Source organism: Rhodococcus sp. 2H158 (assembly GCF_053764755.1).
Genome location: NZ_JBSNCE010000040.1, coordinates 1 through 48,058 on the forward strand (window position 1 = coordinate 1; position 48,058 = coordinate 48,058).

The 48,058-nt window shown below is 71.9% G+C and carries 34 protein-coding genes; 25 read left to right on the plus strand and 9 right to left on the minus strand.

Features of this window, described 5'->3' with window-relative positions:
• Nucleotides 1-43 precede the first annotated feature (43 nt).
• A complete protein-coding gene (gene nuoN / locus ACWPOB_RS26585) occupies nt 44-1,693 on the plus strand; it encodes an NADH-quinone oxidoreductase subunit NuoN (RefSeq protein WP_455402655.1) in 1,650 nt (549 codons plus the stop codon).
• Between the two features lie 26 nt (nt 1,694-1,719).
• Here nuoN and ACWPOB_RS26590 read toward each other — a convergent pair whose 3' ends face one another.
• Together ACWPOB_RS26590 and ACWPOB_RS26595 are read right to left on the minus strand one after the other, a co-directional pair.
• A complete protein-coding gene (locus ACWPOB_RS26590; protein ID WP_100057060.1) occupies nt 1,720-2,382 on the minus strand; it encodes an ATP-dependent Clp protease proteolytic subunit in 663 nt (220 codons plus the stop codon).
• Nucleotides 2,379-2,648, minus strand: a complete 270-nt coding sequence (locus tag ACWPOB_RS26595; protein WP_100057061.1) for a helix-turn-helix domain-containing protein — start codon at nt 2,646-2,648, stop codon at nt 2,379-2,381. The genes ACWPOB_RS26590 and ACWPOB_RS26595 overlap by 4 nt, the downstream gene beginning before the upstream one ends.
• 135 nt (nt 2,649-2,783) lie before the next feature.
• On the opposite strand from ACWPOB_RS26595, the gene ACWPOB_RS26600 reads away from it, so the two are divergent.
• Nucleotides 2,784-3,623, plus strand: coding sequence for an alpha/beta fold hydrolase (locus ACWPOB_RS26600; protein ID WP_455402656.1), 840 nt, complete (start codon nt 2,784-2,786; stop codon nt 3,621-3,623).
• An 83-nt stretch (nt 3,624-3,706) separates the two neighbouring features.
• Here the strand turns inward: ACWPOB_RS26600 and ACWPOB_RS26605 are convergent, their stop codons facing one another.
• The 4 genes from ACWPOB_RS26605 to ACWPOB_RS26620 all read right to left on the minus strand — a co-directional run bounded on the left by ACWPOB_RS26605 (nt 3,707) and on the right by ACWPOB_RS26620 (nt 7,472).
• Complete coding sequence (locus ACWPOB_RS26605; RefSeq protein ID WP_100057062.1) at nt 3,707-4,351, minus strand: chymotrypsin family serine protease; 645 nt, start codon at nt 4,349-4,351, stop codon at nt 3,707-3,709.
• Nucleotides 4,352-4,593: 242 nt separating this feature from the next.
• Complete coding sequence (locus tag ACWPOB_RS26610) at nt 4,594-5,049, minus strand: universal stress protein (protein ID WP_455402657.1); 456 nt, start codon at nt 5,047-5,049, stop codon at nt 4,594-4,596.
• 311 nt (nt 5,050-5,360) lie between these two features.
• Nucleotides 5,361-5,861 (minus strand): DUF427 domain-containing protein, encoded by a 501-nt coding sequence (locus ACWPOB_RS26615; protein ID WP_100057065.1) that lies wholly within the window; start codon nt 5,859-5,861, stop codon nt 5,361-5,363.
• Nucleotides 5,862-6,089: 228 nt separating this feature from the next.
• Nucleotides 6,090-7,472, minus strand: a complete 1,383-nt coding sequence (locus ACWPOB_RS26620) for an aldehyde dehydrogenase family protein (protein WP_455402658.1) — start codon at nt 7,470-7,472, stop codon at nt 6,090-6,092.
• Nucleotides 7,473-7,984: 512 nt separating this feature from the next.
• On the opposite strand from ACWPOB_RS26620, the gene ACWPOB_RS26625 reads away from it, so the two are divergent.
• A complete protein-coding gene (locus tag ACWPOB_RS26625) occupies nt 7,985-18,535 on the plus strand; it encodes an SDR family NAD(P)-dependent oxidoreductase (protein ID WP_455402659.1) in 10,551 nt (3,516 codons plus the stop codon).
• 146 nt (nt 18,536-18,681) lie between these two features.
• On the opposite strand, the gene ACWPOB_RS26630 is transcribed toward ACWPOB_RS26625, so the two are convergent.
• Nucleotides 18,682-19,371: an MBL fold metallo-hydrolase gene (locus ACWPOB_RS26630; RefSeq protein ID WP_100058500.1), complete on the minus strand. Its 690-nt coding sequence runs from the start codon at nt 19,369-19,371 to the stop codon at nt 18,682-18,684.
• Nucleotides 19,372-19,549: 178 nt separating this feature from the next.
• Between ACWPOB_RS26630 and uvrA the strand changes: the two genes are divergently transcribed.
• A complete protein-coding gene (gene uvrA, locus ACWPOB_RS26635) occupies nt 19,550-22,483 on the plus strand; it encodes an excinuclease ABC subunit UvrA (RefSeq protein ID WP_455402660.1) in 2,934 nt (977 codons plus the stop codon).
• 40 nt (nt 22,484-22,523) lie between these two features.
• Nucleotides 22,524-23,672, plus strand: coding sequence for a lipase family protein (locus tag ACWPOB_RS26640; RefSeq protein ID WP_455402661.1), 1,149 nt, complete (start codon nt 22,524-22,526; stop codon nt 23,670-23,672).
• Nucleotides 23,673-23,684: 12 nt separating this feature from the next.
• Here ACWPOB_RS26640 and ACWPOB_RS26645 read toward each other — a convergent pair whose 3' ends face one another.
• On the minus strand, nt 23,685-24,401 hold the full coding sequence (locus tag ACWPOB_RS26645; protein WP_455402662.1) for an alpha/beta fold hydrolase: 717 nt from the start codon (nt 24,399-24,401) through the stop codon (nt 23,685-23,687).
• Nucleotides 24,402-24,518: 117 nt separating this feature from the next.
• On the opposite strand from ACWPOB_RS26645, the gene ACWPOB_RS26650 reads away from it, so the two are divergent.
• The gene (locus ACWPOB_RS26650; RefSeq protein ID WP_455402663.1) at nt 24,519-26,330 is read left to right on the plus strand and encodes a pyruvate kinase; all 1,812 of its coding nucleotides are present in this window, start codon (nt 24,519-24,521) and stop codon (nt 26,328-26,330) included.
• Between the two features lie 22 nt (nt 26,331-26,352).
• On the opposite strand, the gene ACWPOB_RS26655 is transcribed toward ACWPOB_RS26650, so the two are convergent.
• Nucleotides 26,353-26,706 (minus strand): DUF1844 domain-containing protein, encoded by a 354-nt coding sequence (locus ACWPOB_RS26655; protein WP_006936509.1) that lies wholly within the window; start codon nt 26,704-26,706, stop codon nt 26,353-26,355.
• A 357-nt stretch (nt 26,707-27,063) separates the two neighbouring features.
• On the opposite strand from ACWPOB_RS26655, the gene infC reads away from it, so the two are divergent.
• The 19 genes from infC (at nt 27,064) to tyrS (ending at nt 47,581) form a co-directional block, all read left to right on the plus strand.
• The gene (infC, locus tag ACWPOB_RS26660; protein WP_029543898.1) at nt 27,064-27,723 is read left to right on the plus strand and encodes a translation initiation factor IF-3; all 660 of its coding nucleotides are present in this window, start codon (nt 27,064-27,066) and stop codon (nt 27,721-27,723) included.
• An 89-nt stretch (nt 27,724-27,812) separates the two neighbouring features.
• Nucleotides 27,813-28,007, plus strand: coding sequence for a 50S ribosomal protein L35 (gene rpmI / locus ACWPOB_RS26665; RefSeq protein ID WP_006936506.1), 195 nt, complete (start codon nt 27,813-27,815; stop codon nt 28,005-28,007).
• A gap of 63 nt (nt 28,008-28,070) precedes the next feature.
• A complete protein-coding gene (gene rplT, locus ACWPOB_RS26670) occupies nt 28,071-28,457 on the plus strand; it encodes a 50S ribosomal protein L20 (protein WP_003937964.1) in 387 nt (128 codons plus the stop codon).
• Nucleotides 28,458-28,513: 56 nt separating this feature from the next.
• The gene (locus tag ACWPOB_RS26675) at nt 28,514-29,326 is read left to right on the plus strand and encodes a TrmH family RNA methyltransferase (RefSeq protein ID WP_455402664.1); all 813 of its coding nucleotides are present in this window, start codon (nt 28,514-28,516) and stop codon (nt 29,324-29,326) included.
• Nucleotides 29,327-29,434: 108 nt separating this feature from the next.
• Nucleotides 29,435-30,505, plus strand: coding sequence for a phenylalanine--tRNA ligase subunit alpha (gene pheS, locus ACWPOB_RS26680; RefSeq protein WP_455402665.1), 1,071 nt, complete (start codon nt 29,435-29,437; stop codon nt 30,503-30,505).
• A 53-nt stretch (nt 30,506-30,558) separates the two neighbouring features.
• Nucleotides 30,559-33,048, plus strand: coding sequence for a phenylalanine--tRNA ligase subunit beta (pheT, locus tag ACWPOB_RS26685; protein WP_455402666.1), 2,490 nt, complete (start codon nt 30,559-30,561; stop codon nt 33,046-33,048).
• A 28-nt stretch (nt 33,049-33,076) separates the two neighbouring features.
• Nucleotides 33,077-33,508: a PspA/IM30 family protein gene (locus ACWPOB_RS26690; protein WP_455402667.1), complete on the plus strand. Its 432-nt coding sequence runs from the start codon at nt 33,077-33,079 to the stop codon at nt 33,506-33,508.
• 60 nt (nt 33,509-33,568) lie between these two features.
• Nucleotides 33,569-34,642: an N-acetyl-gamma-glutamyl-phosphate reductase gene (gene argC / locus ACWPOB_RS26695; RefSeq protein WP_100057882.1), complete on the plus strand. Its 1,074-nt coding sequence runs from the start codon at nt 33,569-33,571 to the stop codon at nt 34,640-34,642.
• Nucleotides 34,639-35,895: a bifunctional glutamate N-acetyltransferase/amino-acid acetyltransferase ArgJ gene (gene argJ, locus ACWPOB_RS26700; RefSeq protein ID WP_100057881.1), complete on the plus strand. Its 1,257-nt coding sequence runs from the start codon at nt 34,639-34,641 to the stop codon at nt 35,893-35,895. Before argC ends, argJ begins: the two co-directional genes overlap by 4 nt.
• Nucleotides 35,892-36,836: an acetylglutamate kinase gene (argB, locus tag ACWPOB_RS26705; RefSeq protein WP_455402668.1), complete on the plus strand. Its 945-nt coding sequence runs from the start codon at nt 35,892-35,894 to the stop codon at nt 36,834-36,836. The genes argJ and argB overlap by 4 nt, the downstream gene beginning before the upstream one ends.
• Nucleotides 36,833-38,020, plus strand: a complete 1,188-nt coding sequence (locus tag ACWPOB_RS26710) for an acetylornithine transaminase (RefSeq protein ID WP_455402669.1) — start codon at nt 36,833-36,835, stop codon at nt 38,018-38,020. Before argB ends, ACWPOB_RS26710 begins: the two co-directional genes overlap by 4 nt.
• A 4-nt stretch (nt 38,021-38,024) precedes the next feature.
• Complete coding sequence (gene argF, locus ACWPOB_RS26715) at nt 38,025-38,954, plus strand: ornithine carbamoyltransferase (RefSeq protein WP_006936487.1); 930 nt, start codon at nt 38,025-38,027, stop codon at nt 38,952-38,954.
• Between the two features lie 11 nt (nt 38,955-38,965).
• On the plus strand, nt 38,966-39,481 hold the full coding sequence (locus tag ACWPOB_RS26720) for an arginine repressor (protein ID WP_455402670.1): 516 nt from the start codon (nt 38,966-38,968) through the stop codon (nt 39,479-39,481).
• Nucleotides 39,482-39,540: 59 nt separating this feature from the next.
• On the plus strand, nt 39,541-40,740 hold the full coding sequence (locus ACWPOB_RS26725) for an argininosuccinate synthase (protein ID WP_100059037.1): 1,200 nt from the start codon (nt 39,541-39,543) through the stop codon (nt 40,738-40,740).
• Between the two features lie 146 nt (nt 40,741-40,886).
• Nucleotides 40,887-42,308 carry an argininosuccinate lyase gene (gene argH / locus ACWPOB_RS26730; protein ID WP_100057746.1) on the plus strand — a complete coding sequence of 474 codons (1,422 nt, stop codon included), beginning with the start codon at nt 40,887-40,889 and terminating at the stop codon, nt 42,306-42,308.
• Nucleotides 42,309-42,435: 127 nt separating this feature from the next.
• Nucleotides 42,436-45,399 (plus strand): AMP-binding protein, encoded by a 2,964-nt coding sequence (locus ACWPOB_RS26735; RefSeq protein ID WP_455402673.1) that lies wholly within the window; start codon nt 42,436-42,438, stop codon nt 45,397-45,399.
• 43 nt (nt 45,400-45,442) lie between these two features.
• Entirely contained in the window at nt 45,443-45,676 is a 234-nt protein-coding gene (locus tag ACWPOB_RS26740; RefSeq protein WP_100057745.1) for a Trm112 family protein, read from the plus strand.
• A 2-nt stretch (nt 45,677-45,678) separates the two neighbouring features.
• Nucleotides 45,679-46,296 carry a DNA-3-methyladenine glycosylase gene (locus ACWPOB_RS26745; RefSeq protein WP_455402671.1) on the plus strand — a complete coding sequence of 206 codons (618 nt, stop codon included), beginning with the start codon at nt 45,679-45,681 and terminating at the stop codon, nt 46,294-46,296.
• A 7-nt stretch (nt 46,297-46,303) separates the two neighbouring features.
• Nucleotides 46,304-47,581: a tyrosine--tRNA ligase gene (tyrS, locus tag ACWPOB_RS26750; RefSeq protein ID WP_455402672.1), complete on the plus strand. Its 1,278-nt coding sequence runs from the start codon at nt 46,304-46,306 to the stop codon at nt 47,579-47,581.
• Nucleotides 47,582-48,058 lie beyond the last annotated feature (477 nt).

Consider the following 48,058-nt stretch of genomic DNA (forward strand, 5'->3'; position numbering starts at 1 on the left):
TGTGCGGCGGGACCGGGCCCGACACTCACGGAGGGACGCACAGGTGACTCTCTCGGACGGCACCACCGTTCTCGCTCAGGCGATTCCGGCCCCCGACCTCGAATACGGCCCGCTCTCTCCCATGCTGATCGTGTTCGGGGTGGCCGTCGCCGCAGTGCTCGTCGAGGCGTTCGTTCCCCGCCGCGGCCGGTACGCGAGCCAGCTGCTGCTCGCGCTCGGCGGTCTCGTGGCCGCGTTCGTGGCCGTCGTCGTACTCGCCGCGGGGCTGGACTTCTCCGCCGAGGCCGCGCCCGGGTACACCGCCGCGGTGGACGCGGTGGCGGTCGACGGGCCGACCCTGTTCCTGCAGGGCACCATCCTGCTCGTCTCGATCCTCGCGGTGCTGCTCGTCGCCGAACGCGGAATCGAGCCGGGCGCCCGGGGCGCCACTCCGGGGGGACCGGGCGCGGCGGTGGCGACGGGCGCCGGCGGTGCCGACGCGTTCGCCCCGCAGGCGTCCGCGGTGCCGGGCAGCGTCGCCGAGCGCGAGGCCGCCGCGGTGGGGATGTCGCAGACCGAGGTTTTCCCGTTGGTGCTGTTCGCGGTCGGGGGGATGCTGCTGTTCCCGGCCTCGAACGACCTGCTCACGATGTTCATCGCGCTCGAGGTTCTGTCGCTGCCCCTGTACCTGCTGTGCGGCCTGGCCCGGCGGCAGCGCCTGCTCTCGCAGGAATCGGCACTGAAGTACTTCCTGCTCGGCGCGTTCTCCTCGGCCTTCTTCCTCTTCGGCGTGGCGCTGCTGTACGGCTACGCGGGCACGGTCCGGTTGGCGGGCATCGCGGACGCCGTCGCCGGCCGCGCGGACGGGGACACGCTGGCATTGATCGGCGCGGCGATGCTCGCGGTGGGCCTGCTGTTCAAGATCGGGGCGGTGCCGTTCCACTCCTGGATCCCCGACGTCTATCAGGGGGCGCCCACACCGATCACCGCCTTCATGGCGGCGGCCACCAAGGTCGCGGCGTTCGGCGCGATGCTGCGGGTGTTCTACGTGGCGCTGCCCGGTCTGCGTGACGACTGGCGTCCCCTGCTGTGGGGCGTCGCGATCCTGACGATGGTGGCGGGATCGGTGCTGGCCGTGACGCAGAACGACGTGAAGCGGATGCTGGCCTACTCGTCGGTCGCCCACGCCGGCTTCATCCTCACCGGCCTGATCGCCGCCGACCGGGCGGGGCTGGCGTCGACGATGTTCTACCTGTTCGCCTACGGCTTCAGCACCCTCGGCGCGTTCGCCGTCGTGACCCTGGTCCGCGACGACCTCGGGGAGGCGACCCACATGTCCCGCTGGGCGGGGCTCGGCCGGCGCTCACCCCTCGTCGGCGCGGTGTTCGCCCTGTTCCTCCTCGCGTTCGCCGGCATCCCGCTCACGAGCGGGTTCGTCAGCAAGTTCGCCGTGTTCGGGGCGGCGGCGGGCGCCGGAGCCGTTCCGCTCGTGATCGTCGGCGTGGTCAGCAGCGCGATCGCGGCGTACTTCTACGTGCGCGTCATCGTGCTGATGTTTTTCGACGAGCCGGACCGCGACGCCCCGACGGTCGTGGTGCCCAGTGTGCTGACAACCGTCGCGGTCGCCGCCGGGGCGGTGGTGACGGTGGCGCTCGGCGTCTTCCCGCAGCCGCTGCTCGATCTGGCGGATCGGGTCGCGGTGTTCCTCGGCTGACCGCCGCGTCACCCGGTGCTCGGCGGTCACGGTGAGTGGGGCGCCCGGTCCCCGCCGATCGCGTCGATCAGGCCGTAGTCACGTGCCTGCTCGGCGGTCAGGATCCGGTGTGCGCGCATGTCCTCCGCGATCTCCTCCACGGGGCGACGGCAGGCGTCCGCGAGGCGTTGCTGCAGCGCCCGCAACTGCTGCCGGTATCGGTCGACCTGCGCGTCGACGGTTGCCGCGGGGCCGTCGCACGTGGTGCGCGGTTCACGCAGATGGAAGGTGGCGTGCGGCGCGGCGGTGCGCCGATCGGCGGCCGCCAGGAGGGCAAGGGCCGCCCCGGTGAGGGTGCCGAGGCAACTCACCCGGGTCGGCACACCCATCAGGTCGAGAGTGTCGAGGAGGGTCGTCGCGGTGTCGAGGTCGGCCTCGACGTCGTGCAGCCACACCTGCACCGGGTCGTCGCCGGAGGCGTCGAGCAGCGCGAGCGTGGCGGCGGCGCGGTTGGCGGCCTCGCGGTCGAGACGTCCTGTCAGCCGGACGATCCGTCGGTCGAACAGTCGCTCGGCGAGCCAATCGGGGCCGGGGGCGACGAGCGACGTGTACTGCGCCGGTGCGGGAGCAGACGGGCGAGGTTCGGGCTGCCAGGGCGGCACCGGCGGCGGGGGCGGGGGCGGGGGAGGGACGGGCGGCCAGATATTCATGTCGTCTCCGGAGGCGTGCGGATCTGCCAGTCGACCGTCTGCCCCACCGCCTGCGCATACCGTTCGAGGGTGGACAGGCGCGGATCGAGATCGCCTCGCTCGAAGCGGGCCACGGCCGACTGGGAGGTGCCCATCCGGGCCGCGATCTCGGTCTGGCTCAGCCCCTGTCGTCGCCGGGCTGCCACCAGCTCGTCCACCAGCGCTCGGCGCCGGTCGGAGAGCAGCTCCAGGCCCGGGAACAACGTTCGGCGAGGCGACGTCGACATATCAGCAATGATATCTCGGCAATGCGATACCGGACAGGGCCGCTGCTGCGGCCCCTTGACACCGGCGGTGCTCGGAACCGATCCTCGACCTCATTCCGAGACGGTCCCGCGTCACGGCTCGAAACGGAGCATGCCATGACAACGCCCCGAGTTCCGGACATGCGACGGTCGTACCTGCGGGTGCGGGACGTCGACCTGTACTGCGAGGACACCGGAGGCGAGGGCGAGCCGATCCTGTTCCTGCACGGGTTCTTCTTCGACGGGAGAATGTACGAGGCGCAGATCGCGGCGCTGCGGGATCGATACCGTTGCCTCACCCTCGACTTCCGCGGGCAGGGCCGGTCCGGGCATGCCCGGACGGGATACCAGCTCGAGCAGCTCACCGCCGACGTGCTCACCGTGATCCGGCGCCTCGACCTCGCCCCGGCACATCTGGTCGGTCTGTCCATGGGCGGTTTCGTCGGCATGCGCATCGGCGCGCGGGAACCGGACCTGTTGCGCTCGCTGACCCTGCTCAACACCGGCGCAACCCCGCATCCGCCCGTCAAGTACCCGCTGCACCTGGCCCTCACGGCCGTGGCCCGGCTCCTCGGGCCGTCACCTGCCCTCGTGCTGCGCGGCATCGAGAAGGAACTCTACGGCGAACCGTTCCGCAGCGAACCCGGCCGGGAGGCCGAGCGTGAGGTGTGGCGCAGGCGATGGGCGACGGCCGATCGGTCGTCCCTGGCGCACACGATGCTCGGCATGATGGTCCGGCCCGACATCCGGGACGAGCTTCCCGGCGTGAGCGTGCCGACGCTGATCGTCGCGGGGCAACTGGACGTCGAGATGCCACCGCGCCTCGCCCGCGAGATGCACGCCCTGATCCCGGACTCACAACTGGTCGAACTCGACGGCGTCGGTCACAGTGCGACGCTGGAAGACCCGGCCCGGGTCACCGGGATCCTGGAGCGCTTCCTCGCCGAGATCGGCTGACCGAGGGAGTACCCCCTCGGATGCGGTCGTGGCTGCCGGTCCGTCCCTCACCCGGGCAACGACATCGTCACGACCTGCGCCCCTTAGATCGGACGGAACCCCGCCCCGGCCCCGCCCCGCGCATCGGCGTCACCGACGACGGCCGTCATGCTCGTGCCGACCTCCGGACCGAGGCAGGCAACGGTGAGATAGCCGTTCACCATGCCGACGAGCGTGGTTCCGACCACCACCGGACCTCCCGAGTCGCCGAGGTCGACGCACGTCTGCGTCCAGGTCTGCCCCGAACCGAACACATCGCCGTAGGCCACCCCGCAGGTATGCCCCGTGGTGCGGCCCTGCTTGCAGACGATGTCCGGGAACTGCGCCGGACCCCCGATCCCCGTGATCGTCGTGTTTCCCACCCGATTCACGGGCACCACCTTCGCCGGGTCGAACACGATCACCGCGTAGTCCAAGTCCGCATCGGTGTAGGCGATCGTGCCGACCACACCGGCGCCCGGATCCGCCTCCGAGGCGACCGTGGAGCCGGCGTTTCCGCAGTGCCCCGCGGTGAATCCGACCAGCCGGCCCCCGGAGTCGGGACCGATCGTGGTGAGGGTGCAGTAGTTCCGGTCGTCCATGACGATGCCGGAGCCGCCGCCGAGGACGGCCGGATCGGCGGCCGCTGCGACACCGGTGCCGGCGAGCAGCGACGCGCCGACGGCGAGAACGAGGATGCCGAGTCTCATGGCGGGTGTCTCCCGAAGGTCGAGCGAACAAGCCGGACACGCGCAGGAACGGGAGGGTCGCGCGTACGATCCACCGCCCTCGGGCGCTGTTTCTCGATCATCCGCCGCACCGGGTGCTGTTCGCAGCATTTTCCGGGACGGGAGAGCGCGGCGGGAGTCGATCCGGGAAGGGGAACGACCGGTCCGGGAGATCGGGGGCGGCCCCGGTGCGACGGGGGATCGGGATCGTCGCCGAGATCGCCTCAGGGCGAGACGGGCGGGGGCGGGGTGTCACCGTGGATGACCAGCACCGGGCAGTGTGCGTGCTCGGCGCATGCGGCGCTGACCGAGCCGAGCAGCAGGCCGCTGAAGCCGCCGTGCCCCCGGCTACCCACCACCAGGAACTGCGCGTCACGGCTCTCGTCGAGCAGGACGCGCGCGGCTCCGCCGCGGCGAACCAGTTCCTGCATGGACACCCCGGGCTCGCGCCCGAGGACGCCGGTGACCGTCTCGTGCAGCATCCCGGACGTTTCCTGCTCCGGATCCCAGTCGGACGGCCAGCCTTCCGCGGCGGCCCAGGGAATCTCCCACGCCGCCACGGCGTCGACCTCGAACCCTGCCGACCGGGCGACGAATCGTGCCCAGCGCAGTGCCCCCTTCGACGGCTCCGAACCGTCCACTCCGACCACGACACGGCCGGTCACTCCGTCGTCGGTCACGACGACTCCTCTCCTGCCCGACACGGTCGGGAACGATCGGAACGGTCTGCGCCGGGATCCTCGACGCAGCCGGCACCACGCGACGGTCGCTCACCGCATCCGGGCGGTACGGCTTCGTGCGGGCCGGCGCGTGATCGCCCGGGAAAACCCTGCCCGTACGCGCCCCAGGGAAGACGGGACTCGACCACCGTGCAGCGGGAGAGCCCTGCACCCGCGCGGTGCGTATCGACATCGGAAGCGATGCCCATCGGCCCAGTCTAGTGCTCTCGCTTGCTCGCAGGCGCGCCTCGGCTCGACGTACTTCGGAGCGGTTACCAGCCCGCCGAGCCGGGGATTCCTTTGAACGGGCCGACGACCGAGCTGGTGATCCAGCCGCCGTAGAACCCGCCCGGTTGCGGGACGACCTCCTCGCCGTCGACGGTGCACCGGTCGACCTGGGCGGCCATCACCGCGACCGCCCCGGCGATCGCCCGGAAGGCGGGGGAGGGATCGCGGTAGGTCCACGCCGCTTTCGGCGCGACCCGCGAATCGGTCACCAGGTCGTAGTAGCTCGCCCTGCCCTTCCACTCGCACCACGACGAGCCCGCCGTCTCCCGCAGCACCCCGTCGGCGAAGGCTTCGGCGGGAAGGTAGTAGGTCGGCGGATGGCTGGTCTCCAGTACCCGCCAGGCGCGCGTGGTCGACGCGATGGTCCGGCCGCCCCATTCCACGGTGATCGAGCCGGCGAAGGTCTCGAGACGGGGCGGGCGGGGGTAGTCCCAGACCGATTCCTGTCCCACAGCGGGTTCGACGGGTTCCGGGCGCCTTGTCACGACGACCTCCTCGTGGTCACCTTCCCAGGGTACGAGGACGACCGAGGCGCCGGGGCTGCCGGGCGGGTGCCGGGCAACCGAGTTGCCACCCCTGCGTCCGTGGGCGACGAGCCAGGACCGCAGCAATACGCGGCTCGCAGGTTCCGAGCCGTCGAGGCCGACCACGACCGGTCGATTCCTCCTCGGCCGTGTCGGTGTCCTCCGCTCCGGAGGGTGTCGGTGGACCGCTCAGAACAGTCGCCGCATGATCTTCAGCGCAGCCTGGGTGTAGGGCGGGTAGTTCATCGCCGGATCCGGACGGAACGGCTTGGCGAGTACCGCCTTGCGGTGACTGAGCGCCTCGAAACCGTAGCGTCCGTGGTATGCCCCCATCCCGCTGGCACCCACGCCCCCGAACGGCAGTTGTGGCGCGAGGACGTGCATGCCGACATGATTGATCACCACGCCACCCGCGCTGATTCGCTGCGTGATCTTCCTCTGGGTGCTCAGCGACTTGGAGAACACGTACGCTGCAAGGGGTTTGGGTCGGGCACCGACGAAGTCGAGGGCTGCGTCGACCGAGTCGACGGTGAGGATCGGCAGGATGGGCCCGAAGATCTCGTCCGTCATGACCGCGTCGTCGGGTGCCGGATCGACGATCACGGTCGGTTCGACGGTGAGAGTGTCACGATCGCACCTGCCGCCGGTGACGATGCGCCCGGTCGTGGACTCCAGATACGCCTCGAGCCGATCGAAGTGACGCTGGTTGACCACCCGCATCCCCGGCTGCGGTTCCTCGCTGCGGAACAGGGCGATCGTGTCGACGATCTTGTCGACGAGCGCGTCGCGGACGGACCGCTCGACCAGTACGTAGTCGGGTGCGATGCAGCTCTGTCCCGAATTCAGGAGTTTGACCCAGGCGATACGCCGCGCGGTGACCTCGAGATCGGCGTCCTCGGCGACGACGACGGGAGACTTGCCACCGAGCTCGAGGATCACCGGCGTGAGCTGCGGGGCGGCGGCGGCCATGATCTTGCGGCCCACCTCGGTGCCGCCGGTGTACAGGGCGAGATCGAAACCCTGCGCGAGCAGACTCTGGGTGAGCTCGGCATCGCCTTCGGCGACCACGACGGCCTCCGGGTCGAGGTATTGCGGAATCAGCCGGGCGAGCAGCGCGGACGTGGCGGGGGCCAGTTCCGACGGTTTGATCACGGCACAGTTCCCGGCGGCCACTGCCGCTACGAGCGGACCGAGCGTCAGATACACCGGGTAGTTCCACGGTGCGATGATCAGGACCACTCCCATCGGCTCGTACTGCACCCAGCCGAGCGCGGGAAACTGGTTGATCGACAAGGGCTTCGGTCGAGGAAGCAGCCAGCGTCGGACCCGCTTGCGGGCGTAGGCGGCTTCGGCCCGGGTGGAAGCGAGGTCGCCGAGCCAGGCTTCGACCGCGTTTCGGCCCAGGTCCTCCTGCAGTGCGGCCGCAATCTCGGCTTCGCGCTCGTCGGCGAGCTTCTCGATGCCGCGGAGCTGGCGGATGCGCCATTCGGCATCGCGCGTGCGTCCGGTCGCGTAGGCATTCCGCAGTCGGGCCAGCAGTTCTGTCGATGTGTCGGTGGAAGTGACGGTCACGTGATCCTCCAGGCGAAAGTCGAGGGTTGATGTGCGGTGCGCTTGTCGCGGCGGAACGGCGAGTGGGCGGACGGCGACACGTGCGGCCGGGGCGAGGTCGTCGACGACAGAACCTCGGGCGCGGGTCGTCGCGATGCGCCGGCGCAAGCGGCACCTGGACGACGGCCCGAGCCCGCGGCGGGTGGCACCGAATCGGGCGGTGCCGCGCCGGCGCTCGGTGCCCTGACATCCGGAGCGATGCCCATCGCCACAGTCTAGGACCCGCTGGTGCCCTGCGGATACGTGTCGGTCGGCCCACGTCAGTGCGCGGCAAGAGCCCGACGAGCAACTCGATCAGAAGGCCGCGGAGGTCGCCGAGCGCTCCGGACGGTATTCGTCCGAGGCGCGCCACAGTCATCTCGCACGCCGCACCGGTCACACTCGCACGAGCAGATCGCTGTGTCCGGGTGGGGGCGGCGGATACCATCGAGTTCTCGGCGCCGGCACGACGGCTCTCGGATTGGAGCTCGATTATGGCCGATGATGCGAAGCTCCTCGACTATCTGAAACGGGTGACCGCAGAGCTCTATCAGGCCCGGGAGAAGCTTCGCGAGGTCGAGGGGGTGAGCCGCGAACCGATCGCCGTCGTCGGGATGGGGTGCCGGTTCCCCGGCGGGGTCCGCTCCCCACAGGATCTGTGGCACCTGGTGGAATCCGGTGCGGAGACCGTCGCCGCATTCCCCGCGGACCGGGGTTGGGAAGCGGCGGACCTCTACGATCCGACGGGCCGGCAGGCCGGCAGGTCGTACACGGTGCAAGGCAGCTTTCTCGACGATGCGGCGGGTTTCGACCCGGAGGTCTTCGGCATCTCGCCTCGCGAAGCACTGGCGATGGACCCGCAGCAGCGACTCCTGCTCGAGACGAGCTGGGAGACCTTCGAGCACGCCGGCATCGATCCGCGGTCCGTGCACGGCAGGCAGATCGGCGTCTTCACCGGTCTGTCCGGGATCGACTACTCGGCACGGGCGGGCGGCGCCCCGCCCGAGGAACTCGCGGGCTACTTCATCACCGGCACCGCGATGAGCGTCGCCTCCGGCCGTGTCGCCTACAGCTTCGGACTGCACGGACCCGCGATCACCGTCGACACGGCGTGTTCGTCGTCCCTGGTGTCCGTCCACCTCGCCATGCAGGCGCTGCGCCACGGCGAGTGCGAACTCGCCCTCGCCGGCGGGGCGACCGTCATGTCGACGCCCGCGGTGTTCGTCGAGTTCAGCCGGCAGCGTGGACTGGCCCGAGACGGGCGCTGCAAGGCGTTCGCCGCCGCGGCCGACGGCACGGCGTGGGGCGAAGGCGCCGCGATCCTCGCGCTGGAACGCCTGTCCGACGCCCAGCGCAACGACCGCCGGATCCTCGCCGTCGTCCGCGGCAGCGCGGTGAACCAGGACGGCGCCAGCAACGGCCTGACCGCCCCGAACAAAAAGGCCCAGGAACGGGTGATCCGGCAGGCCCTGACCGACGCCGGACTCGGCCCAGCCGACGTCGACGCGGTCGAAGCCCACGGCACCGGCACCACGCTGGGCGATCCCATCGAGGCGTCCGCCCTGCTGGCCGGCTACGGCCGCGATCGGCCCCCCGACCGGCCGTTGTGGCTCGGTTCGGTGAAGTCGAACCTCGGGCACACCCAGGCCGCCGCCGGAGTGGCCGGCGTGATCAAGATGATCATGGCGATGCGTCACGGTGTGCTGCCGAAGACGCTGCACGTCGACCGTCCCACCCCCCACGTCGACTGGACCGCCGGATCGGTGTCCCTGCTCACCGAGAACCGGGAATGGCCGGCGACCGGCCGGCCCCGCCGCGCGGCGGTCTCCTCGTTCGGCATCAGCGGCACGAACGCCCACGTCGTGCTGGAACAACCGGTCCCACCGCCGGACGCTGCGCCCCCCGAGGGGACCGACGGCTCGGACGACGTCGTGGCCTGGTTCGTGTCGGGCCACACCGAACCGGCGCTGCGCGCGCAGGCGCACCGGCTGCGGGACTACGTCGCCGGCCACCCCGAGCTGACCCCCGCACAGGTGGCCGGCCCGCTGCTGACCTCCCGCGCGACCTTCCACCACCGCGCCGCCGTGCTCGGCGCCGACCCGCGCGCCCTGCTGTCCGGTCTCGACGCGCTCGGCCGAGGCGCCCCCGACCCCGGTGTGATCACCGGCGTCGCGGTCGAGGCGGGCGACCGGCCGGTGTTCGTCTTTCCCGGGCAGGGCGCGCAGTGGGTCGGCATGGCCACCGCACTGCTGGAGTCCTCCCCGGTGTTCGCCGACAGCCTGCGCGAGTGCGCCGACGCCCTGGCCCCGCACACCGACTTCGCGCTGCTCGACGTGCTCCGCGACCGCGATCCGTCCGCCCTGGACCGGGCCGACGTCGTGCAACCGGCGCTGTTCGCGGTGATGGTCGGGCTTGCGCGGCTGTGGCAGGCACACGGCGTCGAACCAGCGGCCGTGGTCGGACACTCGCAGGGCGAGATCGCCGCCGCCCACGTCGCCGGCGCGCTGACCCTGCCCGACGCGGCGCTCGTCGTCGCGGCCCGCAGCCGCGTGATCACGGAATCGGCCCGGCGCGGCGGTGGCATGGCGTCGGTGGGTCTGCCGGCGGACGCCGTGCGGCAGCAGATCGAACCCTGGACCGGGACCGTCGAGGTGGCGGCGATCAACGGTCCGGCCGCGACGGTCGTGTCCGGCCCCGGCGACGCCCTCGAGGTGCTGGTCGCGCGGTGGCAGGCCGACGGTGTCCAGGCCCGGCGCATCACAGTGGACTACGCCTCCCACTGCGCGGACGTCTCGGTGCTGCGCAAGCCTATTCTCGACGCTCTCGCCCCGATCACCCCGCAGCGTTCGCGGATCCCGTTCTACTCGACGGTGAGCGGGGACGTGATGGACGGCACCGCACTCGACGCCGACTACTGGTACCGGAACCTGCGCCGACCGGTGCGCTTCGAAGACGCGACGAGGTCCCTGGCCCGCGACGGGTATCGGCTGTTCGTCGAGTCGGGCAGCCATCCGGTCCTGACCGTGCCGCTGCAGGAGACCCTGGACGCGGCCGGCGTCGCGGGGCGCGCCCTCGGCACCCTCCGCCGCGACCGGGCGGGCCTGCGCCAGTTCACCACCGCCCTCGCCGAGGCACACGTGTCCGGGGCGCACATCGAGTGGGGCCGGGTCGGGTGGGCTCGCCGCGCCGGTCACCGGCAATGGGTGGACCTGCCCACATATGCCTTCCAGCATCGCCGCTACTGGCTGGACGGGCGCGCGCCGCACCGTGATGCCGCCGCAGCCGGCATGGACGCCGGGGACCACCCGATGCTCGCCGCCTCCGTGGAACTCGGCGACGGTCGCGGCGCGGTGTTCACGGGCGTGCTCTCGCCGCACCGGCTGCCGTGGCTGAACGAACACGCCGTGGACGGCACCGTCGTGCTGCCCGGCACGGCGTTCGTCGAACTCGCCCTGCACGCCGGGCACCGCGCCGGCTGCAGCCGCCTCGCGGAACTCACCCTCGAGACACCCGCGACGATTCCCACCGGTGGGGAGCTCGCGGTGCAGGTCGCCGTCCTTACCGCCGACGACGCCGGGCACCGCACGGTGTCGGTGCACTCCCGCCCGGCGGACGCCCCGGCGCAGACCCCGTGGACCCGGCACGCCGTCGGCACCCTCACGGGCGCGGTGCACACCGCGCCCGTTCCGATCCGGCCGTGGCCACCGGCCGAGGCGACGCCGATCGACGTGAGCGGCCTGTACGACGCGCTCGACGAGACCGGATACGGGTACGGGCCGGTCTTCCGGGGCCTGCGCGCGGCGTGGCGCCGCGGTGACGACCTGTACGGGGAGGTGCGCCTGGGGGGAGAGGACCCCGCCGCGACGGTCGCCGGGTACGGGATCCATCCGGCGGTGTTCGACGCGGCGCTGCACCTGATCGCGTTCGCCGCCGCGGTCGGCGCCCGCGACCTGCGGCTGCCGTTCGCCTGGGACGACGTGCAGCTGCACGCCGTCGGTGCCACCGCTCTGCGTGTGCACATCGCCCCGGCCGGACCCGAACGGTACCGGGTGGCCGCGTACGACACCGCCGGCAATCGCGTGCTGACCGCGCAGTCGCTGGCGCTGCGGCCGTTCGCCGGTCCGCGCACGCCGGCCGCCGCGACCGGCACCGGCCTCTACCGCGTGGAGTGGATCCCGGTCGCGGCCGGCGCCGCGCCGACGGCGGATCTCGCCCCGCTCGGGGAGGCGCTCACCGGCGGCGATCCCGCCGGCCGCACCCTGCTGCTGGCCGGGGCACCGGGCGACGAACCCGACGTGCCGACGCGCGCGCACGCCGCCGCGGAGGCGGCGTTGCGGGCGGTACAGGCCTGGCTCGCCGACGACCGCCTCGCCGAGACCCGACTGCTGGTGACGACGCGCCGCGCCGTGACGGTCGCCGACGACGAACCGATCGACGTCTGCGCCGCGCCCGTGTGGGGGCTGATCGGTGCGGTGCAGAACGAACACCCGGACCGGATCACCCTGGTGGACCTGGACCGGCTGCCCGGTGACCTTCCCGATCCCGGCGTGCTGTCCGCGGCCCTGGCCTGCACCGAACCACAACTGGCGGTCCGCGCCGGGACACTCCTCGCGCCCATGCTCGCGCCGGCGGCGCCCACCACCGACGCGCCGCACGCGGATCCGGTGCCGTTCGGCCCCGACGGCACCGTCGTCGTCACCGGCGGCACCGGCACCATCGGCCGGCTCGTCGCCCGTCACCTCGTGCGGCGGTACGGGGTGCGCCGGCTCGTGCTGACCGGCCGACACACGGTCCGCGCCGAGCGGGCGGCGGAACTACGCGCCGAGTTCGCCGACGCGGGCGCCGAGATCCGCGCCGTGGCCTGCGACGTGGCCGATCGAGCCGCGGTGGCGGCCCTGCTCGACGCCGTCCCCGACCTGTCGGGTGTCGTCCACGCCGCCGGGGTGCTCGACGACGCCACCGCCGCCACCTTGACTCCGGACCAGCTGCACGCCGTCCTGCGCCCCAAGGTGGACGGTGCCTGGCATCTGCACGAGCTCACGCGCGATCGCGGTCTCGCGGCGTTCGTGCTGTTCTCCTCCGCGGCGGGTGTGCTCGGCGGCGTCGGCCAGGCGAACTACGCGGCGGCCAACGTCTTCCTCGACGCGCTCGCGCAGCACCGCCGCGCCGAGGGACTGCCGGGACTGTCCCTGGCCTGGGGACTGTGGGACCGACCCAGCGCGATGACCGCCCATCTGAATGCGGCCGATCTGGATCGGTTGCAGCGCACCGGCATAGACACCCTCACCCCGGAAGCGGGGCTGGCCCTGTTCGATGCGGCACTCGCCGCGAACCGTGCGTTGACGGTGCCGATACGGCTCTCGGCGCCCTCCCGCCGGTCCGACGGCGAGGCCCTTCCCCCGATCCTGCGCCGAGTGCTCGGCCCGTCCCGTCGGCGCGCCGCGGCCGTCCCGTCGGCCCCCGGCGTCGCCGACGAGCTGCGCGCGCTCGACCCCGCCGGGCGGCACGCCCGGGTCCTCGAGATCGTCACCACGCACGTCGCGGCGGTGCTCGGCCACGACGGGAAGGAGGCCATCGATCCGGAGCGTGCCTTCAAGCAACTCGGCTTCGACTCGCTCACCGCGGTGCAGCTACGCAACCAGCTGACGACGGCCACCGGGGTGCGGCTGGCCGCGACGGTGGTGTTCGACCACCCCACCGCGGACGCGCTCGCCCGCGAGATCGCGGCCCGGCTGCTCGGCCCCGAGGACGACCCGCACCCGGCCCCCACGGCGCGCCGGCACCGCGACGACGACCCGATCGCGATCGTGGGAATGGCCTGCCGATACCCCGGTCGGGTCTCCTGCCCGGACGAGCTGTGGCGCCTCGTCCGCGACGGCCGCGACGCGGTGGGCGCGTACCCCGACAACCGCGGCTGGAACCTCGACGAGGTGTACGACCCGGATCCCGAGCGCAGCGGCACGACCTACATGCGGGCCGGCGGCTTCCTCCACGACGCCGACCGGTTCGACGCCGCGTTCTTCGGGATCAGCCCCCGCGAGGCCGTCGCGATGGACCCGCAACACCGACTGCTGCTCGAAAGCGCCTGGGAAGCACTGGAACACGCGGGAATCCCGCCGAACTCACCCGGCCTCACCGACACCGGCGTGTACGTCGGAATGATGGGCGGCGACTACGGATTCCACCTCATGACCCGGCGACACACCGACGCCGAGGGCTACCTCATGACGGGCACCAGCAACAGCGTCGCTTCCGGCCGGATCGCCTACTCGCTCGGCTTCACCGGTCCCGCGGTCACCGTCGACACCGCGTGTTCGTCGTCGTTGGTGGCGCTGCACCTCGCGGCACGGGCACTGCGCGACGGCGAATGCACCCTCGCGCTGGCCGGCGGGGCGACGGTGATGGCGACCCCCGGCGTGCTGATCGAGTTCAGCCGCCAACGCGGACTCGCCCCGGACGGGCGGTGCAAACCGTTCTCCGATCGAGCGGACGGCACCGGGCTCAGCGAGGGCGCGGGCATGGTCGTGCTCGAGCGGCTGAGCGACGCCCAGCGCCACGGCCACCGGGTGCTGGCACTGATCCGCGGCTCCGCGGTCAACCAGGACGGCGCCTCCAACGGCCTGACCGCCCCGAACGGCCCGTCGCAGGAACGGGTGATCCGGCAGGCGCTGGCCGACGCCGCCCTCGACCCCGCCGACATCGACGCGGTGGAGGCCCACGGCACCGGCACGACACTCGGCGACCCGATCGAGGCCCAGGCGTTGCTCGCCACCTACGGGCAGCAACGCGACGGCCGGCCGCTGTGGCTGGGGTCGGTCAAGTCGAACATCGGCCACTCCCAGGCGGCGGCCGGGGTGGCCGGCGTGATCAAGATGGTGATGGCGATGCGGCACGGCGTGCTGCCGCCGAGCCTGCACAGCGACGCCCCGACCCGGCACGTCGACTGGACCGCCGGCGAGGTCGCCCTGCTCGCCGACCCGGTGGCGTGGCCGCAGACCGGACGACCCCGCCGCGCCGGCGTCTCCTCGTTCGGCATCAGCGGCACCAACGCCCACCTGATCCTCGAGCAGCCCCCCGACGTCGCCGCCCCACCGGCCCCGCCACGGCCGGCGTCGCCCCTGGTGTGGGTGCTCTCCGCCAAGACCGACGAGGCGCTGCGCGCGCAGGCCGCCCGGCTGACCGACATCCTCGACACGCAGTCCCCGCCGGATCCCGCCGACCTCGCCTACTCGCTGGCCACCACCCGGTCCGGCTTCACGCACCGCGCCGCCGTCACCGGCGAGACGCTCGCCGACCTGCGCGACGGCCTGACCCGCCTCGTCGAGGGACGCGCAGGCGGCAACGCCGTCACCGGGACGAGCACCCGCGGGCGGACGGCGTTCATGTTCACCGGCCAGGGCGCGCAGCGGATCGGAATGGGCCGCGGCCTCTACGACACCTACCCGGTGTTCGCCCGCGCCCTGGACGAGACCTGCGCCGCGCTCGACGAACACGTCGACACCCCCGTACGGCAGGTGCTCTGGGGCGACGCGGACGACGCCGCCGCGAAACTCGACCGCACCGAGTACACCCAGCCGGCCCTGTTCGCCGTCGAGGTCGCCCTCTACCGACTACTGCGGGACTGGGGCCTCACACCCGACTACCTGATCGGGCATTCGATCGGAGAACTCGCCGCGGCCCACGTCGCGGGCGTGTTCAGCCTGCCCGACGCCGCCGCCCTGGTGGCCGCGCGCGGACGACTGATGCAGGCCACCGCCCCCGGGGCGATGATCGCCGTCCGGGCACGCCCGGAGGACATCCGGTCGCGGATCGACGGCCGAGTCGACCTCGCCGCGGTCAACGGCGCCGAATCCGTGGTGCTCGCGGGGGCCGCAACCGACGTGCACACCGTCGCCGCCGAACTGTCCACCGCAGGGATCCCGGTCACCCCGCTGCACGTCGAACGCGCATTCCACTCGGCGCTGATGGACCCCGTCCTCGACGAGTTCACCACCGTCGTGTCGCGGCCGGCGGCGCAGCCGCCGACGATCCCCGTCGTCTCCACCCTCACCGGGCGCGTCGCCACGGCCGAGGAACTGACGTCACCGCAGTACTGGCGCCGGCACCTCCGCCGCGCCGTGTGCTTCCACGACGGCATGCGCACCCTCGTCGAACTCGGCGTCACCCGCTGCGTCGAGATCGGACCCGGCGCGGCCCTGGCCGCCCACGCCGCCGAGGTCGTCCCGCACCCGATCGCCGCGCTGCCCGGGCGTGGGGACGACGCCCGGGGGTTCGTCGAGGCGGTCGCCGCCGCGTCCGTGCAGGGCCTGACGATCGACTGGGATCGGGTGCTGCCCGGCCGCCGCCCGGTGGACCTGCCCACGTACGCCTTCCGGCGCCGCTCCTTCTGGCCGTCGGCGCCCGCACGCGCCAGCGGTGATCCGACGGAGTTGGGGTTGAGCCCGGCGGAGCATCCGCTGCTCGGCGCGGCCGTGACCCTCGACGACGACACCACCGTGTTCACCGGCGCGCTGTCCCGGCACCGGGATTCGTCGCTCACGGCGCCGCAGCCCGACGACGGCGCTCCACCGACCGACGCCCCGCAGACGCTGGTACCGGCCGTCCTGGTCGAGCTGACCCTGCACGCCGCCCACCACGTCGGGTGCGACCGCATCGCCGCTCTCACGCTGCACCACCCCCTGCTCCTGCCGGCCGCGGGGCTGCTGCCGATCCGGGTGCTGGTGTCGCCGGCCGGCGACGACGGCGCGCGCACCGTCACCGTCTCGTCGAACATCGGACCGGCCGACGGCCCCTGGGTGCGGAACGCGTCGGCGACCGTCGACGACGTGCGCGCCGGACAACCGGGTCGACTCCCGGACGACACCGCGACCGAGGTGCGCCTCGACGACGACCTCGACCCGAGCGGCTTCGGCATCCATCCGCAACTGCTGCAGGCGGCGCTCGACCCCGTCCTCGGCCCGGACGACTGGCCGCTGACCTGGTCGGGAACCCGGCTGCACCGCACCGGTGCGCGGGCGGTGTCGGTGCGGTTCGGGACGGGCGAGGACGGGCCGCATCGCGTCGTCGCCGCCGATGCCGACGGCGCGCCGGTGCTGACCGTCGAGGCGCTGCACGTGGTGCCCCGGGCGGACGACGGGCACGGCGCGGGCCCGTCCGGCGCGCGGCGGCTGCACCGGCTGGCCTGGACCCGAATCGACGACGTCCCGTCCGCGCCGCCGCCCGGGCCGCTGGTCGTGCTCGGCGACGCGGATCTGGGCTCGAGCTTCCCGCGGTGTCCCGACGCGGCGGCGCTGCGCACCGCGAGGGCAGCCACGCCCGACGACGGGCGGCCCTGGACGGTGCTGGTGGGATGCGGCACCGACGGCGACCCGGGGCCGGAGGCGACCCACCGCCTGTGCGCCCGGACGCTGCGACTGCTGCAGGACTGGCTCGACGACGCCGAGTTCGCCGACAGCGTGCTGGTGGTCGTCACCCGCAACGCGGCGGCCACCGGCGAGGCGGCCGACGGGCACGACGTCGACCTCGCGGCTGCGGCCGTGTGGGGTCTGGTGGGCTCCGCGCAGAACGAGAACCCGGGCCGGTTCGTGCTGCTCGACCTCGACCGGGAGACGGACGTCGACGCGGCGGTCACGTCGGCCGTGGCCAGCGGGGAACCGCAGGTCGCGATCCGGGACCGGGCGGTGCTCGTGCCCCGACTGCGGCGCATGCCGGCCGTCGAGCGGTCCGGACCGCTGTTCGATCCCCGCGGCACCGTGCTCGTCACCGGCGGCACCGGCACGCTGGGAACGTCGGTGGCGCGCCACCTCGTCGGCGCACACGGGGCGCGGCACCTGGTGCTGACGAGCCGGCGCGGACCCGACGCCGAGGGAAGTGACCGGCTGTGCCGCGAACTACGCGGTGCGGGCGCCGAGGTGACCGTCGTCGCCTGCGACACCGCCGACGAGGCGGCACTGGCGGGGCTGTTGGCCCGGATCCCCGCCGAGCACCCCCTGACCGCGGTGATCCACGCGGCCGGTGTCCTCGACGACGCCACTCTCACCTCGCTCACTCCCGACCGGCTCGACGCGGTGCTGCGGCCGAAAGTGGACGCGGCCTGGCACCTGCACCGCCTGACCGCCCGGGTCCACGCCTTCGTGCTGTTCTCGTCGCTCTCCGGGGTCCTCGGCGCGCCCGGGCAGGCGAACTACGCGGCGGCGAACCGGTTCCTCGACGCCCTCGCCCAGCACCGGCGAGCCCAGGGCCTGCCCGCGGTGTCGATCGCGTGGGGAATGTGGGCACCGCCGAGCGCCATGACCGGCAGGCTCGGCGCGCGGGATCGCGCGCGGGCTCGCCGCAGCGGGCTGGTTCCGATGAGTGAGGCCGACGCCCTGGACCTGTTCGACAGTGCCGCGGCCGGCGACGTCCCCGCGGTGGTGGGAGCCCGGCTCGAGCACCCCGATCCGGCCGGGCCGTCCGTTCCCGCCCCGCTGCGCGGACTCGTGCGGCAGTCGCGGCCCCGCGCGGCGGGATCGGGGTCGGCCGTGTCCGGACCGAACGGCTCAGGGCCGTCCGAGTGGGCGCAGCGGCTCACCGAGCGGTCGGTGCCGGAACAGCGGCACCTCGTGCTGGAGCTGGTGCGAGCCGGCGCTGCCGCAGTCCTGGGCCACGATGCGTCGGACTCGGTCGATCCCGACCAGGCGTTCAAGGAACTCGGCTTCGACTCGCTCGCCGCGGTCGCCCTGCGCAACCATCTCGGTGCCGAGACCGGTCTGCGGTTGCCGCCGACGGTGGTGTTCGATCACCCCAGTCCCCGGGCCATCGCCGAGTTCCTGCGCGCCGAGCTGGTCCCGGATCCGGTGTCGGTGGCCGTCGCCGGGATCGACCGCCTGCGGGCGGCCGTCGCCGAACTCGGCGCCGACGACGAGGCACGCGCGGCGGTCGCGCGGCGGCTCGAAGCCCTGCTGGCCGACCTCGAGGGAGCCGAGCGCGGCCGCGCCGACACGGTCGGCAGGATTCACGCCGCGACCGATGACGAGATCCTCGACATCATCGACCGGGGTCTGTGAGCCGGCGAGCGGTCTCCGAGTGACCGCCGAGGAAGTGGTCTGCGCAACAAGCACCGGCCCTTCCGGCCCTCCGGTCACGGAGCCGCCACCGTCGCGGCTGCGCGAATGCGCTGCCGCAGAACGCAGACCTCCCGCAGCCCACCCGGTCACCAACCCCGTTCGCGCCACTCCCCGAGATGGGGACGTTCCGCGCCGAGCGTGGTGTCCTTGCCGTGGCCGGGGTAGATCACCGTGTCGTCGCCGAAGCGGCCGAACAGCTTGGTGTCGACGTCGTCGTACAGCGAGGTGAACTTCTCGGCGTCCGCGGTCTTGCCCAGGCCCCCGGGGAAGAGGGAGTCGCCGGTGAAGATGTGGCGCCGGCCGGTGCCGGCCTCGGTGAGGACCAGGGCGATCGACCCCGGCGTGTGCCCGGACAGGTGGATCACCTCGAGGCTGAGCTCGCCGACGTGCACGGTGTCGCCCTCCATGAGCAGCCGATCGGGCCTCACCGGGAGCGGTTCGGCGTCGAGCGGATGCGCGGCAGTGGGGACGCCGGTCGAGGCGGCGACCGCTTCGAGGCCCTGCCAGTGATCCCAGTGCTGGTGCGTCGTGACGATCAGCTCGAGTTTCGGGGCGTGCTCGGCGAGGAACCGGGTGAGCAACGCCGGTTCGTTCGCGGCGTCGAGGAACACCGACTTGCCGGTTGCGGAATCCGTGACCAGGTACGTGTTGTTGTCCATCTGTCCGACGGACAACTTGACGATGGTCGCGCCGGGCACGGTGCGGCGCTGCGCGGGACCGCCGGGGGTGACCTCACCGGTGTAGTCGTCGTCGATGACCAAGGGCTGCTGCGACATGTGAGGCACGTTACCGCCGTGGCGGGGCGCCCGCGTACGCGACCGTCGGGAACCGGAACGTGTCGGTGGGCGCGCCTACCATGGTCCAGGGCCGAGTTGCGCGACGTGACGTCGGTGAATCGAGATGCGACCGGATCCGACCGCCCACCGGCGGGGATCCGACGAGGAGGGACGTGGCGTGGCGGATCGCCTGATCGTGCGTGGCGCGCGGGAGCACAATCTGCGGGGGATCGACCTGGACCTGCCGCGTGACAGCCTGATCGTCTTCACCGGCCTGTCCGGGTCGGGCAAGTCGAGCCTGGCGTTCGACACGATCTTCGCCGAGGGACAGCGCCGCTACGTCGAGTCGCTGTCCGCCTACGCGCGCCAGTTCCTCGGCCAGATGGACAAACCCGACGTCGACTTCATCGAGGGCCTGTCGCCGGCGGTGTCCATCGACCAGAAGTCCACCAACCGGAACCCGCGCTCGACGGTGGGCACCATCACCGAGGTCTACGACTACCTGCGCCTGCTCTACGCTCGCGCAGGCACGGCGCACTGCCCGCAATGCGGGGAGCGGATCGCCCGGCAGACGCCGCAGCAGATCGTCGACCAGGTCCTCGACATGGAGCAGGGCACCCGGTTCCAGGTGCTCGCCCCGGTCGTGCGCACCCGCAAGGGTGAATTCGTCGACCTGTTCGAGCAGCTGACCGTGCAGGGATACGCCCGCGTGCGGGTCGACGGAGTGGTCCATCCCCTCACCGATCCGCCGAAGCTGAAGAAGCAGGAGAAACACGACATCGAGGTGGTCGTCGACCGCCTCGCGGTCAAGGCCGGTGCCAAGCAGCGGCTCACCGATTCGATCGAGACCGCGCTGCGCCTGGCGGAAGGCATCGTCGTCCTCGACTTCGTCGACCGGGACGAGAACGCCGCCGACCGCGAGCGCCGCTTCTCCGAGAAACTCGCCTGCCCGAACGGGCACCCGCTGTCCATCGACGAACTCGAACCCCGGTCCTTCTCGTTCAACTCCCCGTACGGCGCCTGCCCCGAATGCACCGGCCTCGGCATCCGCAAGGAGGTCGACCCGGAGCTCGTCGTGCCGGACCCGGACCTCAGCCTCGAGGACGGTGCGATCGCGCCCTGGTCGATGGGGCAGACCTCCGAGTACTTCACCCGGCTGCTGTCCGGGCTCGCCGACATCATGGGCTTCGAGATGTCCACCCCGTGGAACAAGCTGCCGGCCAAGGCCCGCAAGGCCATCCTCGAGGGCAGCCCGGAACAGGTCCACGTCCGCTACAAGAACCGGTACGGCCGGACACGGTCGTACTACGCCGAGTTCGAGGGCGTGATGCCGTTCCTGCACCGCCGGCTCGAACAGACCGAGTCCGAGCAGATGAAGGAACGCTACGACGGGTACATGCGGGAGATCCCGTGCCCCACCTGCGAGGGTGCGCGGCTGCGTCCGGAGATCCTGGCGGTGACGATCGCCGCGGGCGAGCACGGGCACAAGTCCATCGCCGAGGTCTCCGACCTGTCCATCGCCGAGTGCGCCGAGTTCCTGAACGCCCTGACCCTCGGGGCGCGGGAAGAGGCCATCGCCGGGCAGGTGCTCAAGGAGATCCAGGCACGTCTCGGGTTCCTGCTCGACGTGGGGCTCGAATACCTCACCCTGTCCCGCGCGGCCGGCACCCTGTCCGGCGGGGAGGCACAGCGCATCCGCCTCGCCACCCAGATCGGCTCGGGCCTGGTCGGTGTCCTGTACGTCCTGGACGAGCCGTCCATCGGCCTGCACCAGCGCGACAACCGCCGGCTCATCGAAACCCTCACGCGGCTGCGTGATCTCGGCAACACGCTGATCGTCGTCGAGCACGACGAGGACACCATCCGCGCGTCGGACTGGGTCGTCGACATCGGGCCGTACGCCGGCGAGCACGGCGGTCGCGTCGTGCACACCGGCCCCTACAAGGAACTGCTCGAGTGCACCGAGTCGCTCACCGGCGCGTACCTGTCCGGACGTCAGCGGATCGAGGTGCCGGAGCAGCGCCGGCCGGTGGACCGCAAGCGTCAGGTCACCGTCGTCGGCGCCCGCGAGAACAACCTGCGCGGCATCGACGTGGCCTTCCCGCTCGGCGTGCTCACCTCCATCACCGGCGTCTCCGGATCCGGCAAGTCGACCCTGGTCAACGACATTCTCGCGACGGTCATGGCCAACAAGCTCAACGGCGCGCGGCAGGTGCCCGGCCGGCACACGCGCGTCAACGGGCTCGACCAGCTCGACAAGCTCGTGCAGGTGGACCAGTCGCCGATCGGCCGTACCCCGCGGTCGAATCCGGCCACCTACACGGGCGTGTTCGACAAGATCCGCACCCTGTTCGCCGCGACCACCGAGGCGAAGGTGCGCGGCTACCAGCCGGGCCGGTTCTCGTTCAACGTCAAGGGCGGCCGATGCGAGGCCTGCTCGGGTGACGGCACGCTCAAGATCGAGATGAACTTCCTGCCCGACGTGTACGTGCCGTGCGAGGTGTGCCACGGGGCCCGCTACAACCGCGAGACCCTCGAGGTGCACTACAAGGGCAAGACCATCGCCGAGGTGCTGGACATGCCCATCGAGGAGGCCGCCGAGTTCTTCGAGCCGGTCACCTCGATCCACCGCTACCTGCGCACCCTCGTCGACGTCGGCCTCGGATACGTGCGCCTGGGCCAGCCGGCCCCGACCCTCTCGGGTGGCGAGGCGCAGCGCGTCAAGCTCGCCGCGGAGCTGCAGAAGCGGTCGACGGGCCGCACCGTGTACGTGCTGGACGAGCCGACCACCGGTCTGCACTTCGAGGACATCCGCAAGCTGCTCGGTGTGATCAACGGGCTCGTCGACAAGGGCAACACGGTGATCGTGATCGAGCACAACCTCGACGTGATCAAGACGGCGGACTGGATCATCGACATGGGCCCCGAAGGGGGCTCCGGCGGCGGCACCGTCGTCGCGCAGGGCACGCCCGAGGACGTCGCGGCGGTCGAGGGCAGCTACACCGGCACGTTCCTGCGCGAGGCGCTCGCCGAGTCCGTCGCTCAGGAGCCCGCGCCCGCCCGCAGGCCGGCGCGCAAGCGCGCGCCGCGGAAGGTGGCGGCCGCGAGCTGACCTCGGCGCCGACGCGCCGCGAACCGCGAAGGGGGATCGGGTGGCACGGACGTTCTCCGGTGGTCGTGTCCGCGGGATCGTCGCCGCGCTCCTGACGGCGATGCTGCTCACGGCCGGGGTCGCGGCGGCCCGGCCCGCAGGCAGCGAGACGGACCCGCCGGGCACCGTCGTCCGGGTCGATCCGTTGCCGCGGCAGTGGTGGCTGCCGGGCGCGTCCGCCGCGTCGGTGGTCACCTACCGCACCACCGGACCGCGCGGGGTGCCGGCCCTGAGCACCGGCGCAGTCTTCGTGCCGTCGGGCGCCGCGCCCGCCGGCGGCTGGCCGGTGGTGTCGTGGGGACACGGCGCGGTCGGGATCGCGGACCGGTGCGCCCCCACCGTCGACGGCCGCATCGACAACGGATACCTGGCGCACTGGCTCGCCCAGGGATACGCGGTCGTCGCCACCGACTACCCCGGCCTCGGCACCCCCGGCCTCCACGCCTACCTCGACGGGCCGTCGGAGGCCCACGCCCTGATCGACATGGTGCGCGCCGCGCGGGCGGTGGAACCGTCCCTCGGGTCGCGCTGGGTCGCACTCGGCCAGTCGCAGGGCGGTCAGGCCGCGATGGTCGCGGCCTCCCTCGCGACCCGGTACGCACCCGAGCTCGACTACCATGGCGCCGTCGCGCTCGGCGTGCCGTCGAACATCGAGCATCTCGTGCCGTTCGGTGACCCGCGCTTTCCGCCGCTGCCGCTGACCGGCACCACCGTGTTCATCGCCTACCTGCTGGCCGGGATGCGCGCGACCCGCCCCGACGTCGACGTCGACCGCTTTCTCAGCCCGCGGGGCCGCGAGGTCCTCGCCCGGCTGGAGGACCTGTGCTACCAGGAGGCGGCGGCCGAGTTCGGGGATCTGTCGATCGGGGACCTGCTGGCGCGACGCACCGACGATCCGGCCCTGGCACGGGCCGCCCGCGACATGCTCGAGATCCCCACCCGCGGCTACGACCGTCCACTGTTCCTCGGTCAGGGCCTGACGGACACCGTCACCCCGGCGCCGTTCACGTTCAAGCTCGTCGCCGACCTGACCGCGGCCGGTGAGCGGTTCGTGTTCCGGTCGTATCCCGTCGGCCACCTGGAGACGATGCGGGCGTCCCTGTCCGACGTCACAGCGTTCGTCCAGGACCTGTTCGCCGCGGGCCGGTAGCGAGCGACCGCGTCAGCGGCGCCCCGCCGTATCGATCGCCGCCGCGTCGATCGCCACCGCGAGATCGGCGGGACGGGACCACATCGGCCAGTGACCGGTCGGCAGGTCGACGTACTCCACGTCGGTCAACCGGCCGAGCTCGGACGCCACCGGATGCCCCGACTGCGCCATCCGCGGGATCGCCCCGGACGGGAAGCTGCTGCACACGACGGTGGTCGGCACCCTCAGGCGGGCGTCGTCGTGCAGGGCGAGCGGAGTCCGCGCCGGACCGGCCGGATGTGGCACCGCCCGATCCCGGAACCGGTGCAGCGCAGCGTCGTCGAGCCCTTGCAGGCTGTTGCCGTCGGCTTCGAGCTCCGCCCACGGCGGCAGCGGGATCTCCGCCACGGCGGCATCGAGATCCGGTCGCAGTGCAGCGGCATCCGGCAGCGGACCGGTGTCGACGTACACCAGGTGGGCCACGTCCGTCGGGACCCGGTCCGACGCCGCGTACGCGACCGGGCCGGCGCCGCTGTGCGCGACGACGATCGCACCGCCCGCCACCGCATCCACGACGGCACCGACGTGGTCGTCGAGGGTGATGCCCGAGCGGTCGGTCCGGACGGACCCGAGCCCGGGCAGAGTCAGGGCGTCGACCCTATGCCCCCGCGCCCGCAGGTCCTCGGCGACGGCCTCCCATGCCCATGCGCCGAGCCAGAATCCGGGAACGAGGATCACGTGTGCGCCCACGACACCCATCCTCGGGGATGCAGGCGACGGTGCGGGTCACCGACACGGTCGTTGCCGGAACGACATTGTTCAACCGCGCGCAAACCCCGCGAAACTCCGCGCCCCTACGGTGGGCGCATGACCGGTGCGCACGGCGACCTCGCGGCCCTCGCCGCCGCGCTCGACGAGCTGCGGGACGGCCTCGTCGCCGCCGCGGACGCCGACGAGCGCTGGGCGCAGGCCCACCCCGCTCACCGGGCCGGCGCGGAGAACCTGGCGCACTACGTCGCCCTGCGGCGCCGGGACATCCGCGACCTGCAGTCCGACCTCGCCGCGTGGGGGCTCTCGTCCCTGGGACGTGCCGAGGCCCACGTGCTGGCCTCCGTCGACGCGGTGCGCCGGGCCGTGGGCAGCCTCGCCGACCTGCCCGAGATCGATGCCCGACCCTGTCCGGTCGATTTCGTCACCGGCGAGCGCCTGCTCGAACGCAACGCCACCGCACTGCTCGGTCCCGTCCACGGCGGCCGCCGGACCCGCATCATGGTGACGCTGCCGAGCGAGGCGGCCACCGACGCCGAACTCGTCGACCGGATCGTCGGCGCCGGCGCCGAACTCGTCCGGATCAACTGCGCGCACGACGGCCCGGACGCGTGGGCCGCCATGATCGACCACGTGCGCCGCGCCGAACGGGCCCACGGCCGGCACGTCACCGTCACCATGGACCTCGCCGGCCCGAAGCTGCGCACGGGCCCCGTCGCGCCCGGTCCCGCGGTCGTGCACGCCAAACCCGAACGGGACGCGCTCGGCCGCACCGTCGCACCCGTCCAGGTGCGGCTCACCCGCCCGGGCTCCGCGGCCGCCGCGGGCGAGGTCGTCGTCCCCGTCACCGACGAGTTGTGGCTGGCCCGGCGCCGACCCGGCGACCGCATCGCCTTCCGCGACACCCGCGGCTCCAAACGCATGCTGGTCGTCACCGGCACCGCCGCCGGCGACGTGCGCACCGAGCTGACCGACACCGCCTACCTCGTGCCCGGCACCCGGCTGACCGCGCGCGGCGACGCCACCGCCGTCGCGGCCCTCCCACCGCGCGAACGCCGGCTCACCCTGCACGTCGGCGACGAGCTGATCCTGGATCCGGACCTCACGCCCGCCGACCCCGATGCCTACCCGCCCCGCATCGGCTGCACCCTGCCCCGGGTGTTCGAGGACACCCGGATCGGGCACCGGATCTTCTTCGACGACGGCCGGATCGGGGGGATCGTCGAGGAGGCCGCTCCGGAGCGGCTGCGGATCCGCATCACCGACGCGGACCTGCGCGGCTCCCGGCTGGGGACGGCCAAGGGCATCAACCTGCCCGACACCGAGCTGCGGCTGCCGGCGCTCACCGACGAGGACCTGGACCGGTTGCCGTTCGTGGTCGCGCACGCGGACGCGGTCAGCCTGTCCTTCGTACGCAGCGCCGCCGACGTCGCGCACCTGCAGGACCGGCTCGCCGAACTCGGCGGCGCGCGGCTCGGGGTAATCCTCAAGGTGGAGACGGTGGCGGGGTTCGAGAGCCTGCCGTCCATCCTGTTCGCGGCCCTGCACTCGCCGCGGGTCGGCGTGATGATCGCGCGCGGCGACCTCGCCGTCGAGGCCGGTTACGGCCGGCTGGCCGAGGTGCAGGAGGAGATCCTGTGGGTGTGCGAGGCGGCGCACGTCCCGGTGATCTGGGCGACGCAGGTCCTCGACACCCTTGCCCGGACCGGCCGGCCGTCGCGCGCGGAGATCACCGACGCCGCGGCGTCGGGCCGGGCCGAGTGCGTGATGCTCAACAAGGGCCCGTACGTCGACCACGCGGTGCGCTTCCTCGACGACGTGCTGTGCCGGATGGCCGACCATCAGCGCAAGAAGGACTCGCTGCTGCGGCGCCTGCGGGCCTGGGAGGAGCCGGGCGTGCCGCTGCGTTGAGACCGGGTCGGCCGAGGCCGGGTCAGAAGACCGGGCCGGTGTACTTCTCGCCCGGGCCCTTGCCCGGCTCGTCCGGGTAGGCCGACGCCTCCCGGAAGGCCCGCTGCAGCGCCTGCAGCCCCTCGCGCAGCGGCCCGGCGTGCGGGCCGAGGTACTCCACGGACGCGGTGACCAGCCCGGCGAGGGCGGTGATCACCCGGCGCGCCTCGTCCAGGTCGCGGTGGGTGCCGGCCTCGGGATCCTCGTCGGCCAGGCCGAGCTTCTCGGCGGCGGAACTCATGAGCATCACGGCGGCGCGGCTGATCACCTCGACGGCCGGGATCTCGCCCAGGTGCCGGACGTCACCGGCCACGGTCGGATCGGGGGTGTCGGTCATGGGTCCACGATCCCACCCGCGCCTCGCCGCCGCTGGGGCGGGTCGGGCCGCGGCCGGCGATTCGATCGACGGCCCGAAGTTTGCTAGGCTGTGAGTCACGACCGTCCGCGTGCTCTGCGCGTGGGCAGCAAAGTGGAGTCCGACTCCCACCTCTGCGCGACACATGACCTGGTCATGACCTTCGCTCAGTGGTCCGGTCCGCCGCCCACCGGGGTATCCGGGGAGCGTGCGCCCCGAGTGATCGGGGGACGAGAGCGCACGACCTTCGCGTCGTGGGGTCCGTCGGGCCGGTCGGTATTCGGACCCCGCCCGGTGCGCACGCACCGTCGGCGGGGTTTTTCGTCGGAAGTCGGCCCCATGTGCTGCGGCGCGGTCACCCGGACCGCACCGCTCTACCTAGGAGGCCCCATCAGCGCTGAGACCCGCATCAACGAACGCATCCGAGTTCCCGAGGTCCGACTCGTCGGACCGGGTGGGGAACAGGTCGGAATCGTGCGTGTTGAAGATGCACTCCGCCTGGCATTCGAAGCCGATCTCGATCTGGTCGAGGTGGCCCCTGACGCCCGTCCGCCGGTCTGCAAGATCATGGACTACGGCAAGTTCAAGTACGAGGCTGCCCAGAAGGCGCGCGAGTCGCGCAAGAACCAGCAGCTGACCGTGATCAAGGAGCAGAAGCTCCGGCCGAAGATCGACGACCACGACTACGAGACCAAGAAGCGCAACGTGGTGCGCTTCCTCGAGGCGGGGTCGAAGGTCAAGGTGACGATCATGTTCCGCGGCCGCGAGCAGTCCCGCCCCGAGCTCGGGTTCCGGCTGCTGCAGCGCCTCGGCGCCGACGTCGCCGATCTCGGCTTCATCGAGACCGCCCCCAAGCAGGACGGTCGGAACATGACCATGGTCCTGGCCCCGCACAAGGGCGCCAAGACCCGCGCCAAGGCGCAGGAGACCGCCCAGGCCTCCGTCGCCAGGCCGGCTCCTGCCGCGGACAAGCCCGCGGCAGGCGACGGCACCGCGTAGCTCCGCCGGTCGACCGGGCTCACCGCCCGGCCGGCCGCTGCGCGCAAGCCGGACGAACACGAGTAAATCCCCGACGAACTGAGGACTCCATGCCCAAGTCGAAGACCCACAGCGGCACCGCGAAGCGATTCAAGGTGTCCGGCAGCGGAAAGATCCTGCGCCAGAAGGCCGGCCGCCGCCACCTGCTCGAGCACAAGTCCTCCCGGGTGACGCGTCGCCTCGACGGCAAGGCCGCCGTCTCCGACGTCGACGCCCCGCGCGTCAAGCGCATGCTCGGCATCTGAGCTTCTTTCCCCGACCGACCCCGGGGGCGATCGACTGCCCCCCGAGATTGACAGGACATATCAGTGGCACGCGTGAAGAGGGCCGTCAACGCCCAGAAGAAGCGCCGTTCGATCCTCGAGGCTTCCAAGGGCTACCGCGGGCAGCGCTCGCGTCTGTACCGCAAGGCCAAGGAACAGCAGCTCCACTCGCTGACCTACGCCTACCGCGACCGTCGCGCGCGCAAGGGTGACTTCCGCAAGCTGTGGATCAGCCGCATCAACGCCGCTGCCCGCGCCAACGACATCACCTACAACCGCTTCATCCAGGGCCTGAAGGCTGCGGGTGTCGAGGTGGACCGCAAGATCCTCGCCGAGCTCGCCGTCTCCGACGCCGAGGCGTTCGCCGGCCTGGTCGCCGTGGCCAAGGCCGCGCTGCCCGCCGACGTCAACGCGCCGGCCGACGCCGCCTGAGCGCAGCGCCGAACGCCGAGACGACGCTGAACGACCGACCAGCACAGGAACGACCCGTGGACCCGCTCACCGAGCGCACCCCACGGGTCGTTTCTGCTGTCAAACTCCTGCGCACCTCCGACCGCCGCAAGGCCGGCCGTTTCCTCGCCGAGGGCGAGAACTCCGTCGGCGAGGCCCTCGCGACCGCCGTCGTGCACGAGGTGTTCGTCACCGAGGCCGCCGCCGCCCGCTACCACGATCTGCTCGACGCCGCCCGGCGCCGACACGTGCGGGTCTCCACCGTCACCGAGCGCGCGGCCGCCCGGCTGTCGGACACCGTCACCCCGCCGGGCATCGTCGCCGTGTGCGATCTGCTCGACGTGCCGCTCGCCCGGGCCCTGACCCCGCCGCCGCGGCTGCTCGCCGTGCCCGTCGAGATCGCCGAGCCCGGCAACGCCGGCACCGTCATCCGCGTGGCCGACGCGGTCGGCGCCGACGCGGTGGTCCTCGCCGGCGACAGCGTCGACCCGCACAACGGCAAGTGCGTCCGCGCCTCCGCGGGCAGCGTGTTCCACCTCCCGGTCGCCCGGGAACGCGACACCGGCACCGTCCTCGACGCGCTCGCCGCCGCCGGACTCCAGGTGCTCGCCACCGCCGCCGACGGCGAGGTCGACCTCGACGAGGCCGACGAGCTGCTCGCCGCCCCCACGGCGTGGCTGTTCGGCAACGAGGCACACGGCCTCGACCCGGCGGTCGCGGCGCGGGCCGACCACCGGGTGCGCATCCCCATCCGCGGCCGCGCCGAATCGTTGAACCTTGCCACCGCCGCGTCGATCTGCCTGTACGCAAGCGCCCGCGTGCAGCATCGCGCCGACAGGGCCGTGCCCTAGCGCGGCCCGGCCATCGCCTAGGATTTGGGTGCTGCGCTGGCGCGATCCGTTCGACGCCGAACGTGGCACCACACCCACCGTTCGCCCGAAGAAGGAGTTGCACCGGTCGTGGCCAAGAATGAGGGCGGCACCCCGCCGGCAGTCGATCCGAGCGCCCTGAGCGAGGAGTCGCTCGCCGCGTCCACGCAGGCCGCGCTGGCCGCGTTCGCCGCCGCCCCCGACCTCGACGCGCTCGCGCAGGCCAAGATCGACCACCTCGGCGACAAGGCCCCCGTCTCCCTCGCCAAGCGCGCCCTGGGCGGCCTGCCCGGCAACCAGCGCGCCGACGCCGGCAAGCGGGTCAACGCCGCCCGCGGCGCGGTCACCGCGGCCTTCGACGAACGCCGCACCGAGCTCCTCGCCGAGCGCGACGCCGCGGTCCTCGTCGCCGAGGCCATCGACGTCACCCTGCCCGCCAACCGCCGGCCCGCCGGCGCGCGGCACCCGATCACGATCATCTCCGACCAGATCGCCGACGTGTTCGTCGGCATGGGCTGGGAGGTGGCCGAGGGCCCCGAGGTCGAAACCGAGCACTTCAACTTCGACGCGCTGAACTTCCTGCCGGACCACCCCGCCCGCACGATGCAGGACACCTTCCACATCGCGCCGGAGGGCTCACGGCAGGTGCTGCGTACCCACACCTCGCCGGTGCAGGTACGCACCATGCTGCACCGCGACATCCCGATCTACGTGGTGTGCCCCGGCCGCACCTTCCGCACCGACGAGCTCGACGCCACCCACACCCCGGTGTTCTCGCAGATCGAGGGCCTGGCCGTGGACAAGGGTCTGACCATGGCCCACCTGCGCGGCACCCTGGACGCGTTCGCCCGTGCCCTGTTCGGACCCGAGACCCGAACCCGGATGCGCCCGAACTACTTCCCGTTCACCGAGCCGTCCGCCGAGGTGGACGTGTGGTTCCCGAACAAGAAGGGCGGTGCCGGCTGGGTCGAATGGGGCGGCTGCGGCATGGTCAACCCCAACGTGCTGCGCGCGAGCGGCATCGACCCCGACGAGTACACCGGCTTCGCGTTCGGGATGGGCCTCGAGCGCACCCTGCAGTTCCGCAACGGCATCTCCGACATGCGCGACATCGTCGAGGGCGACGTCCGATTCACCCTGCCCTTCGGCGTGCAGGGCTGACGCCGCCCGACCCGAGACCCGACCACCGAACCGACCGAAAGAGCTGAGCACAAGTGCGAGTAGCGCAGTCCTGGCTGACCGAGATCCTGCAGCGGGCCACCCCCGAGTGGAACGTCACCGCCGAGGAACTCGATGCGGGATTCGTCCGGGTCGGACTCGAGGTGGAGGAGGTCGACACCCTCGCGCGCCTCGACGGCCCCCTCGTCGTCGGCCGCGTCCTCGAGATCACCGAGCTCACCGAGTTCAAGAAGCCCATCCGCTTCTGCCAGGTCGAGGTGGGCGAGGACGCCCCGCGCGGCATCGTGTGCGGCGCCCGCAACTTCACCGAGGGCGACCTCGTGGTCGTCGCGCTGCCCGGCGCGGTGCTGCCCGGCGGCTTCGCCATCGCCTCCCGCAAGACCTACGGCAGGGTCTCCGACGGGATGATCTGCTCCGTCGCCGAGCTCGGCATCGGCAAGGACCACTCCGGCATCCTCGTCCTCGAGGAGGGCACCGCCGAACCGGGTACCGACGCCAACGACCTGCTCGGCCTCGGCGACACCGTCATCGAGCTGAACATCACCCCCGACCGCGGCTACTGCTTCTCGCTGCGGGGCCTGACCCGCGAGCTCGCGTGCGGCTTCGACCTCGAGTTCGCCGACCCCGCGCACGTCGTGCCCAATCCGGCCGACGGCGGCCAGGCCTACCCGATCCGGCTCGAGCCGGAGGCCGACGCCACCCGCTTCGCCGCCCGCAAGGTCACCGGCATCGACCCCAAGGCCGTGTCCCCGTGGTGGCTGCAGCGGCGGCTGCTGCTGTCCGGCATCCGCCCGATCTCCCCGGCCGTCGACGTGACCAACTACGTGCTGCTCGAACTCGGCCAGCCGCTGCACGCCTTCGACGCCGCCACCCTCCAGGGTGAGCTCGTCGTGCGGCGCGCGAAGGCGGGGGAGAAGCTGACCACCCTCGACGGCATCGAACGCGACCTCGACCCCGAGGACGTCGTCATCACCGACGACTCCGGCGTGATCTCCCTGGCCGGGATCATGGGCGGCGTCGCCACCGAGGTGAGCGGCACCACCACCGACGTCCTCCTCGAGGCCGCCACCTGGGATCCGCTGGCCGTGTTCCGGAGCGCGCGGCGCCACAAGCTGGTCAGCGAGGCGGGCAAGCGGTTCGAGCGCAACGTCGACCCCGAAGTGGCGTTGCCGGCGCTGGACCGGGCCGCGTCGCTGCTCGTGGAGATCGCCGGTGGCCGCGTCGAGCCGGTCCTGACCGACATCTCGGTCCCCGTCGAGCCGGTCTCGATCCGCATGGACATCGACCTGCCCGACCGCATGGCCGGGGTCGCCTACCCGACCGGCACCGCCGCCCGCCGGCTCACCCAGATCGGATGTGGCGTCGAGGTCGGCGTCGGCCCGGACGGGCACGGCCAGCTGGTGGTCACGCCGCCCACGTGGCGACCCGACCTGCGCCAGCCGGCCGACCTGGTGGAGGAGGTGCTGCGGCTCGAGGGACTCGAGCAGATCCCGTCCGTGCTCCCCGCCGCCCCCGCCGGCCGCGGACTGACCCCGAGCCAGAAGCGCCGCCGCGCCGTGGGCCGCGCCCTGGCCGCCGACGGCCACGTCGAGGTCCTCGCCCCCGTCTTCCTGCCGGCGCACGTGTTCGACACGTGGGGTCTCGACGCCGGCGACCCGCGCCGCACCACCACCAAGGTTCTCAACCCGCTCGAGGCCGACCGCCCCGAGCTGGCGACGACGCTGCTGCCCGGCCTGCTCGAGGTGCTCGCCCGCAACGTCTCCCGTGGCCAGCGCGACCTGTCGCTCTATGCGATCGCGCAGGTCGTCCTGCCCGGACCCGGCACCCGGCCGGTACCGCCGCTGCCGGTGGACCGGCGCCCCACCGACGAGCAGATCGCGCTGCTCGAAGGGTCGCTGCCCGCGCAGCCCGTCCATGTCGGGGCGGTGCTGTGCGGCCTGCGGGAGCCCGCCGGGCCGTGGGGCCCGGGCCGGCCCGCGGAGGCGACCGACGCGTTCGCCGCGGCGGAGACCGTCGCGGCCGCCGCCGGTGTGCGGCTGCAGCGCCGCGCGGCGCAGTACCTGCCCTGGCATCCGGGCCGCTGCGCCGAGCTGCTTGTCGACGGTGTCGTCGTCGGCCATGCCGGCGAGCTGCACCCGGCGGTGCTCGAGCGCGGCGGCCTGCCCGCCCGCACGTGCGCGTTCGAACTCGACCTCGACGCGCTGCCGATCGTGGAGTCGCTGCCGGCGCCCAAGGTCTCCCCGTTCCCCGCCGTCCTGCAGGACGTCGCCGTCGTCGTGGCCAAGGAGGTCCCGGCCGCCGACGTCGAGGAAGCGCTGCGCGCGGGTGGCGGCGAACTGCTCGAGGACATTCGCCTGTTCGACGTGTTCGAGGGGGCGCAGGTCGGGGAGGGCCGCAAGTCGCTCGCCTTCGCGCTGCGGTTCCGCGCTGCAGACCGCACGCTCACGGAGGACGAGGCCAGCGCCGCCCGCGCCGCCGCCGTCGCGTCGGCGTCCGCCGCCGTCGGTGCCGAACTGCGGCACTGACCCGCGCCTGCGGACGTAGCCTGGGAGCATGACCGCGGATCCGTCATCACCCGACCCCGGCCCGGACGCTCCGGACGCGCCCGTGCCCGACGTCACCCCAGCGGAGCCCGGTTCTCCGTCGGTCCCCGACGTGACACCGGCGGAACCCGGTTCGCCGTCGGTCCCGGACGTGACACCGGCGGAGCCGGGCTCGCCGTCGGTGCCGGACGTCCCGCTGTCCCCGGTCGGGCCGGACGTGACACCCGCCGAGGGGGAGGCCTCCGGTTACACCTCGGCCGGAGTGCCCACGTTCGACTCGGTGCGTGAGAAGATCGAGCGTCGGGCAGGCACGGCGATCGGTGCGGAGGAACTCGCCCGCGAGAGCGCGGCGGGGCGCACGCTCGAGGAACAGTTCGACGAGCGCCGACGGGCCGCCGCCGACAAGCTGACCGAGATCCGCCGCTCGCTGGCCGAGGGGTGAGCCGGCCCGGTCCGACCCACCCGTATGAATGAAGTTGCATGATGATGCATAATCAATCGTATGGGTAACTCACCGGAATTCACGGCGACCGCACAGTCGCCGATTCGGGTCGCCGTCGCAGGGGCCAGCGGGTACGCGGGCGGCGAGATCCTGCGCCTGCTTCTCGGTCATCCCGCCTACCAGGACGGCCGGCTCGTCGTCGGCGCGCTCACCGCCGGCGGCAATGCCGGCGCGACGCTCCGCGAGTTCCATCCTCACCTGCTTCCGCTGGCCGCCCGCGTCCTCGGCGCCACCGATCTCGACACCCTGGCCGGCCACGACGTCGTGTTCCTCGGCCTGCCCCACGGCCACTCCGCCGTCATCGCCGAGCAACTGCCCGACACCACCATCGTCATCGACTGCGGCGCCGACTTCCGTCTGTCCGAGTCGGCCGACTGGGAACGCTGGTACGGCGGCGACCACGCAGGGACCTGGCCCTACGGCATGCCCGAGCTGCCCGGCAAGCGCGAGCACCTGATCGGCGCCACCCGCATCGCGGTCCCCGGCTGCTATCCCACATCGGCCACCCTCGCCCTGGCTCCCGCCGTCGCGGCCGGCATCGTCGAGCCGAGGGTCCAGGTCGTCGCCGTGTCCGGCACTTCCGGCGCCGGCAAGTCCCCCAGGGTCGACCTCCTCGGCTCCGAGGTGATGGGCTCGGTGCGGGCCTACGGCGTCGGCGGAGCACACCGGCACACGCCCGAGATCAAGCAGAACCTCGCAGCCCTGACCGACGCCGCCGTCACCGTCTCCTTCACCCCCGTGCTGGCGCCGATGCCCCGCGGCATCCTCGCCACCTGCACAGCCCCCACCACGGCCACCGCCGACGAGGCCCGGGCCGTGTACGAGAAGGCCTACGCCGACGAGCCGTTCGTCCAGGTGCTGCCCGAAGGGGTGCTGCCCACCACCGGTGCGGTGCTCGGCTCCAACGCCGTGCAGCTCGCCGTCACCGTCGACCCCGACGCCGGCGTCCTCGTCGCCATCGCCGCGCTCGACAACCTGACCAAGGGCACCGCCGGCGCGGCGGTGCAGTCCATGAACCTGGCACTCGGCCTGCCCGAGACCGCCGGCCTGTCCACCGTGGGAGTCGCCCCGTGAGCATCGACAGACACTCCACCGACGAGCACGTCTACGCCGACGCCGTCGACATCGCCGGCGGACGCCTGATCCGCACCCAGGGCGTCACGTCGCCCGCCGGGTTCCGCGCCGCGGGCATCCCCGCCGGCATCAAGGCCTCCGGCAACCCGGACCTCGCGCTGATCTTCAATGAGGGCCCGGAGCTGACCGCCGCCGGCGTGTTCACCACCAACAAGATCAAGGCCGCACCCGTGCTGTGGTCGCAGCAGGTCCTCACCTCCGGCGCCCTGCGCGCGGTGATCCTGAACAGCGGCGGTGCCAACGCCTGCACCGGCCCCGGCGGGTTCCAGGACACCCACGCCACCGCGGAGAAGGTCGCCGAAACCCTCAGCAACTGGGGCACCGAGACCGGTGCGGGCGAGATCGCCGTGTGTTCTACCGGACTCATCGGCGACCGGCTGCCCATGGGCAAGGTCCTCGCCGGCGTGGAGGAGATCGTCCACGAACTCGCCGGCGGCATCTCCGGCGGCACCGACGCCGCCTACGCCATCATGACCACCGACACGGTGCCCAAGCAGGCAGCCCTGCACCACGCCGACAAGTGGAACGTCGGCGGCATGGCCAAGGGTGCCGGCATGCTCGCCCCCGCCCTGGCCACCATGCTGTGCGTCGTCACCACCGACGCCGTCGCCACCGCCGAGCAGCTCGACCGCGCCCTACGCGCCGCCACCCGGCTGACATTCGACCGCCTCGACGTCGACGGCTCCACCTCCACCAACGACACCGTGCTGCTGCTCGCGTCCGGTGCCAGCGGCATCACCCCCACCCAGGAACAGCTCGACGCCGCCGTCCTCGCCGTGTGCGACGACCTCGCCGGGCAGATGATGGCCGACGCCGAGGGCGTCACCAAGCGGGTCACCGTCACCGTCCGTGGCGCCGCAAGCGAACAGGACGCCCTGGTCGGCGCGCGCACCGTCGCGCGCGACAACCTCGTCAAGACCGCCCTGTTCGGTTCCGACCCCAACTGGGGTCGCGTCCTCGCCGCGATCGGCATCGCCCCGATCGAGCTCGACCCGAACCGCATCTCCGTCACGTTCAACGGCTCCCCGGTGTGCATCGACGGCGTCGGCGCCCCCGGCGCCCGCGAGGTCGACCTCTCCGGCCCCGACATCGCCCTCGACATCGACCTCGGCGTCGGCGACGCCGAGGTGACCATCCGCACCACCGACCTCTCCCACGGATACGTCGAAGAGAACTCGGCCTACTCGTCATGACCGGAACCGAGACGACCACCGATCCCATCGCGCAGCTCACCGCCCACCAGAAGGCGTACGTCCTCGCCGAGGCCCTGCCCTGGCTGCAGAAGTTCCGCGACAAGATCGTCGTGGTCAAGTACGGCGGCAACGCCATGATCGACGACGACCTCAAGCGCGCCTTCGCCGCCGACATGGCGTTCCTGCGCACCGTCGGCGTCCATCCCGTCGTCGTCCACGGCGGCGGACCGCAGATCAACGCCATGCTGAAGCGACTGGGCATGGCAGGGGAGTTCCGCGGTGGTTTCCGCGTCACCACCCCCGAGGTGATGGACGTCGTCCGCATGGTGCTGTTCGGCCAGGTCGGCCGCGAACTCGTCGGCCTGATCAACGCCCACGGCCCGTACGCCGTCGGCATCTCCGGCGAGGACGCCCACCTCTTCACCGCCACCCGCCGCACGGTCGTCGTCGACGGCGAGGACACCGACATCGGTCTCGTCGGCGACGTCACCTCCGTGGACCCCGCCGCCGTCCACGACCTCATCGCGGCCGGCCGCATCCCCGTCGTCTCCACCATTGCCCCCGATGCCGACGGCGTGGTCCACAACATCAACGCCGACACCGCAGCCGCCGCGCTCGCCGAGGCGCTCGGCGCGGAGAAGCTCGTCGTCCTCACCGACGTCGAGGGCCTCTACACCGACTGGCCCGACCGCAGTTCCCTCGCCACCAGCATCGACGCCGACGCCCTGGCCGATCTGCTGCCGTCCCTCGACGCCGGCATGGTCCCGAAGATGGAGGCCTGCCTGCGGGCCGTCCGCGGCGGCGTGCCCACCGCCCACGTCATCGACGGACGCCAGCCGCACTCGGTGCTGCTCGAACTCCTCACCGAGGAAGGCATCGGCACGATGGTCACTCCCGCCCACCCCCGGACGACCGCACCCACCCAGGAAGGCACCTCATGACCAGCACCTCAGAACTCCAGCAGCGCTGGGCCGGGTCGCTGATGAACAACTACGGCGTCCCCAAGGTCGCCCTCGTCGCCGGCGACGGTGCCGTCGTCACCGACGCCGACGGCAAGCAGTACCTCGACCTGCTCGGTGGCATCGCCGTCAACGCCCTCGGTCACCGCCATCCCGCCATCCGCGAGGCCGTCACCGCGCAACTCGACACCCTCGGCCACGTGTCCAACCTCTACGCCAGCGGACCCGTCGTCGAACTCGCCGAACGTCTCCTCGCGCACTTCGGGCACCCCGGCCGGGCGTTCTTCTGCAACTCCGGCACCGAAGCCAACGAGGCTGCGTTCAAGCTCGCCCGGCTCACCGGACGCCCCAAGATCATCGCCGCCGAGAAGGCCTTCCACGGCCGCACCATGGGCGCCCTGGCACTCACGGGCCAGCCCGACAAGCGCGCCCCGTTCGAACCCATGCCCCCCGGCGTCGAATTCGTCCCCTACGGCGACGCGGACGCCCTCGACGCCGCCGTCGACGAGAACACCGCCGCCGTATTCCTCGAGCCGATCATGGGGGAGTCCGGCGTCGTCGTGCCCCCCGAGGGCTACCTGGCCCACGCCCGCCGCATCACCGCCGAACGCGGGGCGCTGCTCGTCCTCGACGAGGTGCAGACCGGCATCGCCCGCACCGGCACGTTCTTCGCCCACCAGGCCGTCGGCATCGTGCCCGACGTGATGACCCTCGCCAAGGGGCTCGGCGGTGGCCTGCCCATCGGCGCCGTCGTCGCCACCGGACCGGCCGCCGACTTCTTCCAGCCCGGCAAGCACGGCACCACCTTCGGCGGCAACCCGGTGTGCGCCGCCGCCGCGCTCGCCGTCCTGCGCACCATCGACGAACAGCACCTGCTCGCCCACGTCGACGCCGTCGGCAAATCCATCGCCACCGGCATCGAAGCGCTCGGGCACCCCCTCGTCGACCACGTCCGAGGCGCCGGCCTGCTGCTCGGCATCGTCCTCACCGACACCAAGGCACCCGCCGTCGAAGCGGCCGCCCGGGACGCCGGCTATCTCGTCAACGCCGCCGCCCCCGACGTCATCCGCCTCGCGCCGCCGCTGATCCTCACCCAGGAACAGGCCGACGGGTTCGTCGCGACGCTGCCCTGCGTGCTCGACGCCGCCCAGCAGGAAGGAAACTAGACCCATGGTGAAGCACTTCCTCAAGGACGACGACCTCACACCCGCGCAGCAGAGCGAGGTCCTCGACCTCGCCGCGGCCCTGAAGAAGGCCCCGTTCTCGGCCCGTCCCCTCGAGGGCCCGCGCGGCGTCGGCGTCATCTTCGAGAAGAACTCGACCCGCACCCGCTTCTCCTTCGAGATGGGTATCGCCCAGCTCGGCGGCCACGCTGTCGTCGTCGACGGCCGCACCACCCAGCTCGGACGCGAGGAGACCCTGCAGGACACCGGCCGCGTCCTGTCCCGCTACGTCGACGCCGTCGTCTGGCGCACCTTCGGCCAGGACCGGCTCCAGGCGATGGCCGAGGGCGCCACCGTGCCCCTGGTCAACGCCCTCTCCGACGAATACCACCCCTGCCAGGTCCTCGCGGACCTGCTCACCCTCCGCGAGCACAAGGGTGAGCTGCACGGGCTGAAGCTGACCTACCTCGGCGACGGCGCCAACAACATGGCGCACTCGCTGCTGCTCGGCGGTGTCACCGCCGGCATCGACGTCACGATCGCCGCCCCCGCCGGTTTCGTCCCGAACCCCGCCGTCGTGGACGCGGCCCGCGCCCGCGCCGCCGAAACCGGCGCGCGGATCACCCTCACCGAGGACCCGCGCGCCGCCGTCGCCGGCGCCGACGCCCTCGTCACCGACACCTGGACCTCCATGGGCCAGGAGAACGACGGACTCGACCGCGTCGGTCCCTTCCGCCCGTACCAGGTCAACGCCGAGCTGCTCGCGCTCGCCGACCCGAACGCCGTCGTGCTGCACTGCCTGCCCGCCCACCGCGGCGACGAGGTCACCGACGAGGTCCTGGACGGACCGCAGTCGGTGGTGTGGGACGAGGCCGAGAACCGCCTCCACGCACAGAAGGCGCTGCTCGTGTGGCTGCTCGAGCAGCGCGAACGGTAACCGTGAGCAGCGTGGCCGAACCGTCGAGCGGCGCCGGACCGGCCGGCGCCGCCGCGGCCCCGACCCGCGCCGCCCGGCAGGCCCGGATCACCGCGCTCGTCGCCACCCACGCGATCCGCAGCCAGCCGGAACTCGCCGCGCTGCTGGCTTCCGAGGGCATCGAGGTGTCCAACGCCACCCTCTCCCGCGACCTCGAGGAGCTCGGTGCAGTCAAGCTCCGCGGCGCCGACGGCGGGCCCGGGGTGTACGTCGTCCCCGAGGACGGGAGCCCCGTCCGCGGCGTGTCCGGAGGCACCGACCGGCTCTCCCGCCTCCTCGGCGAACTGCTGGTCTCCACCGACTCGAGCGGCAACATCGCCGTGCTCCGCACCCCACCCGGAGCAGCGCACTATCTGGCCAGCGCACTCGATCGGGCATCATTACCCGAAGTGGTCGGCACCATCGCCGGCGACGACACCATCGCGGTGATCGCGCGCGAGCCCCTCACCGGAGCCGACCTCGCCGCGAAGATCGAATCCCTGGCCTGATCCGATCGCGCACCGAGCACCGATAGACGCAAGTTCAATCAAGAAGGAGCACAAACACAATGGCCGATCGCGTCGTACTCGCCTACTCGGGCGGGCTGGACACCTCCGTCGCCATCAGCTGGATCGGCAAGGAGACCGGCAAGGAGGTCGTCGCCGTCGCCATCGATCTCGGCCAGGGCGGCGAGGACATGGAGGTCGTGCGCCAGCGCGCCCTCGACTGCGGCGCGGTCGAATCCGTCGTCGTCGACGCCAAGGACGAGTTCGCGGAGGAGTACTGCCTGCCGACCGTCCAGGCCAACGCCCTCTACATGGACCGCTACCCGCTGGTCTCCGCGATCAGCCGCCCCCTGATCGTCAAGCACATCGTCAAGGCTGCCCGCGATCACGGCGGCACGGTGGTCTCGCACGGCTGCACCGGTAAGGGCAACGACCAGGTCCGCTTCGAGGTCGGCTTCGGCGCCCTCGCCCCCGACCTCGAGGTCATCGCCCCCGTCCGCGACTACGCCTGGACCCGCGAGAAGGCCATCGCCTTCGCCGGCGAGCACAACCTGCCGATCAACGTCACCAAGAAGTCCCCGTTCTCGATCGACCAGAACGTGTGGGGCCGTGCCGTCGAGACCGGCTTCCTCGAGGACCTCTGGAACGCCCCCACCAAGGACGTCTACGACTACACCGAGGACCCCAGCCTCAACTGGCAGGCCCCCGACGAGCTGATCATCACCTTCGAGAAGGGCGTGCCCACCGCGATCGACGGCCGGCCGGTCACCGTGCTCGAGGCCATCCAGGAACTGAACCGCCGCGCCGGCGCCCAGGGCGTCGGCCGCCTCGACATGGTCGAGGACCGGCTCGTCGGCATCAAGAGCCGCGAGATCTACGAGGCCCCCGGCGCGCTCACCCTCATCCACGCCCACCAGGAGCTCGAGCACGTCACCCTCGAACGCGAACTCGGCCGGTACAAGCGCCGCGTGGAGGAGCGCTGGAGCGAGCTGGTCTACGACGGCCTCTGGTACTCGCCGCTGAAGTACGCGCTCGACTCGTTCGTCCAGAACACCCAGGAGCACGTCTCCGGCGACATCCGGCTCGTCCTGCACGGCGGCCACATCGCCGTCAACGGCCGCCGCAGCGCCGAATCGCTGTACGACTTCAACCTCGCCACCTACGACGAGGGCGACAGCTTCGACCAGTCCAACGCCAAGGGCTTCGTCCAGATCCACGGCCTGTCCTCCAAGGTCGCCGCCAAGCGGGACCTGGGCCTGTAGTCATGACCGCCCCCGACGCCGAAGGCATCCAGAGCCACGATGCCGAAGGCATCCAGAGCCACGATGCCGAAGGCATCCAGAGCCACGATGCCGAAGGCATCCAGAGCCACGATGCCGAAGGCATCCAGAGCCACGATGCCGAAGGCATCCAGAGCCACGGCACCAACGAGGGCGCCCTATGGGGCGGCCGGTTCGCATCCGGACCGGCCGCCGCCATGGCGGCACTGAGCAAGTCCACCCACTTCGACTGGGCGCTCGCCCCCTACGACGTCCGGGCCTCCAAGGCGCACGCGCGCGTGCTGCACAAGGCCGGCCTGCTCAGCGAGGCCGACCTCGCCACCATGCTCGACGGCCTCGACCGGCTCGGCGCCGACGTCGCCTCCGGCGCGTTCGCCCCAGCCGAGTCCGACGAGGACGTCCACGGCGCCCTCGAACGTGGGCTCATCGAGCGGGTCGGTCCCGACGTCGGCGGCCGGCTGCGAGCCGGCCGCTCCCGCAACGATCAGGTCGCCACCCTGTTCCGGATGTGGCTGCGTGACGCGGCGCGACGTATCGCCGACGGTGTCCTCGCCGTCGTCGACGCGCTCGCCGACCAGGCCGCCGCGCATCCCGCCGCGGTGATGCCGGGCAAGACCCACCTGCAGGCAGCACAGCCGGTGCTGCTCGCGCACCATCTGCTCGCGCACGCCCACCCGCTGCTGCGCGACGTGCAGCGGCTGCGGGACTTCGACGCGCGTGCGGCGGTGTCCCCGTACGGCTCGGGAGCGCTCGCCGGCTCCTCCCTCGGCCTCGACCCCGACGCGATCGCGGCAGAGCTGAACTTCGACTCCGCCGCCGAGAACTCGATCGACGCCACCTCGGCGCGCGACTTCGCCGCCGAGGCCGCGTTCGTGTTCGCGATGATCGCGGTTGACCTCTCCCGCATGGCGGAGGAGGTCATCCTCTGGAGCACCCCGGAGTTCGGCTACATCACCCTCGCCGACGAGTGGTCCACCGGATCGTCGATCATGCCGCAGAAGAAGAACCCGGACGTCTCGGAACTGACCCGGGGCAAGGCAGGTCGCCTCATCGGCAATCTCACCGGCCTGCTCGCCACCCTCAAGGCCCAGCCGCTGGCGTACAACCGGGACCTGCAGGAAGACAAGGAGCCGGTGTTCGACTCGGTATTGCAGCTCGAGCTGCTCCTGCCGGCGATCACCGGTCTCGTGTCCACCCTGACGTTCCACACCGATCGCATGGCCCGGCTGGCACCCGCCGGTTTCACCCTCGCCACCGACATCGCCGAGTGGATGGTGCGCCAGGGTGTCCCGTTCCGCGTCGCACACGAGGCGGCCGGGGCGTGCGTGCGGGCGGCGGAGGCGCGCGGCGTCGGCCTCGAGGAACTCACCGACGACGAGCTGACGGCGGTCGACCCCGCGCTGACGCCGCAGGTCCGCGAGGTGCTCACCGTGGAGGGATCCATCGCTTCCCGCAACGCCCGCGGCGGCACCGCGGGCGTCCGGGTAGGTGAACAGCTCGACGGAGTTCGTGCCGCCGCTCGCGCGCTGCGGGACTGGGTGCGCAGCTGACCGGCCCGCTCGGTGAACAGGGCCATCGCCTCGACGTAATGTGGCAGGCTGTCATTCCTGACAGGGTGGACACACGCAGAACTCGGCGGATGGGAAGAGGTTCGTGGCACTGGGCGGTGGATCGGTGATGGGGCCCCTGCGGCGCGTGGTGGCGACCGCGCAGAACGGCCTCGAGGTGGTCCGTCACGGCGGTCTGGAAACGGGGGCGACACCGTCGCCGTTCCAGATCGTCGAGCGGACCGGCATGTACAGGCTGCGGCACTACTACCCGGAATCCGACGCCGCCGAGAATGCTGCTCCGGTGGTGATGGTCCCCCCGATGATGATGTCGGCGGATGTGTACGACGTCACCCGCGAGACCGGAGCCGTCGGCATCCTGCACTCGATGGGGCTCGACCCCTGGGTGGTCGACTTCGGCTCCCCGGACCGGGAAGAAGGCGGGTGGGACCGCACCCTCACCGACCACATCATCGCCCTCGACGAGATCATCGATCACGTGCACGAATACACCGGCCGTGACATCCACCTGGCCGGGTACTCGCAGGGCGGCATGTTCTGCTATCAGGCCGCGGCCTACCGCCGCAGTCGGCACGTCGCCAGCCTGATCACCTTCGGCAGCCCCGTGGACACCCTGGCCGCCCTGCCGTTCGGGATCCCCGAGGGCGTCGCCGTCCGGGCCGCCGACTTCCTCGCCGACCACGTCTTCAACCGGCTCGCCATCACCGGGTGGATGGCCAAGACCGGCTTCCAGTTCCTCGACCCCGTCAAGACCGTCCGTTCGCGCATCGAGTTCCTCATGCAGCTGCACGATCGGGAAGCCCTCCTGCCGCGCGAACCCCAGCGCCGCTTCCTCGACACGGAGGGGTGGGTGGCCTGGTCCGGTCCTGCAGTGGCCGAGTTGCTTCGCCAGTTCATCGTGCACAACCGCATGGTCAGCGGCGGCTTCGTCATCAACGACCGGGCCGTGAGCCTGGCCGAGATCACCTGCCCCATCCTCGCGTTCGTCGGCGAGGTGGACGACATCGGGCAGCCCCTCGCGGTGCGCGGCATACGCAAGGCCGCCCCCCGGGCTCAGGTGTTCGAATACTCCTTGCGCGCAGGCCATTTCGGACTCGTCGTGGGTGGCACCGCGGCGCGACAGACCTGGCCCGCCGTCGGCGAATGGGTGCAGTGGCGGGAGGGGCACGGCGACCGGCCGGTCGGCGTCGGCCGGATGGCGATCCCCGAGCTCCACGCGGAAGGAGAGACCGGGGTGTCCGTCGCGGCCCGACTCACCCACACCGTCGCCACCATCGCCGAGGTCGGTGTGGAGGTCGGCAAGGGCATCGCCGACCTGGCCTCCGAAACGGTGCGCGGGGCCCGGGAGCTGTCGGGGGAGGCGGCCCGGGCTCTTCCGCGCCTGGCCCGGCTCGGGCAGATTCAGCCACGCACCCGCATCTCGCTCGCCAGCGTCCTGACGGAGCAGTGCCGCAAGGGGCCGCACCGCGAGTGCTTCATCTACGAGGACCGCGTCTACACCTTCGCCGACGTCAATCGGCGGATCGACAACGTGGTGCGCGGGCTGGTGCACTCCGGTGTCCGCCCCGCCGCCCACATCGGTGTCCTCATGGACACCCGCCCCAGTGCGATGGCCGCGGTCACGGCCGTCTCCCGCATCGGCGCGGTGTCGGTCCTGCTCCCGCCCGGCCCCGACCTCGACGAGGCCATCCGGTTGGGCGCCGTCCAGAAGATCATCACCGATCCCGAGAACCTCCAGCAGGCGATCGCCACCGGCATCCCGGCCTTGGTCCTCGGTGGTGGCAGCATCCGCGAACTGGACATTCCTGCCGGCGCCGACGTCGTCGATCTCGAACACCTCGACATCACCACGGTCGAACTCCCCGGCTGGTATGCGCCCGACCCCGGTGTCGCGCGGGAACTCGCCTTCCTCCTGTTCACTGGGAGCGGCGACACCCTGGAGATGCGTCAGATCTCCAACCACCGATGGGCGCTCTCGGCCTTCGGTACCGCCACCGCCGCCGCGCTGGGGCGTGGTGACACGGTGTACTGCCTTGCCCCGCTTTATCATTCGTCCGGTCTCCTGGTCAGCTTCGGTGGCGCTCTCGCCGGCGGCTGCCGCATAGCCCTGTCCCACGGCCTGGACCCCGCCCGCTTCAGCGAGGAAGTGCACCGCTACGGCGTCACCGTCGTCACCTACACCTGGGCGATGATGCGGGACATCCTCGACAGCCCGGCACTGCACATCGACGAGATCCACCCCGTCCGCCTCTTCATCGGCTCGGGCATGACGCCCGGCCTGTGGCGGCGGACCCTCGAACGCTTCGCTCCCGCCCAGGTGCTCGAGTTCTATGCCTCCACCGACGGCGAGATCGTCCTGGCCAACGTCTCGGGTGCCAAGATCGGATGCAAGGGACGGCCGCTGCCCGGCAGCGCCGAGGCACGCCTGGGCGCGTGGGACCCGACCACCGGGCGGCTGGTGGAGGACGCGCGGGGCTTCGTCCGCGAGAGCGCCGACGGCGAGGTCGGCCTCCTGCTCGGGCGGCCCAGCGCGTCGACGGAAGCGCTGCCCGGCGTCATGCGGGGAGTGTTCGAACTCGGCGACGTGTGGGTGCCCACCGAGAACCTCTTCCGGCGAGACCAGGACGGTGACTACTGGCTGCTCGACAGCAAGCACAGTGTCATCCGCACCCCGCACGGACCGGTGTACGGCCAGCCGGTGGTGGATGCTCTCGGCGGTATCCCGCGGGTCGATCTCTGCGTCGTATACGGCGTGCGCATCGGAGACACCGAAGTGGCCGTGGCCGCATGCACCCTGCGCGAGAACCGCGCGCCGAGTGCCGCCGAGATCACGGCGGCACTCGACGCGGTTCCCGCCCCGGAACGGCCCGACCTGGTCCATGTCGTGCCGCACATCGCACTCGGGCCCACGTATCGGCCGATGTCCGGTGACCTGCCGGCACGGGGCCTGCCGAAGCCGACGGTGCGGTCGTGGTTCGCCGACCCGGCGACCGGAACCTACAAGCGGTTCACCAAAGCGGTCGCGGCGAGATTCACCGGCGTCGGCGCAGGTCCGGCACCGGGCGCACGGTAGCCTGGGGCCGTCCGAGTCCCGCACCACCGTCGAGAGGACCACCGTGGCTGTCGATCCCACGCTGCTGAGCATCCTGGCCTGCCCGCAGGACAAGGGGCCGCTGCTCCTCGTGGACGATTCGGTCCTCTACAACCCGCGGTTGCGCCGCGCGTATCCGATCGAGAACGGCATCCCCGTCCTCCTCGTCGACGAGGCCCGAGAGGTGACCGACGCCGAACACGAGGACTACGTCGCGCGCGGCGTGGCCGGCTGGACCGAGGACCGGGTGGCGGACTGAGCGTGGCGTTCGAGCGGCTCACCGGGGTCGACCCGCTGACTGCGGCGCACACGATCCTCGGCGCCACGCTGTGCGCGGGCGAGGTGCTCCTGCGGATCACGGAGGTCGAGGCCTACGGCGGGCCCGAGGACGGTCCCTGGCCCGATCCGGCGGCGCACTCCTACCGGGGACGTACGCCGCGGAACGCGGTGATGTTCGGCCCCGCCGGCCATCTCTACATCTACCGCAGCTATGGGCTGCACCACTGCGCGAACATCTCCGTCGGGCCCGACGGAGTGGCCGCGGCGGTACTGCTGCGAGGCGCCGAAGTAGTCGCGGGGGAGGAGATCGTCCGTGCCCGGCGAACGGCCGGGACTTCCGCACCGAACCTCGCCCGCGGACCCGGCAACCTCGCGGCCGCCTTGGGATTGACGCTGGCGGACAACGGGATCGATGTGCTCGACGATGGCGCATCCGCGAAACTCACTCTGGGTGACGTCGACCGGGTCGCGTCGGGCCCACGCGTGGGCATCAGCGTCGCGGCCGAACGACCGTGGCGGCTGTGGATCCCCGGCGCCGTGGGTGTGTCGGCCTACCGGCGCAGCCCGCGCGCGCCGGCCGCTCCCCGTCGGATGGGATGATCGAGCGGTGACTGAGCACATCCTCGACGAACTGACCTGGCGTGGACTGATCGCCCAATCGACCGACCTCGACACACTCCGCCGCGATCTCGCCGCGGGCCCGGTCACGCTCTATGCCGGATTCGATCCCACCGGCCCGAGTCTGCATGCCGGTCACCTCGTGCCGTTGCTGGCCCTGAAGCGTTTCCAGCGAGCGGGCCACCGACCCATCGTGCTGGCGGGCGGCGCTACCGGCATGATCGGAGATCCGCGGGAGGTAGGGGAGCGGACCATGAACTCGGCGGACACGGTCGCCGAATGGGCCGAACGCATCCGCGGTCAGCTCGAGCGGTTCGTGGACTTCGACGACTCGCAGACCAGCGCGATCGTCGTCAACAACGCCGACTGGACCTCCTCGCTCAGCGTCGTCGACTTCCTCCGCGATATCGGCAAGCATTTCTCCGTCAACGTCATGCTCGCTCGCGACACGGTGAAGCGCCGGCTCGAGGGCGACGGCATCTCGTACACCGAGTTCAGCTACATGCTGCTGCAGGCCAACGACTACGTGCAGTTGCGTCGTGAGCACGGGTGCACGCTGCAGGTGGGTGGGTCGGACCAGTGGGGCAACATCATCGCGGGCGTCGAGCTCAACCGACGGACCGACGGCGCCGCCGTGCACGCGCTCACCGTCCCGCTCGTCACCTCGGCCGACGGCAAGAAGTTCGGGAAGTCCACCGGCGGCGGAAGCCTCTGGCTCGACCCGGAGATGACCACGCCGTACGCCTGGTACCAGTACTTCGTCAACGCCGCGGACGCCGACGTCGTGAAGTACCTGCGGTGGTTCACGTTCCTGGATCAGGACGAACTCGCCGAACTCGAGACGGCGACGGCCGAGCGGCCACAGGCGCGCGAGGCGCAGCGCCGCCTTGCCGCCGAAATGACGACCCTCGTTCACGGAGAGGCCAACACCCGGGCGGTCGAACTCGCGAGCCGGGCGCTGTTCGGTCGTGGAGAGTTGGCGGACCTGGACGAAGCGACCCTCTCGGCCGCGCTGGCAGAGGCCTCCGTCGCGGAAGTGCACGACGGGCAGCCCGGCACGATCGTCGACCTGCTCGTCGCGACCGGCCTGTGCGAGAGCAAGGGCGCTGCCCGACGCACGATCAAGGAGGGGGGCGCCTCCGTGAACAACCAGCGAATCTCGTCCGAGGAGTGGACCCCGTCGAGTGCGGATCTGCTGCACGACCGCTGGCTCGTCCTGCGGCGAGGCAAGCGCAACTTCGCCGGCGTGCGAGTCGAACGCGGCTGAGCGCACTACCGCCACCGCCGACGGGCCGCTGACCTGCGGATTTGACGGCCCGTTAGCGGTGGCGTAACTTTGTCGTCGTTCGAGCGACACGGACACCGACCCGGACCGAGAGGTACGGAAAGAGGTTATGTCCTGATCGGTCGAGCAGCCAGCACGAAGATCGCAGACAGTGTTTGCGTCCGCGAGCTCGGAGTGTTAGGCTAGAACGGTTGCCCCGGAGCAAGGCGCGAAGGCGCGGAGCGATGGTGTGTGCGTGTTCTTTGAGAACTCAACAGTGTGCCGATGAATGTCAGTGCCAATTATTTTTTGGTGCGACCGCTCCTCTTTTCGGGGGGTGGTTGTTGCTGGCTGCCGCATTCTTCCGTCTGTGGTGGTCAGTGTTTTGCTAGTTTGAGTTTTTTGCTGGTGATTTGGCTCGATGTCTATGACTGATCGGCCCTTCGGGGTTTGATTGTGAGTCTTCAACGGAGAGTTTGA

Excerpts from the sequence above, each read along its gene's own strand:
- ACWPOB_RS26590 (WP_100057060.1), bottom strand. The coding sequence starts at position 2,382 with ATGAATATCTGGCCGCCCGTCCCTCCCCCGCCCCCGCCCCCGCCGCCG.
- ACWPOB_RS26595 (WP_100057061.1), bottom strand. The coding sequence starts at position 2,648 with ATGTCGACGTCGCCTCGCCGAACGTTGTTCCCGGGCCTGGAGCTGCTC.
- ACWPOB_RS26600 (WP_455402656.1), top strand. The coding sequence starts at position 2,784 with ATGACAACGCCCCGAGTTCCGGACATGCGACGGTCGTACCTGCGGGTG.
- ACWPOB_RS26605 (WP_100057062.1), bottom strand. The coding sequence starts at position 4,351 with ATGAGACTCGGCATCCTCGTTCTCGCCGTCGGCGCGTCGCTGCTCGCC.
- ACWPOB_RS26625 (WP_455402659.1), top strand. The coding sequence starts at position 7,985 with ATGGCCGATGATGCGAAGCTCCTCGACTATCTGAAACGGGTGACCGCA.
- ACWPOB_RS26630 (WP_100058500.1), bottom strand. The coding sequence starts at position 19,371 with ATGTCGCAGCAGCCCTTGGTCATCGACGACGACTACACCGGTGAGGTC.
- ACWPOB_RS26650 (WP_455402663.1), top strand. The coding sequence starts at position 24,519 with ATGACCGGTGCGCACGGCGACCTCGCGGCCCTCGCCGCCGCGCTCGAC.
- ACWPOB_RS26655 (WP_006936509.1), bottom strand. The coding sequence starts at position 26,706 with ATGACCGACACCCCCGATCCGACCGTGGCCGGTGACGTCCGGCACCTG.
- infC (WP_029543898.1), top strand. The coding sequence starts at position 27,064 with ATGTGCTGCGGCGCGGTCACCCGGACCGCACCGCTCTACCTAGGAGGC.
- rpmI (WP_006936506.1), top strand. The coding sequence starts at position 27,813 with ATGCCCAAGTCGAAGACCCACAGCGGCACCGCGAAGCGATTCAAGGTG.
- ACWPOB_RS26690 (WP_455402667.1), top strand. The coding sequence starts at position 33,077 with ATGACCGCGGATCCGTCATCACCCGACCCCGGCCCGGACGCTCCGGAC.
- argC (WP_100057882.1), top strand. The coding sequence starts at position 33,569 with ATGGGTAACTCACCGGAATTCACGGCGACCGCACAGTCGCCGATTCGG.
- argB (WP_455402668.1), top strand. The coding sequence starts at position 35,892 with ATGACCGGAACCGAGACGACCACCGATCCCATCGCGCAGCTCACCGCC.
- ACWPOB_RS26710 (WP_455402669.1), top strand. The coding sequence starts at position 36,833 with ATGACCAGCACCTCAGAACTCCAGCAGCGCTGGGCCGGGTCGCTGATG.
- argF (WP_006936487.1), top strand. The coding sequence starts at position 38,025 with ATGGTGAAGCACTTCCTCAAGGACGACGACCTCACACCCGCGCAGCAG.
- ACWPOB_RS26725 (WP_100059037.1), top strand. The coding sequence starts at position 39,541 with ATGGCCGATCGCGTCGTACTCGCCTACTCGGGCGGGCTGGACACCTCC.
- ACWPOB_RS26735 (WP_455402673.1), top strand. The coding sequence starts at position 42,436 with ATGGGGCCCCTGCGGCGCGTGGTGGCGACCGCGCAGAACGGCCTCGAG.